Source organism: Tenacibaculum sp. M1.3A (genome assembly GCF_057732375.1).
The window spans coordinates 1-57671 of sequence record NZ_JBYJEF010000008.1 but is presented as its reverse complement, the minus strand read 5'-3'; the positions used below and the strand labels follow the sequence as shown (position 1 = coordinate 57671).

Sequence of the window (57671 nt, the reverse complement as noted above, 5' to 3'; positions counted from 1 at the left end):
AGATGCAACTACCTCTCCACGCACATTACGCTTCATGTCGGTAACCTCTTCTGGTCTTTCATCAATTAATAAAACAATTTGATATACTTCAGGATGATTTGCTGCAATCGCATTGGCAACATCCTTTAATAACATTGTTTTACCCGTTTTTGGCTGTGATACAATCATACCACGCTGCCCTTTACCTATTGGAGAAAATATATCAATAATTCTTGTAGATAATGAACTTCCTCTTTCTGCTAAGTTGAATTTCTCTTCAGAAAATAACGGCGTTAAGTGTTCAAAAGATACACGATCACGAACGATATTAGGATTTAATCCATTTATTTTCGATACTCTAATTAAAGGAAAATACTTTTCACCTTCTTTTGGCGGACGTACATTACCTAAAACAGTATCTCCGGTTTTTAATCCGAATAATTTTATTTGTGATTGTGAAACATAAATATCATCAGGTGATGATAAGTAGTTATAGTCAGATGAGCGTAAGAATCCATAACCATCTGGCATCATTTCTAACACACCTTCACTTTCTATAATTCCATCAAACTCAAAATCAGGATCTCTATACTTATTACCACTTTTATTATGTGATTTTTTAGCATTCTGATTTTTATGTTGTGGTTTCTTACCTGCCTCTACCTGTGCTCTTGGCCTTGGTGTAGGTGTGGCTTGTTTTTTTGATTCTGTTTGTTTTTTTGGAGCTACTTGTTGCTCTGAGTTTGCCGCTTTTTTCTTTGCTTCTACCTCTGCTCTTGGCCTTGGCCTAGGTCTTGGGGTTGGCTTTTTAGCCTCAACAACTTCTTTTTCTTCTGATACTTGCTCTTTTGCGTCTTCCTTTACCTCTTCAGTTTTATTAACAACCGAAGTTTCTTTCTTTTCGGCTTTAACGGCTACCTTTTTAACAACTTTTTCTTTTGGTTGTTTTTCGGTTTCTTCAGACTTTTCTATTCTTCTTCTTTTAGGTTTTTCCTCCACAGGCTTAGCTTCATTCGCACTAGTTTCTGCTTGTGCGTCTAAAATTTTATAAACTAAATCTAATTTTTTTAACTGACTTACTTTTGTTAAACCTATGGTTTTAGCTATCGCCTGTAAATCTATTAGCTTTTTAGTTTTCAATTCCGAAATCTCGAACATTCGTAAAATAATTAAGTTATATATAATCCTTTAAGAAAAAAGGATGTATTTGTATTTAAGTTCTATTTGATTGTAATTATATAGGGGCTATATAATTATGTGTATTTGCAGTTGCTTACATGACAAATATATACAAATATTTTAACTTGTAATATTTCTTTTTAAAAAAAGAAATATTACATTTGCTAACGAATAAAAAATATGATACAAAGAAAACAATCTATCTATTTATTAATTGCAGGAATTATTTCTGCGGGTTTAACGTTTATATTTAGTCTTTGGACTAATTCTCAAACTAGCTTACCTATATATATCGTAGATTTATTTTCAGGAGTTTCTGTTTTAGAAAAAACAACTCCCATATTATTTTTTGCTTCAGCTTTACTATCTATTGTAACCTTGTTTTTATTTAAAAACCGACAGTTACAGTTTGTTTTAGGGCGTTTAAACATATTGATAAACCTTTTTTTATTAGGCATATTGATATATCTATCACAAACATTATCTGGAGAAGCGTTAGTTTCTGAGAAAGGTATTGGGATGTTTTTTCCTGTCATTGTTATTTTGCTGTTAGTTTTAGCAAATAAAGCCATTAAGAAGGATGAAGATCTTGTAAAATCTGTAGATAGGTTACGATAAACCTAACATCTTAGTATATTTAGTGCGAAAAAACCGAGATTTATATCTCGGTTTTCTATTTTTGTCACGTATCGATATTAATCAACTCACATCTTAAATGTTAAAGAAATGTTAAAGAAAATAGGGTTAACCCTATTTCGTTAGGGTTAACCCTTAGATGACAAATAGGGTTATTGGGTATTGTACATACTGTTTTTATACTATAGATTTGTAAACGTAACAACGATGAATCACAAGATTAAAGTTCACATAGCCGATGACCATAAAATCTTAATAGATGGAGTTATCGCCTTATTAAATACTGAAGATGACTTTGAAATAGAAGGATACTCTTTAACAGGAAAACAAGTAATAGATTGGTCTGCCAAGAACAAAGCTGATGTGTTAGTTTTAGATATTAACATGCCTGAAATGGATGGTATTGAAGTTTTAAAAACGTTTAAACAACGTAAAGTAAAAATAAAAACAATCATACTATCTAGTCTAAGTGACCCAAAACTAGTGCAAGAAATGATACGACTAGGGGCTAATGGTTTTATAGATAAAACTTGCGCCAGCGATCATATTATTAATGCTGTTAGAAATGTTTATAACGGATTACAATATTTTAGTGACGACGTAAAAACTAACTTATTAGAGTTATATGTTACAGAAGCTAAAATAGAAGAAACCGGTTTAAAACACGGTAATCTAACCGAAAGAGAAGTTGAAGTATTAAAGTTAATAGCCGAAGAGAAAAACTCTACTGAAATAGCAGAGCACCTATTGGTTAGTATTAAAACGGTTGAAACATACCGTAGAAGTTTATATAAAAAATTAAAAGTAAAAAATGTAGTAGGTTTAGCGATGTACGCTGTAAGAAACGATATAGTATAGAAACCCTTCAAAATGTTTTCTTTAATCCCCCGTAGCAAAGAAAATGTCCCCCGAAATCTATACTCTATCACTAGTACATCGCTAATAACTACTAAATAAAAATATTTAATAACAATTTTTAGCGATGCAAAATGTTAGTAGTAGCATAAAATAGAAAACCTTTTATCTTGTTCTCTTTTACCCCTAAAATTAAATGCCAATTGGAATTCGCATATTTTAATTGCATCGCTATTTTTTTTAATCCTTTTAAAATAATTTAAAACTAAAAGTTATGAATAAATTAACTCCTTACTTATTAGTGTTTAGTCTAGTATTCGCTTCATGTTCTTCTAACCAGAACGAAGTTATAGATACAACTCCTGAAAGTTTACTACAGTCATATACATTAAAAAGAGATGCTAACGGTGCCTATTCTATAGATTTTAATACTGCAGAAAACATAGATGTAACTACTGTTAAAAATATCGACAATTCTAATGATATCATCTTATCTGAAACAAATCGTAAGACTCCTAGTAAATATAGCAATGCCTTTAATATTGAAGAAGACCAATTAAAAATAGGCTTTTTGGATGCTAACAAAGGTAAACGCATGCATATATCTATTGTAGATAAGGACATTAAGTTCGCTAAAAGTGGCGTTACCGAATTTTTAAACTCTTACAGTATTACAAAAAACGAAGACGGTACTTTTACGCTTAACTTTAAAGTAAACGACAATGTTACGACCGAATTTGTTTATAATAATGAAATAGAAACTTACGAAGTACATTTGGCTACCGGAAAAGCGAAGCAAAAGGAATTTTCAAGACAATTAGAGATGAATACAACTAATTTAATTAAATTAGATTTTGTAAATCATAAAAAAACTTATTCTAAAAACTCTATTGCTTCTGAATATATAAGAGAAAAACCAAGAGTAATAATTGGAGGCGCTGATGTAATATAAATGTTATTTTAATGCAAAAAAAAAACAATTATATCGTTTTTTTCTGTTTTCTATTTTTTATGTTTTCAAGCTCTAATAGTTCGCTTTTTTCTAAAAACATAGAAAACTATAAAAACCTATTTGAATTTAGTTCATTTTACTTTCAAGAAAAAGAGACTAAAACTCAAAGCACATCTCCTTTAAAAAAACAATACAAAAAAGCTGTTACACTTTATGAAAAATCTAGATACATAGACGCTTTAAAAACAGCTTTCCCAATATACGAGAAGTGTAAAAAAGAAAGAAACCTTCATTATTCTCATTTAATTTCAAGTTTAATTGCAGATATTTACTACAAAACCAATAACTATGATGAATCGATAAATTTTTATAAAGCATCTCTAATACCTCTCTTGGAAAAGAACAATTATTCTTTTGATATTTTAAAAAACAAAAATGATTCAATTTATTGCTCTTTAAGTAAAACTTATTTGCAAATTGGTAGTTTATTTCAAAAAAAACATACATACAGCTCTAAAAAAATTGATTCATATAAACCTAACTTTAAAGATTCAGCTATATTCTATTATAGTAAATTAGAGAATCTAAACTCTCTTTCAAAAACAGTTTCAAAATATAAAGCTATTTCATACTACAATCTTTCTGGTATATTCCAAAAAGACAAACTGTATATAAAAGCAGAAGAATATGCTTTGAAAGCTGTTAATGTGCATAAAAAAAATAATGATAAAATAAATTTATCTAGTTCTATAAATAATCTAGGAAATGTGTACATGTCATTAAAAAAATTTAAGAAAGCAAAGATATTATATACAGAAGGTATCAAATTAATAGAAAATAACAACAGTCAAAAATCTATTAAAATTAAAACTAATCTATACTATAATCTTGCTTGGTCAATGAGAAACCTTAAAGATTATAAAGCCTATGATTACCAAGAATTATCTTACGAGATAGAAGATAATCAAAGGGAAAAAGAAATAAGAAAAATAATTGAAGAAGTTACTGTTAAACATAAAGAAAACCTAGAACAACAAAAAGTAGATTTAATAAAAGCACAGACTAAACTCATTGAAGCTAAAGACGACAAAACAACATTACTATTTGGGGCCTTAAGCTTATTAGTTATTGTTATTTCTGCCGGAATCGCATATAATTATAAATTACGTAAAGACAATTTACAATTAAAATTATCTGAAAACAGCTTAAAACAACAGCAGAGTATTGAGAAAGTTAAATCCGATGCTCAAACAAAAATAATAAATGCTACGATAGACGGTAAAGAGTCTGAACGAAAACAAATAGCGGAAACGTTACATGATAACGTTAGCGCACTATTGTCGTCTGCAAACATGCATTTAAGTGCTACAAAAAAACAATTTAAAGGAGTTACTCCTTTAGAGATAGAAAAAACACAAGCTATCATATTAGAGGCTTCTCAAAAAGTAAGAGATTTATCGCACAACCTTATCTCTTCTATATTACTGAAATTCGGTTTGGAATATGCTTTAAAAGATATTGCTAAAAAATTCTCTAACAGCGAATTAAAATTTGAAGTTAGCGCCTTAAACATCAACAGATATAATCAAGAATTTGAAATAAAAGTATTTAATATTATTCAAGAGCTTGCTAATAATATTTTAAAACATAGTAAAGCTAATTATGCACAAATAATTATAAAACAAGAGAAGAATCAACTAACTGTTCTTGTTAACGATGATGGGGTTGGATTTTCAACCTCATCTTCTTCTTTTAAAAATAATGGCATCGGACTAAACCAAATAGAAGCTAGAATCGAGATGATGAACGGTAAATTTATTATCGATTCAGAAAAAAACAAAGGAACTAAAGTTTCTATTATTATTCCTGTGCAACAGCAAAAACCGTTTCAATTTTCATCGGTGAGCTAGCTCTATAACTTCCATATTTGTAATTTCACCCGAATTTAACTCAAAACGAAGCATTGTTCTTACTTTATGAAAACCGTGTTTACCTGCGGCGCCAGGATTTAAGTGTAATAAATTAAATTTCTGATCGTATTGTACCTTTAAAATATGCGAATGACCACTTATAAATATTTTGGGTGCATTCACTTTTAAAGCTTCTCTCACTCTCGGTTTATATGCGTTTGGATATCCACCTATATGCGTAATCCAAACAGCAACACCTTCAACTGTAAATTTACTATCTAAAGGAAATTCTGCTCTCGCATCAGTATCATCAATATTACCATAAACAGCACGTAAAGGTTTGTGTTTTTTTAAAGTATCCGTGACATATAAATCACCTATATCACCAGCATGCCAAACCTCATCAGCTTGTTTTACAAACTTTAATATTTGATCATCAATATAACTATGCGTATCAGAAAGTAAGAGTATCTTTTTCATTACTACAAAACTAATAAATAGTGCATAAAAAAATAGTCCCATAATATATAATTATGAACCTAAACCAATTATACTAATGGTAAACGGTTATTTGTCTCTTTTAAACAAGGGCTAAACATGTAACACATTAAAACATTTGATAATAAACTATCTTTACAAATTAAATGTTAACAACCTACATACTCTTCATTTTAAAGAAATAGATTACATTTCTTTAAATAGCCATAACAACTCAGTATAATATTTCATAATTTAGCCCTTTTAAATTTCATTGTTTTTTGAGGTATTTTATTGAACTAGCATATAAAGGAAAAAATTATCATGGTTGGCAAATACAACCCGATGCAATTTCTGTACAAGAAAAAATAAACAATGCTATTAGTACTGTTTTAAGACAAAACATAATTATTACTGGTGCTGGCAGAACAGATGCAGGGGTACATGCATCGCAAATGTTTGCTCATTTTGATACTGACATTGTTTTAGCTGGCAATTTTGCATTTAGATTAAATGCTCTTTTACCCGATGATATTGTAATATACAATACCAAATTAGTGCATGATGATGCACATGTTCGTTTTGATGCTACTAGCAGAAGTTACGAATATAAAATTTGGCTAGGTAGAAATCCGTTTTCGTTAGACACTGCTTGGCAATTATACAATCAACAATTAAACATTGATTTAATGAATGAAGCTGCTGCAATTTTATATGAATATGAAGATTTTGAATGTTTTTCGAAAGTAAAAACAGGTGTTCATACTTTTAATTGCGATGTTACAAAAGCTTTGTGGGTTTTAAATGGTAGCGAATTAACTTTTCATATCAGCGCAAATCGTTTTTTAAGAAACATGGTAAGAGCAATTGTAGGTACGTTAATAGATATTGGAATTGGCAAAACGACTATTGAAGATTTTAAAAAAATCATAGAAAGCAAAAACAGAAGTAAGGCAGGAACCTCTGTACCTGCAAAAGGGTTATTTTTAACAAAAGTAGAATACGATTATATATAGTGAGCAAAACAACAGGAAAAGCATTTGATATTAAGATTTTTGTAAGACTAATGAGTTTTGCAAAACTTTACCGCGTACGATTTATTATAGCAGCAACATCAACTATACTCTTGGCTATTTTTGCAGTAATGAGTCCAGTTATTTTAATGATAGCTATCGACGATTTTGTGGCGCATAAAGATTTAACAAGGTTACTATATTATACAATAGCAATGTTTGCTATACTTTTAGTACAAGTATTATTTCAGTTTAGTTTTATTTACAATGCAAATTGGGTCGGCCAACATATTATTAGAGATATAAGAGCTAAAACATTCAGGAAGATATTATCTTTTAAAATGAGTTATTTCAACAACTCATCCGTAGGTAAATTGGTTACCAGAGTTGTTTCTGATATCGAAACAATTGCTAATTTTTTTACGCAAGGTGTTTTTATGATTATCAGTGATGTTTTAAAAATGATTATTGTTATTATTGTAATGCTTTATACCAACTGGAAGTTAGCCATTATTGCATTGGCAACACTACCTGTTTTAATATATGCTACAAAGATTTTTCAGATAGCTATAAAATCTACTTTTCAAGATGTGCGTAATCAGGTAGCAAACCTTAATGGTTTTGTACAAGAAAGAGTTACCGGAATGAAAATTGTGCAACTCTTTAACCGTGAAAAAATTGAATATCAAAATTTTGTTGGTATTAACGAAAAGCATAAAAAAGCACATGTAAAAACGGTTTGGTATTATTCGATATTTTTTCCAATTGCAGAAATATTATCATCTATTGCCATCGGATTAATTGTTTGGTTTGGCGGACTTCAAGTTGTTGAAAATGATGCAATAACTGTTGGTGCAATTATTGGATTTATAAAAATGTCTCAAATGTTATTTAGACCACTTCGTCAAATTGCTGATAAATTTAATCAGCTACAAATGGGTATTGTAGCTGGAGAAAGAGTTTTTAATGTAATTGACACAGAAAGCTCTATTACTAAAAGCGGAACAATTACGACTGAATCCCTACAAGGAAACATCCGTTTTAAAGACGTACGCTTTAGCTATATTAAAGACGAAGAAGTTTTAAAAGGCATTAGTTTTAATATAAAAAAAGGAGAAACTATTGCCATTGTTGGTGCCACTGGAGCAGGAAAATCGACAATTATAAATTTAATAAATCGTTTTTATGAAATAGATAGCGGTGCTATTTATCTTGATGATGTTCTTGTTGAAGATTATGAAATTAATGCGCTGCGTGAAAAAGTTGCAGTAGTTTTACAAGATGTATTTTTATTTTCTGATACTATTTTTAATAATATTTCTTTAAAAAACAAAGACATCTCTCTTACGGAAGTAAAAAAAGCAGCCAAACAAATTGGTATTCATGATTTCATTATGACACTTCCCAATAACTATTCATACAATGTTAAAGAACGAGGCGGAATGCTTTCATCTGGTCAGCGACAATTAATCGCTTTTTTACGTGCGTATGTTAGCAAACCTAGTATTTTAATCTTAGACGAAGCTACATCATCTGTAGATACACATTCAGAGCAAATGATTCAACATGCTACAGATGAAATTACAAAAGGCAGAACCTCTATAGTTATTGCACATCGATTAGCAACTATAAAAAAAGCAGATACTATTATTGTTATGGATAAAGGTATAATTGTTGAGCAAGGCAATCATAACCAGCTACTTCAAAAAAATAAAGGTTATTATAAAAACCTTTATGAAAAGCAATTTAGTACTGAAATTATTTAACAATTAGTTTGTTTAGATTTGTTAAAAGAATACATTTGCGTTAATCAATCTATTAATTTAAAAAACGTAAACAATGAAAAAAGTAATCTTAACTATGTGTGTTGCTGGTGCTTTATTAGCAACTTCTTGTAAAAAAGAGGTTAAAGACGCAAAAGAAACTACTATTGAAGCTGTAGAAACTGCTACTGAAAAGGCTGCTGAAGCTGCTGAAGAAGTTGAAGCTGCGGCTGAAGAGGCAATTGAGGCTGTAGAAACTGCTTTTGAAGGAGTAACTATTCCTGAATTTAAAGACCCTAAAGTAGGTGAATATTTAAAATCTTATTCTGAATATGCTCAAGACTATATTGATGCTAAAGGTGATGTATTAAAAAATACTGAATTAGCAAAAAAAGGTGTTGAATTAGCTAAAAAAGGAAAAGAAATCGTTGCTACTTTAGATGCTGAAGGAACAAAGAAATTTAACTCAGTAATGAGTGCTATCCAATCTAAAATGGCTCCTGCTAAATAATTTTAGGTTCGTATAAAAGTTAAAAAGCTCGCAATTGCGAGCTTTTTTAGTTTTATACTTATACTTTGGTCTTAAATAAATCAAAAAATAAAGTTATTCTTACGCAGTTAAATCTTTTTGAAGCCTTAAGAATAAATCTTCTTGTGTTTTATAAAACACAAATTCACCATTATTTATATATGATACCTCACCTGTTTCTTCTGAAACTAACAAACAAATAGCATCTGTTTTTTCTGTAACTCCAATAGCTGCTCTATGTCTTAACCCAAAACGAGATGGTATTTTTGTACTTCCAGAAACAGGTAAAACTACACGAGTTGCAATAATATAATTATCACGAATTACAGTTGCACCATCATGCAACGGACTGTTTTTATAAAAAATACTTTCTAAAATAGCTTCATTCACCAATGCATTCATTTTATCACCCGTATTTATTAAAAAATCTAAATTGTTTGTTTTTTCAATAACCAATAAAGCACCTGTTCGCGTTTTAGACATACTTTTACAAGCTGTTAAAATCGTTTCAACATCTGTTTCTGAATTAATTTCAGTTTTTAAAAACTTCAATTGGTTTAAAAAGCCTCGTTTAGCTGAAAAATTAGTGGTTCCTATCATCAACAAAAACTTTCTAATTTCTTGCTGAAATACAATAAGTAAAGCAATAACACCACCTGAAAGTAAATACCCAAGAATACCACTTAACATTTCCATATGAAGCGCTTGTGTTATTTTCCATATTAAAAATATCAACGCAATTCCTATAACAATATTAATAGCCACAGTACCTTTTAATAGTTTGTAAATATAATAAAGCAGTACTGCTACTAGAATAATGTCAAGTACATCAAGAAACGAAAAATCGATAAAATCTAAATTCATTAATTATTTTGAAGTTTTAGTAAAAGTAATCATTTTATCCTAATTGCGATACGATCTTTACTGCTTCAACTGCCTCTTTTACATCATGAACCCTTAAAATATTGGTACCGTTTAAGAGCGCAATCGTATTGGCTACCGTAGTTGCGTTTAATGCTTCTTGATGTGAAATATCAAGCACTTTGTAAAGCATTGATTTTCTAGAAACTCCTGTTAAAATAGGCACATCTAAATTCTTAAATAACGTAAGTTTTTTCAGCAACTCGTAATTATGTTCGATTGTTTTTCCAAAACCAAAACCAACATCAATAATAACATCGTTTACTTTTAACGCTCGGAGTTTCTGTAATTGCTCTGCAAAAAATGAAATTATATCCGTCACCACATTTTCATAAACAGGGTTTAACTGCATACTCTGCGGAGTTCCTTGCATGTGCATCATTATATAAGGAACCTGCAAACTCGCTACTGTTGTAAACATTTTAACATCTTGCGCTCCGCCTGAAATATCATTGATTATTGATGCTCCTGCATTAATCGATTCTCTTACAACAGTACTTCTAAAAGAATCAACAGAAATAAGAATATCAGGAAAATTACGTTGTAACAACTCAATTACCGGCACTATTCTTTGCAGCTCTTCGACCTCAGAAACATGCTTTGCTCCTGGTCTTGATGAGTATGCTCCAACATCAACAAAGGCTGCACCTTCATTTAACATTTTCTCAGTTTGACTAAGAATTGCATTTTCATCTTTATATTTTCCACCATCGAAAAAAGAATCTGGCGTAATATTTAAAATCCCCATTACTTTAGGAGAAGTAAGATCGATTAATGTTCCTTTGCAATTAATTGTCATCCTTATAAATTTCTAAGTAAAAATAAATGAAAAGCTTTTAATATTTACTATTTTTGATGGATTACTTTTAAATAAAAAAGATGCAAAACACATCCAAACAATATGATGTAGTAGTAGAGGAATGTAGTAGTTTGTTTACAAAAAAAATGAGCGATTATGGTAGTGCATGGAGAATCTTAAGGCTTCCATCGTTAACGGATCAAATATTTATAAAAGCACAACGCATCCGCCAGTTACAAGAAAACACGAAGCGTATGGTGGACGAAGGAGAAAAACCAGAATTTATAGGGATAATTAACTATTCTATTATGGCACTTATTCAGCTAGAATTAGGTGTTGCCGACCAACCAGATTTAAATACAGAAGAAGCAACTTCTTTATATAATAAACATATAAAAATCACCAAAGAATTAATGGAAAATAAAAACCATGATTACGGTGAAGCTTGGCGAGATATGAGAATTTCATCTTTAACAGATTTAATTCTTCAAAAATTACTTCGCGTAAAACAAATTGAAGACAACAAAGGAAAAACCTTAGTTTCAGAAGGAATCGATGCAAATTATCAGGATATGATTAATTATGCTATTTTTGCTTTAATCCATCATTCAGAGTTAGATAGTTAACCTTAAACCCCAAAAAATGATTTTAAAAATTTTAACACACATTTCAAGACTATTAGTAGGGCTTTTATTCATTTACTCAGGCTTTGTAAAGTTAGTAGACCCGATTGGTTCTCAATACAAGTTTCAAGAATACTTTAGTGAAGGTGTTTTAAACATGGAGTTCTTAATCCCTTACACATTACCTTTTGCTATTCTTTTAATTATTTCTGAATTAGTTTTAGGGGTTATGCTTATAGTTGGTTATAAGCCAAAACTTACGGTATGGAGTATATTTGGTCTTAACCTAATATTTCTTTTCTTAACATGGTACTCTTATACTTATAACAAAGTTACTGACTGTGGATGCTTTGGTGATGCATTAAAACTTACGCCTAAAGAAACTTTTTACAAGAATGTTGTTTTTATGGTTTTTATTGTCGTTTTAATTTTCGGACTAAAACATATTAAACCTTTTCTTTCAACTAAAATAGCTGCAATAAAAACATACGCAACAATAATACTAGCTTTATTTACTACCTATTATGTATTAAATCATTTACCTATTATCGATTTTAGAGCCTATTCTATAGGTACAGATATTGCTGAAGGCATGAAATATCAAGAAGGTAGTGATGAAGTACCACCAATTCATGATTTTATGATTGAAACCGATGAGAATGGTGATCAACTAGAAGCTATGTTAGCCAAAGACAAGGCGATGCTTATTATCATGTATAATTTCGAAAAAACAGAAAAAGAAGGGATTGCTGCGATTTCAAAAACTGCTGCAAACGCAAAAGCCAAAGGTTATGAAGTTTATGTGTTAACAGCTTCTTATATTGAAGACTTAGCGTCAACTCAAAAAGAATTTAATTTACCATATACCTTCGGGTTTTGTGACGAAACTGCTTTAAAAACAGTTATAAGAGCCAACCCAGGAATTGTTACCGTCGAGAAAGGAATTATCGTAGGTAAATGGAATTGGGCAGACGCAGATGATGTTACTTTAAAATAACAATAGCTTATAATATTCATACAATAAAACCTCGCAATTATGTGAGGTTTTATTATTTTAGCAAAGACATGAAACAACTTTTACTAGTTTTTATTGGAGGTGGCTTTGGAAGCGTTTTAAGATTCTTGATAGGAAAAATTTTAAACAACACACAAACAGGAATTCCTTACGGAACCTTTGCTGCAAATATTATCGGAAGCTTGCTTATCGGATTCATTTTAGGTTTAGCTGCCAAAAACGAAGCCTTGTCTCAAAACAGTACACTATTACTAGCAACAGGGTTTTGTGGTGGGTTCACCACATTCTCTACTTTTGCATACGAGAATCATATATTCTTAAAATCCGGAGATTTCACTTCATTTGCCTTATACACCATCGCAAGTTTTGTTGTAGGTTTTTTAGCCGTTTTTACTGGACTTTACCTTATTAAATTTATTTAAATTATGAACGAATTAGTACAATATACATCAAAAGACAACTACGCAATTATTACCCTTTCTAACGGTAAAGTAAATGCAATATCACATGAAGTAATAGATTCTTTAAACTCTTTATTAGATAAAGCTGAACAAGATAAGAAGATTGTTATTTTAACTGGTCAACCAGGAATGTTTTCTGCAGGTTATGATTTAAAAAGTATGACAGCATCACCAGAATCTGCTTTAGAATTAGTTACCAAAGGATCTAAACTATCTCACAGAATGCTATCTTTTCCTTTTCCAATAATTACAGCATGTACAGGTCATGCAGTTGCCAAAGGAGCTTTTTTACTGCTTTCTGCCGATTACAGATTAGGTACCGAAGGTGATTTTAAAATAGGCCTAAACGAAGTAATGATAGGAATGACCATGCACAATGCTGGTATCGAAATAGCCAAAGCTCGTTTAGCTCCTGTTTATTTTGAACGTAGTGTAAACAATTCTGAAATATACAATCCTAAAGATGCTGTTACTGCTGGGTTTTTAGACAAAATTGTTCTTGAAACTCATTTATTACCAACAGCTATTAAAATTGCCGAAATGTTTTCTTCATTAAACCCGAAAGCACATGCTGCTACTAAATTAAAAGTTAGAAAAAATTATTTAGCTTCATTAGAAAAAGCTATTGAACAAGATATTAAAGACGGATTGCATCCACCTACAAAATAAAAAAAGCCTGCATTTAGCAGGCTTTCTTGTTTTACTTCTTATACGCCATAACTCCGGCTTTTATTGCTGTATTTAAATAATTATCTCTTGGAGTAATTGGGCAAGAATATCGATCACTGTAAGTACAATAAGGATTATACGCTTCGTTAAAATCAATAACAATCGTTCCGTTAGTATTTTCATTAGTGATTAAAACATCTATAAATCGACCTCCTTCATAAGATGTTTTTCCGTTTGTATTGTCTAAAAAAGGTAAGAATAAGTTGTCTTTATACATAAGCTCTGGATTTTCATCCTTATAAATAGCTAACTCAAAATTTTCGCCATCAATAGTAAAAGAAACTACACCATACTTCTCATATACCGCTATCCTATCTGTTGTTGTTGGAAAATTAAAACTAGGCGCATCGGGTGTTTTTGTTAATTTAGCTACTACCTTATACTTCTCATCTAATTTAAAAAAATTTAGCCCTTCAAATTTTTTTAAATCTCTTTTTGTTAGTGGTGATTTAGAAGCATCTTTAAACTTGGCATTCATTTCTTTTTGAAAATCAGAATCTCCCATCACTTTTCTTTTTTCATGACCATTGCATGCCTGAATAATAATTACAAGGATTATTACTATAATTTTTCTCATTTATTTTTGAAATTTAAAATGTATTTTTTATCAATTGTAATTATAGATACACTAACTTTCTAAAATATTTATTTTATTTCAGAAATAATTTATAGTATTCTTCGGCAAAAATAAGGAACTTTCGTTCTTTAGAAATAGTATTTCAGACAAGAAAAACATATAATAAAATATGACATTAGTAATAAAACTGCTTTATCTTGTTAAAATTCTACTAATAAATTTGACTTATCAATAAAAAATTATTACATTTAACTCAATAGATTTAATCCATAATTGAAATAAAAGCAAAAATTAAGCTTTAATGAACTATATAAAGAAAAATTATAAATAAATAAAACAATTTGATTGTTTTATTATAGGTTAACAAAAAGATTAATATATATTTGTTGCCCATTTTACTTTATGATTTTACAATTTTGTGTAAAGCAAAATCAATTACCAGACTAAAATCTAAAAGATAATATAATTAAACATAAGTAAGTATTTTATGAATTCAGAATTAATTAGTAAAGCAGACGAATTTGAGCACAGAAAATTCAAATTTATTACTACTAGTGATAGAATATTAGCTTCAAGAGAGGTAAAATCTTTAATACTAGAAATAAACGAAGTATATAAAGAAACAAAAGATAGTGCCCTAATGGATGCCATGAAGCGATTAACAGTTGTAAAGCAACGAATTGAAAAAAGATTAAAAGGTAAACCTTTAACTGCATAAATTTATTACAACAATAAACATAGCTTTTGCTCGTTTATTACTACAAATAGCATGGTATTTTTCATAATTTACCATTCTTAATAATATTTATTCTTGATAAAAGCTCTAGTTAAACCCTAGAGCTTTTTTTATTTCTACACCCTAAAAGACAAAAAACAAATTTTTCATTCACTTAACACCTTTTTTAAAACTAAATAAAGTTCTAAAAAAGGTGTTTTTAGAAATATTTATAAAAAAATATTATTATTTCTTAGCACTAAAATAAACGTATTTTTATGTTAATCAGACCGTTAATTATTCTTAAAAAAAAAGGCTTTAAAATCTATTAAAAAAATTAAAAAAAACTTTTGGCAGATTCAAAAAACATTATATATTTGCATCGCTTTTAAAGGCAACAAGCCGATGTAGCTCAGCTGGCTAGAGCAGCTGATTTGTAATCAGCAGGTCGTGGGTTCGAGTCCCTCCATCGGCTCAATAAAAATAAAAAGCGCTAACTTAAGTTAGCGCTTTTTTTATGCACATATTTCACTAAATTTGCTTTAATAATTCATTTTAATAAAACTCAATGAAAAATATATTTGTAATCGGTATTGCTGGCGGAACAGGAAGTGGAAAAACAACCGTAGTAAATCAAATAATTAATGAGCTACCGCAAGATGAAGTATGCATTATATCGCAAGATTCTTATTATGCTCAAACCGACAACTTAAGCTATGAAGAACGCACAAAGATAAACTTCGACCATCCTAGGGCTATCGACTTCGATTTATTGGTAAATCATTTAAGCGATTTAAAGAGCGGCAAAATAATAGAACAACCTATTTATTCGTTTGTAGCACACAACAGAACAAAGGACACTATAAAAACCCATCCAAGAAAGGTAATTATTGTAGAAGGTATTTTAATTTTCAATAGCAAAGAGCTTAGAAACCTTTGTGACATTAAAGTTTTTGTACATGCTGATGCCGATGAACGCCTTATAAGAAGAGTTCGTAGAGATATTAAAGAAAGAGGAAGAGATATTGATGAAGTTTTAAGTAGATACCAAAGCACTTTAAAACCAATGCATCAACAATTTATCGAACCAACAAAAAACTATGCCGATATTATAATTCCTAACGACAGGTACAACACTGTAGCCATAGATATTGTTAGAACCGTAATTAGCGATCGCTTGTAATATGAATTTAAAATCAATAAAAAACAAATCCTCTTTTAAAATAGCAACAAATATTTATGTTGTTATTTTAACCGTATTTGTTATTTGGATGCTTTTTTTTGATGAAAATTCATATCTTACACATAGAGAGTTTAATAATGAAATTGAAGAACTAGAAATTTGGATAGATTATCATAAAAACAAAATTGATAACGACAAAAAAACTATAAAAAAACTTCAGGATTCTCTTCAGTTAGAACGCTATGCACGTGAAAAATACTTGATGAAAAAAGAAGATGAAGATATTTATATTATCGAATTTGATACCTTACAAAAATAATGAGTACTTATTTATTTAATGACTTCAAGGAAATTAGTGCTGCCGAATGGAAACAAAAAATACAGGTAGATCTTAAAGGCGCGGACTATAACGACACGCTTCTTTGGAAAACTGACGAAGGCATTACGGTTAAACCCTTTTACACCAAAGAAGACCAAACAAAAACAACAATAGCAACTCCTGAAAAGGGATTCAATATTTGTCAGTCTATTTATATTGAAGACGAGAAAAAAGCGAATTCTTTTGCTATCGACTCTTTAAAAAGAGGTGTTAAGTCCATAGAATTCAAAGCAAAAACGAAGTTCGATTACAAAACACTACTTCAAGATTTAGACCTTAAAAACACCGTACTTTATTTTAAAGTAAAGTTTTTAGACGCTAAATTCATTATTGAATTATCAAATTATATAGCTTCAGATAATTGTTATTTTAATATTGATATTATTGGCAATTTAACGAGTACAGGTAATTGGTTTACCAACTTAAATAATGATCATAAAGAATTCGAAAAGATCATTAATAATATCTCTAATGCTATTTGTATTAACGTCTCAACATATCAAAATGCTGGCGCGAATAACACACAACAGCTTGCCTATGCACTTGCGCACGCAAATGAATATTTAAATCACTTCGGAAGTAAAATAGCTAGTAACATACATTTTAATTTTTCTGTAGGTAGTAACTACTTTTTTGAAATAGCAAAACTAAGAGCTTTTAGAATTTTATGGGCATCACTTTTAAAAGAGTACGCTATTAAAAACAATACAACACATATATTTGCACAACCGAGCTTACGAAACAAAACGTTGTATGATTATAATGTAAACATGCTTCGTACTACATCAGAATGTATGAGCGCTATTTTAGGTGGTGCCGACACGGTTTGTAATATTTCTTATGATGATATCTTCCATCATTCGAATGAATTTGGTGAGCGAATTTCAAGAAATCAATTATTAATTTTACAAAAAGAAAGTGAACTTTCAGATGCTCAGAATTTTGCAGACGGTGCTTATTATATTGAAGCTATCACACAACAATTGGCACATAATTCTTTAGAAGTCTTTAAAACTATCGAAAAAGGTGGCGGATTCTTAAAGCAACTTAAAGAAGGAATCATACAGCGAAAAATTAAAGATGCTGCCGAAAAAGAACAAGCAAAATTCGATACTGGTAAATTAGTTTTATTAGGAACTAATAAAATACAGAACGACAAGGATAAAATGAAGAATGATTTGGAGCTTTTTCCGTTTATGAAAATTAGAAACGAAAAAACACTCATCCAACCGATTATTCAAAAAAGATTAGCTGAAAAGCTAGAACAAGAACGTTTACAAGATGAGTAGAAAAAACGTATCAAACATACAATTAGACCAAAGTCAAAAATCACAAGTTGAAAGCAAACAACATGAAGATTTCGTTGCTGGTATTGCGCCGAATTTACGCGGACCATACTCAACAATGTATGTTCGAAGACCTTGGACTATTCGTCAATATGCGGGATTTTCAACAGCAGAAGAAAGCAATGCTTTTTACAGAAGAAACTTAGCGGCGGGTCAAAAAGGACTTTCTGTTGCATTTGATTTAGCAACACACCGTGGTTACGATTCAGATCACGAACGCGTACAAGGTGATGTAGGAAAAGCTGGTGTAGCAATCGATTCGGTTGAGGATATGAAAATTTTATTCGACCAAATTCCGTTAGATAAAATGTCGGTTTCAATGACTATGAACGGAGCCGTTTTACCAATTCTTGCCTTTTATATTGTTGCCGCCGAAGAACAAGGTGTTGCTCCTGAATTATTATCAGGAACCATTCAAAATGATATTTTAAAAGAGTTTATGGTGCGTAATACGTATATCTACCCACCTACTCCATCAATGAAAATCATTGCTGATATTTTTAAATATACTTCGGATTTTATGCCGAAATACAACTCAATTTCTATATCTGGCTACCACATGCAAGAAGCAGGTGCAACAGCTGACATAGAATTAGCATACACTTTGGCTGATGGATTAGATTACATTAAAAAAGGATTAGAAGCAGGAATGGACATTGATACTTTTGCTCCGAGACTATCTTTTTTCTGGGCAATAGGAATGAATCATTTTATGGAGATTGCTAAAATGCGAGCTGCACGAATGTTGTGGGCAAAAATAGTAAAACAATTCAACCCTAAAAATCCAAAATCTTTAGCATTACGAACACATTGCCAAACAAGCGGGTGGTCTTTAACAGAGCAAGACCCTTTTAACAATGTAGCTCGAACAACTATTGAAGCCATGGCTGCAGCTTTTGGAGGCACACAAAGTTTACACACCAATGCTTTAGACGAAGCAATTGCTTTACCTACAGATTTTTCTGCACGAATTGCACGTAACACACAAATATATTTACAGGAAGAAACAAATATTACAAAAACTGTTGATCCTTGGGCAGGAAGTTATCACGTAGAACAACTAACTGAAGACATTACCAATAAAGCTTGGGAATTAATTAAAGAAGTTGAGGAATTAGGTGGCATGACAAAAGCCATTGAAAAAGGGATTCCGAAAATGCGAATTGAAGAAGCTGCGGCTAAAAAACAAGCAAAGATAGATAGCGGACAAGATGTAATTGTAGGTGTAAATAAATACCAACTAGCACAAGAAGACCCTTTACATATCTTAGAAGTAGACAATGAGGCTGTACGTTTATCTCAAATTGAGCGGTTAAACGATATAAAATCAAAAAGAGATAGCAACAAGGTTATAAAATCTTTAAACGACTTAACAACTTGCGCTAAATCCAATGAAGGGAATTTATTAGACTTAGCAATAAAAGCTGCTAAAAACAGAGCCACTTTAGGGGAGATTTCTGACGCTTTAGAAAGTGTTTTTGGACGTCATAAAGCGGTTCATAAAACAATTTCTGGCGTGTATAGTAAAGAAATAAAAGACGATAAGTTATTTAAGAAAGCAATTGAATTTGCTGATAAATTTGCGGAACTAGAAGGACGAAGACCAAGAATAATGATTGCAAAACTAGGCCAAGATGGTCATGATCGTGGTGCAAAAGTTGTTGCTACAGGTTATGCCGATTTAGGTTTTGATGTAGATATTGGTCCTTTATTTCAAACACCTCAAGAAGCAACCAAACAGGCTATTGAAAACGATGTTCATATTTTAGGGATTTCGTCATTAGCGGCAGGTCATAAAACATTAGTTCCTCAAGTAATTGCTGAATTAAAAAAATACGATCGAGAAGATATTATGGTAATTGTTGGTGGGGTGATTCCTGCACAAGACTATCAATTCTTATTCGATGCAGGTGCCGTGGGTGTTTTTGGCCCTGGAACAAAAATTGCACAAGCTGCTATTGACATGTTAACTATTTTAATTGATAGTGTAGAGTAATAAAATTATGAAAATAAAATTCATCGATAGAACATCTGGCAATATAATTACTGAAACTCCGCCTGGTGAAGTTTTTTTAAAATTATTATACAATAATCCATTTGGGAAAATGGCTTTTTTACCAATAGCAAAACGTAAGTTTTTATCCGCTTGGTATGGTAAAAAAATGAATAAATCATCTTCTACAAAAAAAATAAACGGTTTTGTAAAACAGCTAGGCATTAATATTGACGAGGCTGAAAAGCCAATTTCTGAATTTACTTCGTTTAACGATTTCTTTTACAGAAAATTAAAACCGACTGCCAGACCTATTGAAAATGACTTTACCTCTCCTGGAGACGGAAAAATGCTTGCTTTTGAAAACATTGCAGACATTAAAAACTTCTTTATAAAAGGACGGGAATTTACTTTAAAAGAATTTTTAGGCGATGCTGAATTAGCCGAAAAGCACAAAAACTCCTCGCTAATTATTTTACGATTAGCGCCTAATGACTATCATCGGTACCATTTTCCATATGATGGTACACCTTCTGAAATGACGAAAATAAAAGGTGACTATTTTTCAGTTTCTCCGTACGCATTGGCATCAAATTTTACCAAAGTTTTTTGCGAAAACAAACGTGAGTATTGCATTCTATCATCCGAAGAAAAAGGAGAAATTATTGTAGCTCCTGTTGGTGCAACAATGGTAGGAACTATTATTGAAACTTTTAAACCCAACATCAAAATAAAAAAAGGGGATGAAATGGGCTATTTTGCCTTTGGAGGATCTACAATTGTGCTGTTAGTTGATAAAAATAAATTAACGATTGACGCCGACCTACTAAAGAATACAAAGAACCGTATTGAGACATTTGTTAAAATGGGAGAAAAAATAGGGATATAACCTTTCTTTTTTAACGTTTTATTTCCTTAAAAATGGGTAAATTCATAAAGTTATTAAGACATTAATCCGTAAATTTGCGAAGTTTTACACTTAGCTCATTTACAGATGAAAAAAATCTTAGATATACTTTACTCTACACGCTTAACTGCGGTATTATTTTTCGTTTTTGCAGTGGCCATGGGAGTCGCCACTTTTATAGAAAACGATTTCGGAACACAAACTTCAAAAGCCTTAGTTTACAACACTTGGTGGTTCGAATTAATTATGATCTTTTTTGTAATTAATTTTTTCGGAAACATCTTTAGATACCGCTTGTATAAAAAAGAAAAATGGGGTGTTTTACTTTTTCATTCTGCATTTTTACTTATTCTAATTGGAGCTGGTGTTACACGCTATGTTAGTTATGAAGGAATTATGATTATTGACGAAGGTGAAACTACAAACACTTTTTTTTCTGACACTAATTACTTAAACGTTGTTGTTGATAATAATAAGTTTCAAAAAGAAACAAACAACAAGCTATTACTTTCTGCCTGGGGAAGTAATTCTGCCAAATTTACTGAAATTTTTAAACCTGAAAAAGATAAAGCTCAGCATGAGATATCTTATAATTTAGTTGAATATATTCCTTGGTCTGAGAAAAAACTTGTTTTAGACGAAAACGGAGTAGAACACCTATTTTTAGTAGAAAGCTCTGACGGAAGTAGACACGAACATTATATTAAGAGAGGAACAACACAAAACATTCACAACATTTTGGTAAGTTTTGATGTTCCTGATAGAAATGCTTCTGTAAATTTTTATTACGAAGGTGATAATTTAAAGATGATCTCTAAAAATAATGGTGATTGGCTTAGAATGGCTGACCAAAAAAGAGGTCAGATTGTTAAAGACAGTGCACAACACTTTCAATTTTTAACCCTACATACGCTAAAAGGGTTACAGTTTGTAATTCCGAAAGCTCCTGAAAAAGGAGTCATGAAAACTGTTTCGGGAGAAAAAGACAATAAAAAATACGATACTGTTATTTTTGATATTACTGCGAATGATGAAACTAAAAGAATAGAATTGTATGGCGGCCAATTTAATGTTGATAATGTTGAAGAATTTAGCATTGGCGACTTAAATTTTAGAGCTTGGTATGGTGCTAAAAAATTAGAAACTCCTTTTAAAGTGAAGTTAAACGATTTTCAATTAGAAAAATATCCTGGCTCGGAAAGTGCTGCTGCTTATGCAAGTGAAATTACAGTGATTGCAGAAAAAGAAACTTTTGACTTTAGAATTTTCATGAATAATATTTTAGATTACAAAGGCTATAAATTATTTCAATCTAGCTATAAGATTGAAGGTGAAAACGAGCAAACTCACCTATCTGTAAATCACGATTTCGTGGGTACATGGATTACTTATATAGGCTATACATTATTATTTTTTGGATTAACTTTTATTCTGTTCATAAAAAACACTCGTTTTAACGATTTAAAAGTCTCACTAGATAAAATAAAGCTAAAAAAAACTGGTTTATCTGCATTCATTTTATTTTTAACTCTTAATTCAACTGCACAAGAACATGGTGATGTGCACAAACCAAAAGAGTTATCAATAGCGCAAATAGACTCTATTTTAACAAGCAACAAACCCAGCCTTGAACATACAAATAAGTTTAGCAGCTTAGTAATACAAGATATCGGTGGTCGCATGAAACCTGTGCACACCCTAGCATCAGAATTGGTAAGAAAAGTTGCACATACTAATAGTTTTAAAGGTATGAACCCTACACAGGTTTTACTCTCTATTACAGAAATGCCAATGCTTTGGTTAAATGTACCATTTATCTATTTAGAAAAAGGAAATACGCAAATACGAGAAGTTTTAGGCGTTGCTAAAGATGTAAAATACGCGCGTTTTATTGATTTTTATGATGCTAAAGGAACCTCTAAAATAGGTGCACTAGTAGCGGAAGCTAAGAAAAAGAAAATTCAGAGTAAATTTGAAACAGATGCTATTAAAATAGAGCAAAGAGTTTGGTTATTATCACAAACTTTAGGTGGCGGTATGTTGCGCATCTATCCGATTCCAAATGACGAAAATAACAAATGGGTATCACAACCAGAAACATTAGAGGCAGGTTTTAAAGGAACCGATTCTGTATTTGTGCGTCAATCACTACCAGTGTACATGCAACTTTTACAAAACTCAAGAAAATCTGAAAATTATACAGAAACTAACAAGGTTTTAGACGGCATAAAAAAGTTTCAGAAAAAATTCGGAGAAGAAGTCTATCCTTCAGAAGATAAAATTGAATTAGAGATAATGTATAATGAATTTGATGTTTTTAATCGTTTGATTAAGTACTTCGGATTGTCAAGTATTCTGTTGATTATCTTTTTAATCGCGCAGGTTTTCTCAAACAAAAAATGGATCAACTATGTGGTAAAGGGATTGATTGCGATTATTATAGGTTTCTTTATACTGCATACTTTAGGGCTATTATCTAGATGGTATATTAGTGGTAATGCTCCATGGAGTAATGCCTACGAATCTATTATTTTTGTTGCTTGGGCAACAATGTTTTTTGGTTTATCACTAGGAAAAAAATCATCATTAACTATTGCTGCAGCCACCTTTATCACGGCAATCACTTTGTTTTTTGCTAGTCAGAATTGGTTAGATCCTGAAATTGCAAATCTACAACCGGTATTAAATTCTTGGTGGTTAAAAGTACACGTTTCTATTATTGTTGCTAGTTACGGACCTTTTTCTTTAGGTATGATCTTAGGAATTTTCAGTTTATTTTTAATGATTTTCACAAACGCTAAGAACAAGAAAAAAATGGATCTTCATATAAAGGAGCTAACCATTATCAATGAAATGTCTATAACAGTTGGATTGGTTTTATTAACGATTGGTACTTTTTTAGGCGGAATGTGGGCTAACGAAAGTTGGGGACGCTATTGGGGTTGGGATCCAAAAGAAACTTGGGCGTTAATATCTATTATGGTATATGCTTTTGTTTTACACATGCGCTTGATTCCTGGTTTAAGAGGCCGATATACGTTTAACCTTTGGTCTATTATCGCTTTTGCATCTATCTTGATGACCTATTTTGGAGTTAATTTCTATTTATCAGGGTTACACTCATATGCTAGTGGAGATAAAGTAATTACGCCTACCTCAGTTTATTACTCAGTTTCATTTGTTTTTATACTAGGATTATTTGCATGGTTTAAATTCAAAAAGTTTTATAAAAAATAAACTCACAAATATTTTAACAGAAATTCGTACTTTTGTACGTTGATTAAAAAAAGAAAAAATGTTCAATAAAAATATAAAATTAGGTTTAGCAGGACTTATAACTTTATGGTCTATTTATGAATTCTCTCAAGTTCATATTATGAATGGAATTTCAATCCTATTACTTGCTGGTATTTTCGTTTTCTTTTACTTTAAAAACGAGTTTATTTTACTAGCTTTTTTGCAGTTACGTAAACAAAATTTTGAAGGAGCTAAAAAATGGTTAGCTTATATTAAAAATCCATCTACAGCATTGATTCAAAAACAAGAAGGCTACTATAACTATTTACACGGAATTATGTTGAGTCAGACCAACATAACCCAAGCTGAAAAATTCTTACGCAAAGCTGTTAAATTAGGCTTGGCAATGGATCATGATTTGGCTATGGCTAAATTGCAATTGGCAGGAATCGCCATGACAAAGCGCAGAAAACGTGAAGCTACTATTTTAATGACCGAAGCTAAGAAATTAGATAAGCACGGCATGCTCAAAGAACAAATGCAAATGATGAAACAACAAATGAAGAAAATATAAGTTTTATTTCTTTGCCAGAATATTCTTTATAAATAAAATAGATGATTTTAATTGCAGATGGAGGCTCAACAAAAACAGATTGGATTGCATTAAACGCTCAAAAAAAAGAGCTATTTAGGGTTACATCTTTAGGTTTAAATCCGTCCGTTATAGCCAAAGAAGAATTGTTGCATCGCATTAACAACATTGCACAATTAATCGAATACAAACATAAAATTGAAGAAATTCATTTTTACGGTGCTGGTTGCGGATCGCCATTATCTGTTAAACTATTGACAGATATATTACAAGTCACCTTTAAAAAAGCTAAAATTACCGTTTCTGAAGACATGTTAGCTGCTGTCTATGCTTGCAGTAACAACAAACCTGCTATTGTAAATATTCTAGGAACAGGTTCTAACAGCTGTTATTATGACGGTGTTACGATAACTAAATCATCAGCATCCTTAGGTTATACTATAATGGATGAAGCCAGTGGAAATTATTTCGGTAAAATATTACTAAGAGATTTTTTCTATAAAAAAATGCCATCTAGTTTAGCAGCAGCATTTAAAAATCAGTTTAATGTTGATGTTGATGTTATTAAAAAGAATTTATATAGAACACCCAATCCTAATATGTATTTGGCATCTTTTGCGACCTTTATGTTTGATAATAAACACGAAAAATACATTAAAAAAACGATTAAAAAAGGGTTTCAAAAATACTTTAAATACCATGTACTACCTTATAAAAAACACGCAAACACCCCTATTTATTTCATAGGCTCTATTGCTTTTTATTTTAAAGATATTTTAGATACTGTTGCTCATAAAAACAATTTGACCATTACCGATGTAATTCAAAGGCCAATTGACAACCTAGTTACATACCATCAAAAAAATAACATTTAACAAAGAGCTACCACGCGTTCTAATGCCATCCCTCTTGATCCTTTTATTAAAATAACACTTTCCTTTATGGGGTGTTTAACTAAGAATTCTTTCAAGGCTTCAAAACTTCTAAATTTCGGAGCATCCGTGTTTGTTTCATGAAAGTTTTCACCCACAAAAAACACACTATCAAACTTACATTCTGCAGCTAAATCTACCATGTTTTGGTGCTCTTTAAAGCTATGATCACCCAACTCAAACATATCGCCTATAATAATGGTTTTATGTGCTAATTTAAGCTCTTCAAAGCTATCTAAAGCTGCTTTCATACTTGTTGGATTCGCATTGTAAGCATCTAAAATAATTTTGTTGTTTTTTGTCTCTATTATTTGAGATCGATTATTTGATGGAGCATAGTTCTCAATCGCTTTCTTTATGTTCTCTTTAGCTACATTAAAGTAATTTGCAATCGTTATTGCTGCAGCAATATTCGCATAATTATAGGTTCCTATTAAATTACTTTGTATCTCAGTGTTTTCAAATGATAATTTCAATAAGGGATTTGCTTCTAGAAACTCAATAGATTCGTCAAATAAAATAGTATTGGCATGTTTCGTTTTCTCGAGTTGAATTGCATCCTTAGGGTTCACAAAGATTTTTTTATTATTATCTATCAAAAAATCGTACAACTCTGATTTTGCCTTTACAACACCCTCAATAGATCCGAAGCCTTCTAAATGTGCACTTCCAAAGTTAGTTATGTATCCAAAGTCTGGTTTCGATATTTGTGATAAAAAAGCAATTTCTTCTGGATGATTAGCGCCCATTTCAACGATACCAATTTCAGTATCGGTTGTCATCGACAATAATGTTAAAGGCACACCTATGTGATTGTTTAAATTACCTACCGTAGCTGTTGTGTTATATTTACATGACAACACAGCGTTAATAAGTTCTTTGGTGGTCGTTTTACCATTACTTCCTGTTAATGAAATGATAGGTATGTTTAATACTTTACGGTGGTAACTTGCCAATTCTTGAAGTGTTTTTAATACATCTTCCACCAAAATTATATTCTCTGAAGTTTTAAACTCAACCTCATCAATAATTGAAAAACTGGCTCCTCTCTTTAATGCCTCTTCTGCAAACTTATTCCCATTAAAATTAGCGCCTTTTAATGCAAAGAAAATGGTGTTTTTTCTAATTTTTCTTGTGTCAGTATCAACTAAACCATGTTGAATAAATAACGAATATAAATCTACTATCTTCATACTGTAAAAATAAAAAACCTCATTGAATTTCAATGAGGTTTTTTTTATTGTCTTAGTTAATTTTATCTGGAACAGCTCTTTTTCTTTTATTAAGCCTCATTGGTCCCATTTTATCTGTAGCACATCTAAATCCTATAAAGTTAGTTGCCATATATTCTGGAAAGTATCTTCTTTGTGCTGGATCTAACCAATATTCTCTATCAGCCCAAGAACCTCCCTTATATACTCTAGATTTATCACTAACTAAAGTGGTTCTTCTTTTAGCATCGTATTTGTAGTTCTCTATTACATTTCCTAAAGAATCTCTTTCTGCTTCGGGCTTCTTTGGTGAATTATACATTCTAGATGAACGATCTAACTGATCTTTATCTAACTCGTAATCTTTTGAAGACGCTTGATCTCCATCACCTAAACTTGAATTATTTGCTAAATTATAATTTCTTCTCATATACGTATCTTCCTTTGTAATCGGAATATACTTAACGCTTCCTGGTAAATCTTTAGGTACAATCCTTCCGTTTTCTAAAGTGTCATATTCTATTTCACCAACCTCATCACCAACAATAACAACTTTACCGTTTTGATCAATTAATTTTTTAGTAAAAATATTTCCTCTAAAGTAATTGAAATCATTTGCTTCAGAATCTATTATAGGACGGTATACATCTTGCACCCATTCTGCAACGTTACCAGACATATCATATAAACCAAAAGCATTCGGCGGATAACTTCTTGCTGCATTCGGAATATCCGAACCATCACTACTCCAACCTGCAATACCACTATAATTTCCTTTCCCTTGCTTAAAGTTAGCTAACTGATCTCCTCTTCTTCTCTTATCTCTATCTCTAGTATACTTACCATTCCAAGAATATTTTTTTCTACCACGGATATTATTATACTCGCGGTTTTCAAAAATAGCTTTTGCAGCATATTCCCATTCTACTTCTGTAGGCAATCTAAACTTTTGCGCTAAAATACCATCAGATGAAGTAACTTGTCTTCCAGAAAACTGGTCTTTCGATGGTTTTGGCTCTCCTTTTTTTCTTGGTACAGGAATTCCTTTTTTATAAATTGTTGAATCTCCTTCAAACAAAGCATAAGGATTGGTTAAATACGTATCCGTATCAAAATTATCTTTTCCTCTAAAACTTAAAGAGTCTTCTTTAAAAATGTTTTTTATAACACCTTTATCCATTAAAATTTTTAAGTTTACAGCATTCGTACGCCACTTACAGTATTTATTGGCTTGTAACCAACTAACACCTACAACAGGGTATTCTGCATAAGACGGATGTCTTAAGTAACTTTCTGATAATAAATTTGTATTCCCTAAACCTTTTCTCCAAACTAAAGTATCTGGTAAAATAGATTGGTATATATTTTTAAATTGCGGTTCTTCTGGTGGAAATATATCTTTGGTATACTGCATAAATAAACCATATTCAGCATTTGTAACCTCAGTTTCATCCATATAAAAAGAGCGAACATGCATTTTTTTAGGAGTTGTATTCCAATCGAACATTACGTCGTCTTGTACTAATCCCATCGTAAAACTACCGCCTTCTATATGTACCATACCTGGAGGTGCTTCTTTACTATTGTTATCTTTTCCTTTTATATAACCTCCATAATTAGGATCATTAAAGTTCCAGCCAGTCAGTGAAGATTTACCTGCACCACCACCTCTATTGCTTTTACAAGATGTAATCAACAATCCAGTGATAGCCAATAAACTAAATATTTTTAACGTGCTTTTCATGTATTTTTAACTATTTTAAGGGTGGCGCAATTTACAATATTTATAACTCCTTACAACTAATTTAATTATAAATTAAAAGAACCAAAGAGTTTCTCTTGCTAGATTACAAACGACCTTTTTTTACGTTTAGTATTACGAATCTAAGAAAAAGATTAAATATGTACCCTTAAAATTTATTTTTTTATCCAAATTTAATGTTGATATTAACTTATGTTAAGGATTATTGACCTATTTATTTAAAATAATGTTGACTTATATAATAATCAAGCTTATCAAACGTTAAATAGTTGATTAAAAATCAACAAAATTTAGCATTATTTTAAGAATATCATATATTTGCTCAACTAATAACAAATTTTTACATGAAAAAATTATCGTTTTTTTTATTTTTTGTATGTTTTGCCCTTCATCAAACCAAAGCACAAAACACAACGGCTACTCCGTTTTTATTAATATCTTCTGATGCACGTGCCGGTGGTATGGGTGATGTTGGTGTTGCCACCTCTGCTGATGCCTTTTCTATTTTTCATAACCCTGCCAAAACAGTTTTTAATCAAAATAAAATAAGTGTTGGTATTAATTACACTCCTTGGTTGCGTAATTTAACTGATGATATTTTTGTTGGAAATGCTTCTTACGTAAATCGTTTTAAAGCAAATGCTGCTTGGGGTGTAGATATTAAATACTTTTCTCTTGGCCAAGTAGAATTAACAAATGAAGCTGGTACTGGTACTGGTACAGAAAACCCTAGTGAATTTTCTATATCAGGTGTTTATTCAATGAAATTAAGCGAAAAATTCTCAATGGGTATTGGCTTAAAGTATATCAACTCAAATTTAGATGTTAATGATAGTAATGTAAACGCTGTAAATTCATTTGCTGTGGATGTTTCTGGTTATTATCAATCTGATGAAAGAAACTATGGTAGTTTTAATGGTCGTTACAGATTAGGTTTTAACATTGCTAATATTGGTCCGAAAGTAGAATATACTCCTGGGCAAGAAAACTTTATTCCTACCAACGCAAAAATAGGGGGTGGTTTTGACTTTATATTAGATAGCCAAAACATAGTAGGTCTTAATTTAGAGTTCACGAAACTATTAGTACCGTCTAGTAGTGGTAATCCTAACTCTCCAGAAGGGCAAGGAAATAATAGAGGTTGGTTCGAAGGAATGTTTACTTCTTTAGGCGACAGAAGTTTTAGTGAAGAACTTAAAGAAACTACTTGGGCATTAGGTGCTGAATATTTATACAACAATGCCTTTGCGCTTAGAGCGGGTTACTTTCACGAAAGTGAAGAAAAAGGACAAAGACAATTCTTAACATTAGGTACAGGTTTTACTGCCAAAGCATTTACGTTAGATTTATCGTATTTGGTAAATACATCAGCAGTTAACAATCCTTTAGAAAACACTTTACGTTTTTCTTTATCATTTGATTTAGGAGAAATTTACGATGACTATTAAATTGTAGTTTTTTTTTAATAAATTCGTAGTATAATATAAAGCAGTCTTACAGGCTGCTTTTTTTGACCAACACTGTTTCTTTATGGAAAAAATAGAATTAAAAACTGCTGCAACGGTTTACAACGATTTAGCAGAATTAGCGCAAGAAGATAAAATATTAATGGATAAGGCTATCGAGGCAAGAGCAAAAGCCTACGCTCCTTATTCTAAATTTAAAGTAGGTGCCGCTTTTTTACTCGAAAACGGTGCGATAGTATTAGGTAACAATCAAGAAAATGCTGCGTATCCTTCTGGGATGTGTGCCGAAAGAGTTGGTGTATGGAAAGTCGGATCAGAATTTCCGGGGATAAAAATTAAAAAACTAGCAATTTCAGCTGCTTCTGAAAACACAACCGTTAATAAACCTGTGGGACCTTGTGGTGCATGTAGGCAAACTTTATCAGAATACGAAATCAATCAAAAAGAACCAATAGAAGTATTTTTTATGGGTGAAGTTGGTAAAGTAGTAAAAACAGATTCTTTACTTTCTTTACTACCTTTCTCATTCGACAGTTCATATTTATAATATCAAAAAATCACAAGCTCAAAAAAGACAACTCTTTTTTTTAAAATAGTTAATTATAAAGCCCTTTTTTAAGAATTCTACAATTCTTAAAAAAGGGCTTTATAATTAATACTTTAATGTAATTTAAAATGCTTTATTTGTATTTACAATACTAATAAATAACAATGGCATCATCAGTAATTACAGGAACAGGTTCGTACATACCATCAATAAAAAAAGAAAATAGTCAGTTTTTAGAAAGTTCGTTTTTAAATGCAGACGGAACTTCCTTTGATAGCACGAATACTATAATTATTGAAAAATTCAAATCAATTACTGGTATTGAAGAACGCAGGTATGCCAAAAACGACTACAAAGCATCGGATTTAGGCTATTTTGCTGCAAAGAAAGCCATAGAGGATGCCAATGTAAATTCAGAGGAAATCGATTATATCATATTCGCCCATAATTTTGGCGATGTAAAAAGTGATGCTATTCAAACTGATATTCTTCCTAGTTTGGCTAGTAGAGTAAAACATTTACTACAAATTGAAAATCCCAACTGTGTTGCTTATGACATTTTATTCGGATGCCCTGGCTGGATTGAAGGTGTTATTCAAGCACAAGCATTTATAAAAGCGGGTATTGCTAAAAAATGCTTGGTTATTGGCGGTGAAACTTTATCGAGAGTTGTTGATAAATACGATCGCGATTCTATGATTTATAGCGACGGAGCAGGCGCTTGTATTATAGAACTTAAAGAAGGTAGTGAAAGCGGAATTTTAAGTCATGCTACGCAAACCTTTACCAAAGAAGAAGCTTATTTTTTATTTTTCGGAAAATCATTTAATGACAATTTAGATAAAGATGTTCGCTATATAAAAATGCGCGGACGTAAAATTTATGAGTTTGCCTTAAATAATGTGCCAAAAGCAATGAAAATAGCGTTGGATAAAAGTGGTATTGAGATTGACGAGGTCAAAAAAATATTTATTCATCAAGCAAATGAGAAGATGGATGAAGCGATTATCAAACGTTTTTATCGATTGTACAAAAAACCTATTCCAGCAGGTATTATGCCGATGAGTATTCATAAACTAGGTAATAGCTCGGTGGCTACCGTACCAACTTTACTAGATTTAGTATTAAAAGGGAACATCGAAAATCAGGAGGTAAAAAAAGGAGAAGTAATTATATTAGCTTCTGTGGGTGCAGGAATGAATATAAATGCGGTGGTGTATCGTTATTAAAAAACTTCAAAAAATCTAAAATCAAATACTTAAAATCTAAAATCTAAGTACTATTTTTGCACATGCAACAACACAACGTACTTATTTTAGATTTCGGATCGCAATACACACAACTTATTGCGCGCCGTGTTAGAGAATTGAACATTTACTGTGAAATTCATCCGTATAACAAAATTCCAAAAAACTTAACCGACTTTAAAGCAGTAATACTTTCTGGTAGTCCTAATTCTGTTCGTTCAGAAATGGCATTACATCCAGATTTATCTGAAATTAGAGGCAAAAAACCTTTATTAGCTGTTTGTTATGGTGCTCAATATTTAGCCCATTTTTCTGGCGGATTGGTAGCTCCATCAAACACAAGAGAGTATGGAAGGGCTAATTTATCTTTTGTAAAAGAAGGAGAAGCTTTCTTTTCAGACATCTTAGAAGGAAGTCAGGTTTGGATGAGTCACTCAGACACTATTAAAGATTTACCAACAAACGGAATCTTATTAGCAAGCACACACGATGTAGCAAACGCTGCGTATAAAATTGATGGTGAAACAACGTATGCGATTCAATTTCACCCAGAAGTATATCATTCTACCGATGGTAAACAATTATTACAAAATTTCTTAGTTAATATAGCTGAAGTAGCACAAACTTGGACACCTGATTCTTTTGTTGATGAAACTGTTGCTGATATACAAGCAAAGGTTGGAACCGATAAAGTGGTTTTAGGACTGTCTGGAGGTGTAGATTCTACCGTAGCAGCCGTATTATTACACAAAGCTATTGGCGATAATTTACATTGTATTTTCGTTAATAATGGTTTGTTACGTAAAAATGAATATACCGATGTATTAAAGCAATATGAAGGTATGGGCTTAAACGTAAAAGGAGTGGATGCTTCGGCACGTTTCTTGAATGAACTTGCTGGTTTAAGTGATCCGGAAGAAAAGCGTAAAGCTATTGGTAAAGTTTTTATTGATGTTTTTGATGATGAAGCAAATCAGATTGAAGACGCAAAATGGTTAGCACAAGGGACTATTTATCCTGATGTAATTGAATCTGTTTCGGTAAACGGTGGTCCATCAGCAACTATTAAAAGTCATCATAACGTAGGTGGTTTGCCTGATTTTATGAAATTGAAGATTGTAGAGCCTTTACGAATGATTTTTAAAGATGAAGTGCGTCGTGTAGGAGCATCAATGGGAATTGACAAAGACTTATTAGGTCGTCATCCTTTTCCAGGTCCTGGATTGGCAATTCGTATTTTAGGTGATATTACCGAAGAAAAAGTACGTATTTTACAAGAAGTAGATGCTGTTTTTATCAACGGATTAAAAGAAGATGGTTTATACAACAAAGTATGGCAAGCAGGTGCAATTTTATTACCTGTAAACTCTGTTGGCGTAATGGGAGATGAAAGAACTTATGAAAAAGTGGTAGCTTTACGCGCTGTAGAAAGTACTGATGGTATGACAGCAGATTGGGTAAATTTACCGTATGAATTTTTACAAAAAATATCAAACAAAATAATAAACAATGTTAAAGGTGTTAACAGAGTTGTTTACGACATTAGCTCTAAACCACCCGCAACAATTGAATGGGAATAAACTCCTGATAATAAAAATAATGTAGATGAAGAAATTCCAATTTTTACTTTTAATTTGTATTTTAACTTTTGCCGTTTCTTGTGGTCAACAAAAACGTTATATATCTTACAAGGTTCAGGAAGGAGAGACAATGCGTGACATTGCAAACCGACTGGATATGAAAACAAAAGATTTGTTACGTTTAAATCCTGATGTTAGCAGAAAACCAGATGCAAATACGATTATTGTTATTCCGAATCCTGAAATTAAAACCAGAATTTCTTCAACTACTACTGATGAAACGAATGTTGATAACGAAAACATAGACGAGAATCCTTCTGATACTATTGATGTAGCGACTACTGAAAACACTATTTTTCAACAAACTGTATACGAATATGAAAACCATACTGTAAAGGCCGGAGAAACCGTGTATCGTATTACCAAGTTGTACGACATTTCTAAAGACGACTTAATTGAATGGAATCCTGATTTTCCAACTATTAAGAATAATATATTGAGTATTGGTCAGGTTTTAAAAGTTAAATCTGTTGAAAAGGTAATCACAATTAACAGAGAAGAGGTTTTAGAAAAATTTTTAACTCATACAGTTAAAAGTAAAGAAACCGTATATAGTTTAACGCGTTTTTATAATATATCAAAAGAAGATTTAATACACCTAAACCCTGAGTATCCTGGTATAAGAAATAATGAATTAGCGATTGGTCAATTAATCAAAATAAAACCTATTGAAGAAGTTAATGCCAATGAAAACTACACTTTTTATAAAGATAGTATTCAAGAAAATGCAACAATCGATGTAGCCATCTTACTTCCGTTTAAATTAAAAGAGTATAAAGCTACTGCTACAAAAGATATATTTAATAGTGAGAACAACTCTGCTTCTTTGGCAAATATGGTGACCGATTTTTATATGGGGGCTGAAATCGCTATCGATTCTATTAAAAAACAAGGCATTCTTGTTAAAACAATAGTTTTTGATACCGGAAACAGAGACGATAACGTGCCTTTAATTTTAGCAGAAAACAAGTTAGATTCTACCGATGTTGTTATTGGCCCTTTTTATTCAGACAAGGCAGAACTTATTGCACGTAAAGTTCGTGTACCAGTTGTATTTCCTCATTTTTCTAATAACCAAGATGATTTTTCTACAACAAAACTTATTAAGTCTGCTCCTGATAAAAACAGCTACACAAACTATTTAGCTTCGTATTTAAAAGACATCTACAAAGGTGAAGAAGTTTTTGTTGTGGGTGATGGTGAAGCAGCATCTAACGATAGAATAAGTAAAATTGTTAGCAATTTAAAAAAGCATGATTCTATTAGTAAAATCCATATTTTAAAACCAAAAAAAGGATATATTAAAAGAGAGTTGTTCACCAATAAAATGGCTGTAAATAAACGAAATTGGGTTATTATTACTTCTGATGATAATGTAGCTGTTGCCGATGTTTTAAACAGTATGATTGGGATTCCAGATGATATGACGGTTCAAGTTTTTGCGGTGGAAAAAAATAAATCGTATGACAGGATAGAAAACAATAAATTAGCTAGTATTAGCTTTACTTATGTGTCTAACACTTTTGAAGATACATCTTCTGACAATGTAAAGGGTTTTAATAAAAAATACTACCAAAAAAACCACACTGTAGCTTCTGATTATGCCATTAAAGGTTTTGATATTACCTACGATATTTTAATGCGTTTAGCTTCCGGTAAAGAATTATCACAAACTTTTAAAGAAGGTGTTTCACTTCGCTTAGAAAACAAGTTTGATTATCGTAAAAAAGCATTCAGTAGCACCAGTAATAACGGTTTGTTTATTATAAAATATAATAAAGACCTAAGCTTAACAAGACTTAAGTAAGTAAAAAAGCTCACATGTTACATGTGAGCTTTTTTTTAATACCTATTATTTCTTCGCAATAGCATCCAACCATGGCTGATTGCTTAAATACCATTTAATTGTTTTTTTAATGCCTTCTTCAAATTGTAACGAAGGTTTCCAATTCAGTTTTTCTTTAAGTTTAGACGAATCTATTGCATACCTATAATCATGCCCAGCCCTATCGGTTACATATCTTATCAATCCATCAGAAGATCCCGGTTCTCTATCCAATAAAACATCTACTTCTTTAATCAGCAATTTAATAAGATCGATGTTTGTCCATTCATTATCTCCACCTACATTATAGGTCTCTTCTACTTTTCCGTTATAAAAAATTATATCAATCGCATTTACATGATCTTCTACATACAACCAATCTCTAATATTACCTCCTTTTCCGTACACTGGCAATGCCTTATGATGAACTATATTATTGATGAAAAGCGGAATTAATTTCTCAGGAAATTGATTGGGTCCGTAGTTGTTAGAGCAATTAGAGATTACAATGGGCAAGCTCAATAACTTATGGAAATTGGGCGAAAATATCAATTATTATAAACAGACAATAAATGTTGCGTCACCTCTTTGCTTATCGCATATAAGCGTGTTTCTCCATTCAACCAGCTAATATGATTCCTTTCATAGACTTATTACTACTTTTAAAAAACCTCTTCTGTTTTTGAGGTATTCCGTTTTAAATAAAATAAAATACTATAAAAAATTAAAGATATCATAACAAATGACAAGAGAAGGAAAAAACTATTGAGTAAAAAAGATAATGAGTATATGAATATCGTTATTATTAAATTGAAAATAACAATTAATAATGTAGTTTTTTTATGTGAACAACCATAATCTACAAAGATGTGATGCACATGGTTTCTATCTGCTATAAAAAAACTTTTTTTATTTAAAGTTCTAACAACAAAAACTCTTATAGTATCTAATATTGGAATTGATATTAAAGAAGATAAAACTATTAATATATTTTCAGAAGGCATAAGACCTAGTGATTGAATATTTTCTTGAAAGGATAGAAATTTAAAAGACAATACTCCTATTAAAAAACCTATGATCATAGAACCTGTATCACCCATAAATATTTTTTTATTCTCTGATAAATTATAGTACAGGAAAGCTAACAAGGTACCTACTATAATGACACATAAATAAGTATAATAGTACTGGTTTAAGAAAAAAAACATAGCCCCTAAAAAAACAAAAATAGTAATAGCTATTGATGCTGCTAGACCATCCACTCCATCAATTAAATTAAAGGAATTTATAATAAAAAAAATAGAGAAATAAATGAATGCTATATATGCCCAATAATTAATTGCTGTGACCCCTAAAAAACCTCCTAAGGATTCAATTAACAAATTATTATCTGCAACTACAAAAGTTATCGCCAAAATCTGAGCCAAAGTCTTTGTTCTTGCAGATATTGCAACCAAATCATCTTTTAACCCCACAATAAAAAGCACTGTTAAGCTTACCATTAAATTTAAACTAAAATAATCAGCATCCCATTTTTTTAAAAAAAAAAAAGATATCATTATCGTTATGTAAAAAGCAATACCACCTAATGTGGGTGTAACCTTTTTATGGGAACTTCTTTGATTAGGCTCATCTAATAATTTTTTATAAAAAACTACTTTTATAATTTTAGGTATTATGAGATAGGATATACAAAATGAACCTAATATAAATACTACTAGTGTAGGTATAATCATGAATTTAGCGTTTTTTGTAACAAATATAGTCTAAAAATATTACGAGAGATATAAAACATAATTTATTCTAAATATCTAAAAATACATTTCTTCATAATACTTTTGATAAGCTCCACTAGTAACATTATCTATCCAAGCTTTGTTATCTAAATACCATTTTACTGTTTTCTGAATTCCTTCTTCAAACTGTAATGAAGGCTCCCAGTCTAATTCTTCTTTCAATTTTGTAGAATCAATCGCATATCTAAAATCATGACCTGCCCTGTCTGTTACATAAGTTAACAGCTTCTCAGACTCACCTTCTTTTCTCCCTAAGAGTTCATCAACTGTTTTTATAATCACTTTTATTAAATCTATATTTTTCCATTCGTTAAAGCCTCCTATGTTATAGGTTTCACCTAATTTACCTTTGTGAAAAATTGTATCTATTGCACGAGCATGATCATTTACAAAAAGCCAATCTCTAACATTTTCTCCTTTACCATATACCGGTAATGGTTTATTGTTACAAATATTATTTATAAATAGAGGGATTAATTTTTCAGGAAACTGGAAAGAACCGTAATTATTAGAACAGTTAGAAATTACAGTTGGAAAACCATAAGTATCGTGAAATGCTCTTACAAAATGATCTGAAGATGCCTTAGATGCTGCGTAAGGAGAATGAGGGTCATATGATGTTTTTTCTGTAAAAAAACCTTCATTTCCTAAACTTCCATAAACCTCATCTGTAGACACATGGTAAAACATTTTGTTTTTAAAATCTTCCTGCCATTTATTTTTTGCTGCCTGAAGCAAACTTAAAGTTCCCATTACGTTTGTTTGTGCAAATGAAAATGGGTCTTTTATAGAGCGATCTACATGAGACTCTGCTGCTAAATGAATAACTCCATCAATATCTAAGTCTATGAATAATTTTGACATAGCTTCATAATCACAAATATCAGCTTTAACAAACTTATAATTAGGCTTACTCTCTACATCTACCAAATTAGCTAAATTACCTGCGTAGGTTAACTTATCCAGATTTATAATATTATATTCAGGGTATTTATTAACGAACAGCCTTACAACGTGTGAACCTATAAAACCAGCTCCTCCTGTTATCAATATATTTTTCATGCTTTTATTTTTTGTAATTCTTCAATACATTTTTTTAGTGAATCTCTCCAATATGGTATTTCAATATTAAAATCTTTTTTGATTTTAGTTTTCTTCATTACCGAATAGTTGGGTCTTTTTGCTGGTGTTGGATATTCTTCTGTTTCTATCGGATTAATTTCACAATCTATATTCCCATAAAACATTATTGCTTTTGCGAAGTCATACCAAGAAGCAACACCTTCATTCGAATAATGATATATTTTGGAATGCAAATCTAACCTTTCTTCATCTAACAACTTAACACATACTTTTGCTAAATCTTTAGCGTATGTGGGTGAACCTATTTGGTCGAAAATTACTCCTATATTATTCCTTTCTTCACCTAAACGCATCATTGTTTTAACAAAGTTATTGCCAAAACTAGAGTATACCCATGATGTTCTAATTATCACTGCTTCAACTTCTGAACTTAAGACAAATTCCTCTCCTGCACGTTTAGTTTTACCGTATACTCCTAGAGGACTAACATCTTGACTCTCATCATATGGTGTGAAACTCTTACCATTAAAAACATAATCTGTTGATATATGAATTAACTTACCATTAACTTTCTCTAAAGCAGACACTAGATTACCAACACCTAAACTATTTACTTTATTTGCATTGTCAGCATCGCTTTCTGCTTTGTCAACAGCCGTATATGCAGCACAGTTTATTACTAATTCTATCTTATTCGTAATAATGTATTTTTCTACTAATGGTAAATTATTAATATTTACCCCTTTAGAATCTTCGAAAAAAAATACATGATTAGTTTCACCTTTAGAAACTTCTCTTATTTCAGAACCTAATTGACCGTTTGCACCTGTAACTAAAATATTCATAATTAGTATTTAAATGGACTCTCTATATCTTTTAAATATTCAAGGTTTTCATCTTTGTCGGATAATTGTAATACTTCTTTTTCAATTAACCAATCAATATTTAACTCACTATCATCCCATTTTATGCCACTATCGTGAGTTGGAGCATAAATATTATCAACCTTGTAAGCAAAAATAGCCTCATCAGATAACACAATAAATCCATGAGCGAATCCTCTTGGAACAAATAACTGTTTTTTATTTTCTTCGGATAACTCTAACGCAACATGTTTTCCATACGTTGGCGAACCTACTCGAATGTCTACAGCAACATCTAAAACTTTTCCTTTAATACAACGCACTAATTTTGCTTGCGCAAATGGTGGCTTTTGAAAATGTAAGCCCCTTAAAACGCCTTTGGTAGATTTTGACTCATTATCCTGAACAAAATTTGTTTTTGTAACATTCTCTTCAAACTGTTCTTGATTAAATGATTCGAAAAAATAACCTCTATAATCTCCAAATATTTTAGGCTCAATTATAACTACTTCTGGTATTGCTGTTTTGCTAAAATTCATATTAACTATTTTACAAGATTTAGAAGATATTGTCCATAATTATTCTTTCTTAATGGTTCAGCTAATTTTACAACTTGTTCTTTATCTATATATCCCATATAAAGAGCAACCTCTTCTAAACAAGCAACTTTTAACCCCTGACGCTTTTCTATTGTTTCAATAAATTGGCCTGCTTCCATCAATGAATCATGTGTACCAGTATCTAACCATGCAAATCCTCTTCCCATCAACTCTACCTTTAAAGAGGATTCTTCTAAGTATTTTTGATTTACAGAGGTTATTTCTAATTCACCTCTTTGAGATGGTTTGACTTCCTTAGCTACTTTAACGACATCATTAGGGTAAAAATACAAACCTACTACCGCATAATTAGATTTTGGTTTTGTTGGCTTTTCTTCTATAGAAGTTACATTACCATTTTTATCAAATTCAGCAACACCGTATCTTTCCGGGTCATTTACATAATACCCAAAAACGGTTGCTTTATTTTCATTTTCAACATTTTGCTTCGCATTTTGAAGCATTTCTGTTAAACCATGACCGTAAAAAATATTATCTCCTAATACCAAACAGACATCGTCATCTCCTATAAACTCCTCTCCTATAATAAATGCCTGAGCTAATCCATCTGGAGAGAGTTGCTCTTTATAACTAAGCTTAATTCCTATTTCTTCTCCAGTTCTAAGCAAATTTTTAAAATTTGGCAAATCATGGGGTGTAGATATAATTAAAATTTCTGTTATACCTGCCAACATTAATACCGATAAGGGATAATAAATCATTGGTTTGTCATATATTGGCAATAACTGTTTAGAAACACCTTTTGTTATAGGGTATAGTCTTGTTCCACTTCCTCCTGCTAGTATTATTCCTTTCATATATTTATTTTTTTTACTTGATTCCAGTTAATTGTACTTTCTGCTGTTTTTATATCAATGAACTCAAAATCTGACATCCATGATCTTAATTTATTTTCAGTTTTACTTAAACCAACATATGATTTAAACTTTCTTCCTAATGAAAGTTCCTTTATCATTGGCTGATCAAAATCAAAATCTCTTGGATGAAAGTATGACATGATATAATCAGACTTAGATGATATTTTTTTAATAAGAGAATAAGGTAGTAACCTAAAATACCCTCCACCCGTATAAACTAATGACTTATTAAAAAAAGAGTGTGTATTAATTGGAAACTCTTTTAGCTGAACTCCATTATACCTTAATAATGATGGTTTAGCTGTACCATAACTTTTCATTCCTCCATGTGCTCTTCCAGCAGGAAAAACAGATGAATCTATCTCAATCCCTAATTCATACAAAACTTCAAATGCCCACTTATTCTCTTCTGTTATAGAAAATCCTGGTGCTCTAAACATTCTTATTTTAGTTCCTGATAAGTCTTCTAAAGTTTTAATTGAACAATCTACATCTTGAAAAAAAGCATTTCTGTCTTGATTATATACTAATTGATGGTTATTTGTATGACTACCTATTTCAAAACCTCTATTTTTAATTTCTTTAACAATTTCTGGATATTTTTCAGCTATCCACCCTAAAACAAAAAAAGAAGCTTTTGTATTTGAATCATCTAAAATATTAAAAATACGTTCCATGTTTTCATGAATCCTGGCAGGAAAACTATTCCATTGTTTTACTGTTTTTGTAGATTCATTATCCAAAAGATGAAACCACTCTTCTATATCAAACGTTAATATATTCATAAACCAGTCTCTTTTTGTTTCCTAAATTTTGGATTTAATTGTTTTAGTACGCCACTCATAGTACCTGTAATAAAAGACAGAGGGTCAACTAAATACCCATCCTGAAAATATATGTTTTTTCCAAAAATATTAATCCAGCTTTTAAAGTGTTTTAATTTATTTTTTGATTTAAAAAACCATAATAACTCTAAATTAAAATGCTTCAACCCAAAACCTTCCTTATACTCGAATTCTGACACTGGAAGGTCTAATGATGCTTCTAGTATATTCTGTGCAAAATCAACCCCTGAAACAAAACTTGCTTTTATACAAGCTGGTACTCTTGGGTTTATTTCCATAATTTTATATTTCATGTCTATAGGGTCTTGAATTAAGTCAAAATCAGCAAAACCAACCCAATTAATCTCTTTTAGGATTTTATAACATCGATCAACAAGTTCTGGCATCTTTATACTTTTTGAAAAACAACTACTTCCTCCATTAACAGGGTAATATCTAATCTTTTCAAGTACAGTTGAGTTAATTAAACAGTTGTTCTTATCTAAAAATAATTGCACTTTAATTTGTTTTCCGCCATTCTTTATAAATTCTTGCAAATGAACTTTTCCATAGTTCTCAATGTGCCTTTTTGAATACACAATAAGCTCTTTTTTATTTTTTATTAGCTTAATTCCTCTCCCTCCACTAGAAAGGTTTGGTTTTAAAAGCGCAGGAAAACTAAAATCTTCTAGATTAAAAGTATTATTTTTTTGTGGGTGAAGTGTTTTTGGGTGATCAATATTTAGTTTTTCACACAATTTCATTAATTCTCCTTTATCGTATGCTTTTAAAAAAGTTTGTTCATTAGGTATTACAAACTTGGAATATACAGATAATTTACTCTTATATTTACTTAAAAAGTGTGCACTTGAGTCATTTAACGGAATTATAACATCAATAATGTTGTTTTTAAGAAAATTTAATAAAAATTCTAAATAAACAACTTCATCTAGAAGTAATGAAGGCGATATGACCCTTTTACTAATAAATTTTGAATAATAACCATATGATATTTTTTTTGGAAAGAAACCAACTATAAAGTGGCCTTTTTCTTTTAGGGATTTCGCTATCGGTAAAATTTGAGTTGTCTGCTCATCTAATATTAATATTTTTTTTCTTTCCATTAATCTCTTCTTTTTATAAACTTTGCTGGCACCCCCCCAACAATATTATACGGTTCAACATCTTTATTAACAACTGAACCAGCAGCTATTATTGCTCCTTTACCTATATTAACTCCTGCTAAAATAATAGCCCCAGCACCAATCCAAACATCATCCTCAATTACCACATCAATATCTTGATAATCTTGTAAAACTGATGGTATATTTATATCTTCAAAAACATGGTTAAACGCAAATATCATTACATTTGCTCCTGTATGAACATAATTTCCAATTATAATTTTACCTGTTTTTTTTCCTGCCTGAAAAACATTATTATGATTTATAAGACAATGATTACCTATAAAAATACGTTCTGGTTGTCTTAGAATAACAGTTGGATGAACTTTTGACTTACCTATTGATGCTTTATTTTTACCATAAACATAATTAATAATGTAATATGCAAATAAATTAAAAAGGTGTTTAAAAAAAGAAAGCGAACAAAATGTAAAAATTATTCTTTTTACATATTGCCATTTACTTGGTCTTATAAATTTTACTATTTCTCCTTTCTTAGTCATTTTTATTTTTCATAAATAATGATTCATACTTTTTAGTGATATTCCTCCAAGTATATCTTTCATTTGCAATTGTTTCAACTTTTAATGAAATTTCATTAAGCTTTTCATTGCTTGTATTCTTTATAAGACATTTTAGTTCTTTAGAGTCTTTAAAATATAAACATTCAGACTCTGTAGTCTTTACATTATAATTAACGTTATATGCAAAGGTTGCTAAACCTAAACTCATTGCCTCAACTAAAGATGGGTTAGTCCCTCCTCTACTATGTCCATGCAAATAAACTTTGCAATTGCTTCTTAGTAAATTTAATTCTGAACTCTTATATATTGGTTGGTATAGGAAAAAGTTGGATTTATCTTTATATTTATTTAGCAATTCTTTTCCAAATAAACTATTATTCCAGTTACCAACAAAAACAATTTTCTCTTCTAATTCTTCAAAAGCTTCTAAAATGAGATGAGTATTATTCTCTGGTTCAATTCTTGCTACACTAAAAAAGTAATCATTTTTATCTAAACCATGTTTAGATAATTCTTCTAAATCAAAAAACTTACAGGCATTATCTCCTCCATATTCAATTAAATTAGAATTTTTATTATAATCTTTATCTACGTTCTCTTTTATAACCTCGTTATCAGATATAATTTCATCAGCTAAATTAATTGCTAACTTTCTTGTAAATGACATAAATATTTTCTGATACTTTGACCACTTTTCTCTCTTATGATCTAACCCGTCTAAGTTAACAATAAAATAACGTTTTTTCAAAAACCTTAAAAAATTATAAGATAATCCAGCTGCTGTCCCCAAAGACAACAAACATGAGCAAGTTAACCATGCATGAATTATTGAAATATTATCATAAATAACTGCCTGATAACCATTAGCATTAAAAGGAATATAAATAATCTTATGCCCTTTATACGTTTTTATCCTTTCTTTTCTTGGATATGCTTTAGTACTACAATAAATAACATATTCAATCTCTGTGTTAATTTGGTTACTTAGCAGATTGTCAACTAATGTTTCATACCCTCCATAATTTGCTGGTACACCAACAATTCCAATTATAGCTACTTTCATTTTTTATTAATTATTTTATAAAGACTTACTAACTCTTTGGCTTTAGACTCCATATCAAGACCTTTGTTTTTAATTTGAACTCTTGTTTCTATTTGTTCATTTAAATTATTTAGCATCTTATTACTTGCTTCATATAATTGCTCAATACTATCATCTAGCACTAGTTCTGATTCAGTTACACCTGATAAAAGATCAGATACATTCCCTACATTTGTAGAAACTACAGGTGTATTACAACTAAGTGCTTCTTTAACTGAATTCGGAGACCCTTCATAATCTGAAGTTAGTAAATGAAATTCACAAGCATTGAAATAATAAATTATTTTATCTCTAGGTTCGTTTACAAGAGTTAACTCTTCTATATCATTATGTTTTTCTTTTAACAAAAGAATAACCTCTTTAAATTTATCATATCTTTTTTGAGGTCTATTAATATTCTTTGAACTAACAAATAATATATATCTCTTTTTAATATCTAACCCTAACTTTAATTTAGATTCATTTTTATCAATAGGATAAAATTTATCTGTATCAACACCGTTTGGTAAATAAAAACTTCTTTCACTATAATTTTGTGGAATCTTGTCTTTAAATATTTTAAATACATTTTTTCTTTTTATAGATCGTATTGTTAATCGTCTAAATACTTTAGAAAAAAAAGTATTTTTAAGACCGTATTCATTCTCTATACTATTTAAAAAAGATACTAAAATGGGCTTATTTGTTAATAAAACCACTAGCAAAAAAGTAAGTCCATGAAAACAATGAATAACGTCTACTTTCTTTATTATTTTAGGTAATTTATATAGAGCTTTAAGGTATTCAAACTTTCCTTTTTCTCTTGCATTTATAAAATAAAATTCTTTTTCTATTTCTTTAAAATCATTTAAAGATAGAATCTGTTCTTTAGTAAAAACACAATACTCAGGATGTTTTATGGTTGGATAACCATTCATTAAATGTAAAACTTTAATCATACTCATTTTTTTGAATTATCATAGCTGTAAAACCAGACATTATTAACATAAAACTACTTTGGGTTAATAGCGACAAAACTATACTCTCAAACCCTAAAAATAAAACTATTGCCGAAATAATTTTTACATCAGCACTATCAAACAGTCTCGTTCCTTTTTTATTTTTCTTTAGTACTAATAGTAATGGGTAAAAGTACAATACTAACACCAATATAAAACCAAACACACCAAGTTCTCCTAATACACTTGACCAATATGTATCCAACAAGAATTTATCTGTATTCGATCCTCTTGCTGTTGATTCAGGGCCAATTCCATGTATAAAATTCAATCCATATTCATAATAAACATCTGAATAATTAATATTAACAGGATAACTTCCAAAAGTTCCAGGGCCAGTTCCTAGCGGAAAAAAATCATTTGCTATAACAAATGATGTTAAATACAACGCTATTCTAGGAACACCTGAGGTCTCTGTAGAGTCTTTAATTGTATATATTGTAAGATATTTCTCTACTTTTTCTTCTATTAAAGGAATAAAAAGCAATAATCTTAACCCTAAGGTTAACGCAAAAATTAATGTAAGTTGTCTTTTAAAATTATCTCCAAAAAAAATAAACATTATAAATAATAATGAAAGAATAGATTTAAACTGAATAGAGAAAATCACAAAAAAACAAGTTAACAATATTTTCAAATAATTCTCCTGTTTCTTTTTTTTAAATTTATTAACAAAATATAACCTTAAAATAATACTTAAGTTTGCAAGCGTTACAGCAAAGGCTGGAGTTTTTAGAATAAAAATAGAATAGGTACCTTTTCCATTTTTAAAAAATAAAGTTTCTATAATTGTCACAATAAGAATTAAGTCAATCCCTAATAACAATTTTGTTAGAACTTTATAAATTTGATTAGTTGAAAATCTTATATTTCTACATAAAATAAAAATGAAATGAGGTAGTATAATCAAAAAAGCTCCAACCAACCCCCATTTTGTAGTAACGAATTTAGACCTAAAATTTAACACTATAATTGCAAGTAATGATAGTATAAGTAAGAAATGTATTTTAGATATATAAAAAGACCTTATATTTTTATAAAACAAAAAAAGAATAAAAATTATAACTATTAAATAGTCAAATCCAGTTATAGAAATACCCAATATTTTTAATAAAGGGCTTCCTATTAATCCTAAAAAAAAAACCACTATAAAAAAATTATGAATAAAACTTAAAGATCTTTCATCATTAATCATAATATTTTACCAAATTTTTCATCATAAATAACCGGAGAGAATTTTTCCCAACCACTACCATGGTGCAATGTTATTTCTCCGAAATAAATTTCCTTTTTTATATTAAACAAATCAATTCTAACGTATTCAAAGGGTTTTGATAGTTTTTCTGCTATTAGTATCATTTCTTTTAACTGTTCTGGTTTTTTATCTAGAGGCCCATTAGGGTATTTCGCTTTTCCGTTTTTAAAAGGAGACCATACAAAATCTAATACATTCCAATTTAAATCATAGAAATTTCTTGTGTGATTAACAAATCTTCCTGAATCAACATGTATAAATTTTATTTCACCATTAAAACAATGAAACTTATAATCTTCTGGTACGTTACCAGCATTATCAGATAACAACTTCTCAAAAATTATTTTTCTTGGAATATCTTTATATTGTTTCTCTTTTGTAAACTTATAGTGATCTTCTATTAACCATTTATTTCCTATATTTATTAACTCGTTTATATCTTCATCAAGTATATTTTTAACAATAACTACATGTGCACTTCCGTGATTAGATTTCATTACAAATGATTTTGGTAATGAATTAAAATCTTTTGATTCTAGTTTACTCGAAAAATGGATTAATGGAACCAAATATTCCTTTCCTATTTTTTTACTCACGTAATCTCTCACCGCATACTTATCAGAAACTATAGTATGAAAATCTTTAAAACCATATAGTTTTAAATGTTGAATTTTCTCATTTAAAGTTTTTGGTTTTGTTAGATTTAATATTCTTTTATGTTTAAAAAGAAACATAAATTTTAAGTACATTTTATCTGACAAGTACGTGTATAATAATATTAATATTTTTTTTTTCAAAGTATTTTTTTTTTGGTGAAATAAATATTTTGTTAATGTAAAAATGTTTTAACCTTTCTGTATAATAAAATTGCATGAATATATAACAGTAATATAAAACTAACAGCTAATCCATAAGTGTTAAAAAAATATATACTTGGCAATACTATTATAACATTTAAAATCACTGTTAAATTCATTATTTTAGTATACTCAGATTTTTTATTCAGTAAAATAAGCATATTAGAAAAATAAGCACCAAAAGGTGCACTTAAAATTCTAAATGCTAAAATCACTATTAATATAGAAATCATAACATTACGCTCTTTAGATATTATATCGATAAGTGTATTTCTAAATATGACTGTTAAAACAAATAAAATTGATGAAAACATCAAAATAAGAGGTATCATTTTTTTTACATAAATAATAAATATCTTTTTGTCTTGTTTTAATATTTTGGCCATATATGGATAAATAGCTTGATTAAAAGGTATGAAAAGTCCTGAAATAGCAGAGACTATTCTTTCAGCTACTGAATAAAACCCAACTAAAGTAGGGTTACTTAATAAACCAAGCACAAATATATTACCACTAGTGTATATAGTAGCATATAAACTCCCTAAAAAAACATGAAAACCATCGTTTAAATAAAAAATTATGAAACTTAATTTTATTTTCGAAAACCTTAAATTAAACTTGGCAAAAAGAAAAACAAGAGAAAACAAGCCTGCAATTACTTGACCTCCTCCTAAAAATATTGGTATTAATAAATAATCTTCTTTTCCCTCAACATAAATAAATATCAATATCGTGAACAAAATTTTTGAAAATACAGTAAAATAAGTAATGTATTTCATTTTTTCTATTCCTTGAAAGTACCAAACAGGAAATAATAAATGCCCTAAAATAATAAAAGCAGTACAAAAATAGACATCTTGATTTGTTTTAAAGAAGTCAAAAAAAGAAACAATAATAAAAATAAAAAGGAAACAAATTATCATTAATATAAATTTAATTATAAAAACCGATGTGAAAATTTCATTTAGTTTCTTTTGATTATTTCGATAAACTGATATTTCTTTAGTTGCAGACAACTGAAACCCATAATTTGTTATTATTACAAAGTAAGAAATCATAGAGGTTGCTATAGCTAACAAACCAAATAGGTCAACTCCAACAGCATTAAATATATGGGGTATTGTGATTAATGGTAGTATATAGTTTAAGCTTTGAATAATAAATAATGAAAAAAAATTTTTTATTACTACTTGAAATTTTGAAAAATTTTGGAAAATTTTATTCATTGTAATGATAATAAAATTAAGTATTAAATATTTTTCTCTTGTAATCTTTAATTAATGGATTAACCAAAGCATAAACTATTCCTAAAAATGCTCCAAAAAAAGAAAATAGTAAAACTATCATAACTCTTTTAGGCTTATCCCTATTTACAGGAACATTTACAGGTTCAATTATCGTAAATACAGGAGTGCTTTTTTTAAGCTGTATTTTTTGCGTTTCTAATTGTTTTGCTAGTTCATAATATATACTTTGAGATAGAGTGTAATCTGTTTGAAGTCTTTCTAATTTAGACTGAGAGCGAGATGTTATTAAGCCTTGATTTCGATCTCTAAAGCTAGCTAAAACTGATTGTTTTTCTTCATAATCTTTTTTTAATTCATTATAGCGACTCTCTATAAAATCATATTCCTCTTTAGCTTTTTGAGTTTTAAATGTAATAATAGATTTTTGTAACAACTCTTGTACTTTTTTAGCCATTTGAGCAGCTGCCAGTGCTTCTGTCATTGAGAAAGATATTTTTACAAAACCTTCTTTTTTATTTACTTCAATAGACAACTGCTTTCTTAATTGCTTAAAAAGCTCACTGTTCTCTAATGACACTCTATAAATTGAATCGTTTGTTATTTCATTTGAATAATTTTGTTTACTTTTAAAGAAGCCCAATATTGTTCTAGGCAACCCTATTGTATAGCTTTTGATAGTAGATATAATATTACTCTTTTTATATTCTTTATAATACTCTTTATAGGTTACTTTTTTATCTAAAAAAGAAAAATTTAATGATGTATTTATTAATTCTTTTTGAAAAAAAACGCTTTGTACTACTTCTGGATATAAACTAGGTGAAATACTTTCTGTTGCTCCTCCATTTAAGTTAATTCCTGCTATAGCGGCAAGCCCTCCTAAACTACCGTTAACACTACTTTCTAGTACTTGAGGTACAACCACTGTATATGATACATATTCATCTTCTGAAAAAAAAGCTACAAACACCCCTAAAAAACTAAAAATAATTACAAAACGAATGATGATTTGCTTACCTTGTAAAATTGTTTTTAACAACGCTACTAAATCTATTTCTTCTTCAGCATTATGGTTATTTTTCTTTTCCATGTCTAATTACTTGTCTGTTAAACTCTTTACCAAAACCCCTAAAGTTGCCAAACCTGTAGTAATAGCAATTACCTCTTGCGTTGACATCTTATTTTTGTTTTCTGGCTTGTTAGGTATTAAAATTACTGAACCTGGTTTTACGTTAGGGTATGATTTAAAAAACAAAAATCGCTTGGTTGTTTTTATATCTCCATTCGCATGAATAACATAGGCTTTACTCTTTTTTGCATTTGCAGAAAAACCACCCGAATTTTCGATATAATACTTAAAACTCTTGCCTTTCTCGTACCTAACTAATGATGGCGATAATACCTCTCCTTCAATTTTTACCGTTTGTCTTTCCGAAGGTATAAAAAGCTCATCACCTTCTTCTAAAATTAAATCGAATTTAGACAAACTTCCTGCTTCTTTTAAAATTTCATTAAGATCTATTCCTATTTTAAAGGTTTTCTTTTGTTTGATTTCATCTTCCGTAACAGTTAGTATATCTTTTTTTGAAAAGTCTGATATAATTTCTAATTGTTTAACATCTTCAACCTTATTATTTTTTCTAGTTAAAAAAGCTCCTTCTATATATGCATATTTTGTCAATCCTCCTGCTTGCGCAATTAAATCCGAAATTCTTTCGTTTTTTGCTCCTATAGAATACTCCCCTTCAAAGTTTGCTTCTCCTTTTATAAATACCGTTTTTTGCCTCGTATATCCTTTTAAATAACGTACCGAAACTATATCAAAAGGCATTAATACAAAATTATTATTATCGCTTCCTTGTAAAGAACTACTTGCTTTTAGATCAAAATTCTCACTTATTGTTTCAAAACTACCATCTTTCAATCTTCTTGAAACATCTATCATAGTAGCATCTGCGCCATCTTTTAAACCACCACCTAATACAATTAAATCTTCAATTTGCATTCCTTGCATGTATCGAAACTTAGCGCCTTTATTAACAGCTCCATTAATAGTAATAAATTCTTTTTCTTTTAACTCTTCTTTAGAAAAAATATACACACTATCATTTTCTTTTAATAATAAGTTTTCATTTTTATTTCTCAATGAAAAGGAGACTGTTTCTTTTGTTGTTTTATCATACTTACGAACAATAATACCTCTATCTAAAAAAGCTTCTTTAGTTACTCCTTCTGCTTTTAAAATTAAAGACTCTAATGATAAGTCTTTTTCATATTCATATTTACCTGGTTGAAAAACAGCACCAGCAATACTAACTTTATTTAAGAACTGATTAGATACTTTATTTATTTTTATAAAATCTCCATCATTTAATTTTTCTTTAGCAATAGCTGTCAACGGAATTTCAACTAACTCTTTTTGTTTTCCGTTAATCCTTTCTATTACTATATTCTGTTTATAGGCATCAAAAACAAAACCACTACAATATTTTAATAAATCAGCCACTGTTTCATTCGATTTCATTTCATACAAACCAGGTCTTTTAACAGCTCCTTTAATGGTTACTATTTTAGCATAAGGCTTCACAATGATAACATCCTGATCTTGAACCGTTATATTACCAGCTTCAGAGCCGTTTATTAAAAAATCATAAAAATCGAAGTCTGCTACTTTTTCACCACCTCTAAACAATCTTATATTTCTAAAAGTTCCGTTTTCGGTAGGTCCGCCTGCTGCGTATAAAGAATTTAATATGGTTGAAAAACCACTTAACGAATAAGAACCTGGTACTTTAACTTCACCCACGATACTTACCTGAACATTTCTAACCTCTTTTATAGAAACTGCTAAATGTACTTTATTATAACTGTTCGCCGAAGCACCAATACCAGCGTAAATTCTTTTTAGATAATTTTTGATTTTAGATTTTGCTGCTTTTATTGGCAAGCCTACCAATTGAATATAGCCAACACCTTGAATATTAATTGCTCCTTGTCTATTTACTTTCTTCTCGTAATTAGCTTCTGCAGCTCCCCACAAGTCAATAGAAAGCTCATCTCCGCTACCAATTACATAATTTTCAGGTGTTGTCACATTTAAATTCGGTGTGAATGAGATATTTGGATTGTTAAAAAAGTCATACCCGAAAAGCAATGACTCTTTAGGCTTCATATCTTCTTCAACTGTTAATCCAAAAAACAGCTGATTATCTGATGTATCAGTATTTACCGATGTATCTCGTGATTTGCTTTGATTACTTGTTGAAGTACCTAAATTTCGAATTCTGTTTTTTAATTTCTGCGCTTGAATTTCAGACATACCTCTTGTCTTAGCTATTGACAATGCCTGCTCTATGGTATAGCCTTCTTTCTTAATTTTATCACGATAACTAGCTACTTGTTCATCTGACAAACTATCTACCTGAATCGTATTCATTTGTTGTTGAATACCTTGCGCGTAATTAGTAAAACTAGCGAACATGAAAAGAACTATAAAAACTATTTTTAATACTTCTTTTCTTATTATTTTATTTTTCAATTGCATAATTTTTAAACCAATTAATGAATTCTTTAATTCCTTTACTTAGCAACGTATTAGGTTTATAGTTGTAATCTTTCATTAGATAATTAACATTCGCCCATGTTTTTTCAACGTCTCCTGGCTGAATTGGTAACATCTCTTTCTGAGCTTCTTTACCTATGTTTTTTTCTATTTCTGATATAAAATCTAATAATTTCACCGAATTATTATTACCTATATTGTATATTTTATATAGCGTTCTATCCTTTACCTCAGATACTAGAACGCGCTCTATTCCTGCTACAATATCATCTATATATGTAAAATCACGCTGCATTTTACCAAAATTAAAAACTTTTATAGGTCGATCGTTTGATATTGCATCAGCAAATAATATTGGCGCCATATCTGGTCTTCCCCAAGGTCCATAAACTGTAAAAAAACGCAATCCTGTTGTAGGTATTTTATATAAATGGCTATAGGTATGTGCCATTAATTCGTTGCTTTTTTTGGTCGCTGCATATAAACTCACAGGTTCATCTACCTTATCTTCTTCTGAAAAAGGTATTTTAGCATTCGCCCCATATACACTAGAGCTACTCGCATACACCAAGTGCTTTATATCATTATAACGAGCGCATTCTAAAATATTTAAAAAACCTACAATATTACTTTGTATATAGGCATCCGGATTTTCAATACTATAACGAACACCTGCTTGCGCTGCTAAGTTACAAACAACATCGAACTTTTCTTTTTCAAATAATCTAACTAATGCTTCTTTATCCTCTAAATTTATTCTCATAAATTTAAAGTCACTATAAGAATTACTTATAGTTTCTTTATGAAAAACAGCTGCTGTTTCTTTTTGTATCCCTAGTTCTTTTAAACGATCGTACTTTAAATCAACATTATAATAATCGTTAATATTATCTATTCCGATTACGCTATAACCTTTATCTAATAGTTTTTTAGATAAATGAAAACCAATAAAACCCGCAGCTCCTGTAACAAGTATTTTCATATATGCTAGTTTTGTTTTCCTATTTGATGATATTCAAAACCTTTGTCTTGTAAATTGAAAACATTATACTGATTTCTACCATCAAAAATTATAGGACTACTTAGTTGTTGTTTTATTTCTGAAAAATCAGGAGAGCGGAACTCTTTCCATTCTGTCAGCAAAATCAAAGCATCAGCTTCTTTTAAAACCTCATATTTAGATTCTAAATACGAAATACCCTCCACATTTATTAAATAAAAGTGTTGTGCTTCCTCCATCGCTTTCGGGTCGTATGCCTTTATAGTGGCTCCACGCTTTACCAATTCTTTTACTACATAAATTGCTGGTGCTTCACGCATATCATCGGTACCTGGTTTAAAAGCCAGTCCCCAAAGGGCAAAAACTTTTCCGGATAAATCTTCACCGAATCTTTTTACAATTTTCTCTGCAATCACAAACTTCTGTCGATTATTAACTTCTTCTACAGACTGAATTAATTGTGCGTTGTAGCCATTTTCTTCTGCTATTTTATTCAATGCTTTCACATCTTTAGGAAAACAAGAACCTCCATATCCTGCTCCCGGATATATAAAACTATACCCTATTCTACTATCTGAACCAATACCAATACGGACTTGGTTCGCATCTGCGCCTACTTTTTCACAAATATTAGCAATTTCGTTCATAAAAGAAATTTTAGTCGCTAACATGGCATTGGCTGCATATTTTGTCATTTCTGCAGAACGAATATCCATGGTTATAAAACGATCATGTGACCTAAAAAAAGGACTATATAATTCTTTCATTTTATCGAAAGCATACTCAGACGCGGCCCCAATAACAACTCTATCAGGCTTCATAAAATCATCGATCGCAGCACCTTCCTTTAAAAACTCAGGATTTGATACTACATCAAAGTCAATATTTTCTCCTCTTCTATCTAGTTCTTGCTGAATCGTAGCCTTTACTTTGTCTGCTGTGCCAACAGGTACAGTTGATTTATCAACCACCACAAGTCTTTTAGTCATCTTGATACCTATTTCTTTGGCTACTGCCAAAACATATTGTAAATCAGCAGAGCCATCATCTCCCATAGGGGTTCCTACCGCTATAAAAACAATAGAGGCATCTTTAACCGCTTCTTCTAGCTTGGTTGTAAAAAACAGATTTTTATTAGCTATGTTTTTCAATACCATTTTTTCTAAACCTGGTTCATAAATAGGAATTATCCCTTCATGTAGCTTATCTATTTTATGTTGATCAATATCTACACAAGTAACCTTATTTCCCATCTCTGAAAAACAAGCCCCTGAAACCAAACCTACATATCCTGAACCTACAACTGCTATATTCATTCTTATTATTTTTTAATCTTACTATTTTCTTTTTCAGCTACTTCTTTACGTAATTCGCTACTAGAAAAACGATGTTCTCGTTTGTTGTAAAATAATGCTATTCCTTTTTCCTCACAATAAGACCTCCCTGTAAAGTTCTTATCTGCATATTCATCTCCTAAAATGCGTACGCCTATTTTAAAAGATTGTAATACATCTTCTAAATCTTGCTCCGTAGCATACGGTACTATTTCATCCACATACTTACATCCTTTTAACTGGATGTATCTCTCTACTACAGATTGTATGGGTTTGTTTTTTTGGGTCTATCAACAGTAGGATCCGTTTGAAGACCACAAATAAGGTAATCGCATTGTGCTTTTGCTTCTTCAAGCATTTTTACATGACCTGCATGCAATAAATCGAAAGCACTAAAGGTTATTCCTACTTTCATTTCTTTTTCTTTTTTGCAAATATAGTTTTATCTACTTAAAAACAAATGTTTCTCTCCTATATTAACCAATTCGGTATTTCTAATAGCATGTACAATTTCTATAGACGGCTTAGCATCTACCAATCCGAAACCGTTTCCTTTTAAAATTCCTTTATAACTTTCGGTATGTAACTCTGTAAATCCGCCACTAAACTCTATTTCTTCTCCATCTACGGTTATAGAACGGTAGGTTCTTTGTCCGTTTTCTTGAATTTGCTTTGGTAATGAGTTTTCATCAATAGATAAAAACCAACGCACTCTTGCATTCTCAAATTCTAAATAGCCTGCCGATTTATCTTTTTCTCTTAAATGCACCAAATTCTCTTGTACCTCACCAAAAACCCAAGAAAGCATATCGTAAAAATGCACTCCGATATTGGTTGCTATCCCTCCTGACTTACTTTCATCTCCTTTCCAAGAAGCATCGTACCAATTACCACGAGAAGTGATATAGGTTAAATCGATATCGTATTTCACTTTTTTATTTTCGGTTTCAACTTTCTCTTTCAGCGCAATAATACTAGGATGCAATCGCAATTGCAAAATCGTATTAATTTTGTTTCCTGACTCTTTTTCTATTGCTTGTAATGCGTCTACATTCCAAGGATTCAATACCAATGGTTTTTCGCAAATAGCATCTGCTCCTCTACGTAAGGCCATTCGTATATGTGAATCGTGTAAATAATTTGGTGTACAAATACTCACATAATCGAGCTGAATATTTTGCTGGCGTTTAATTTTTTCTATGTGACGATCGAAACGCTCGAATTCCACAAAAAAATCTGCCTTTGGAAAATAACTATCCATCACTCCCACACTATCAAATTTATCTAGCGCAGCTATTAAATTATTGTTCGTGTCTTTTATAGCTTTTAAATGACGTGGAGCGATATATCCAGCGGCTCCTATTAAAGCAAAATTTTTCATTATAATGTTTTATCGGTTAATTCTTGAGGCAGGAAATTCTTTACATCATATACGACTCCGTTTTCCTTTTTCAACCTCAATAAATCTATTTCTTTAAACTCATTGTGTGATACCGCCAACACAACGGCATCGTATTTTTTCTTGTAAAGTGTATTATTTAAAGTTATACCATATGTATCTGAAACTTCTTTTTCTTTAGACCATGGATCGTAAACATCAAGCGTAACTCCGTAACTTTTTAAAGCGTGATACACATCAATCACTTTTGTGTTTCTAATATCCGGACAGTTTTCTTTAAACGTAATTCCTAAAATTAAAATCTCAGCTTTTTTTACTTTTACATCTTCAGATATCATCAACTTCACGACTTCTGATGCAATATGATTACCCATACTATCATTTAAACGTCTTCCTGATAAAATTATTTCGGGATAATAGCCAAACTGTTGTGCTTTTTGCGCTAAGTAAAACGGATCTACTCCAATACAATGCCCACCAACTAAGCCTGGTTTAAAAGGTAAGAAGTTCCATTTCGTACCTGCAGCCTCTAAAACGTCGCTGGTATTAATGTTCATTAAATTGAAAATCTTAGCCAATTCATTCACAAAAGCGATATTAATATCTCTTTGACAGTTTTCTATTATTTTTGAAGCTTCCGCTACTTTAATAGAAGATGCCATATGCGTTCCTGCAGTAATCACTGATTTATATAAGTCATCAACCTTTTGAGCCGTTTCTTTGGTAGAACCCGAAGTAACTTTCAAAATATTTTCTACGGTACGAATTTTATCTCCCGGACTGATTCTTTCTGGTGAATACCCTACATAAAAATCTTGATTCAATTTCAACCCCGATTCTTTTTCTAACACAGGCACGCAATCTTCTTCTGTTGCTCCTGGGTACACAGTAGATTCGTATATAACAATATCATTTTTCTGCAAAACACTTCCTATGGTTTTACTAGCACTTAACAATGGTGTTAAAATAGGTTGATTATTTTTATCTACAGATGTTGGTACGGTAACAATATAATAATTACAGTTTTTTATAGCATTAGCATTATTTGTTACAAATAAGCCTTTTTCATCAGAATCATTAGCTGTTAAAACAGTTTTTAATAAAGCATCATCAACTTCTAACGTTACATCTAAACCCGACTTTAACTCTGCCACTCTTTTAGCCTTTATATCGAAACCAACAACCGAATATTTCGTTGCAAACAATCTTGCTAAAGGCAACCCCACATAACCCAATCCTATGATTGCAATTTTCAACTTATTCATTAATTATGATTTAGCTACTTATAAGATTAAGAATGCACTTAATCTATCTATTCAATTAATTTACGAAACTACAAAAAAACTACAGGAAGTAATATGTTAAACAAAAAAAAGTCTCCTCATTTCTGATAAGACTTTCTTTGAGCTACTAGGGATTACAGATCTCTTATCAAAACCAACACTACAAATACAATCCTGCTGAGCTTCACTCAAATAAAATTTTTTATTTTCAAATAACCAAGAAGCAAGCTTCTGGTTAAAATTTAAAAACAAGGGATTACATACCCCTTATTGAAACCACTACTGCAAATACAATCCTGATGAGTCTCACTCAAATAGGTTTTTTTGTTTTCAATAAACCACGAAGCAAGCTTCAGGTTTTTGAAAGCAAAAAATCCTGATGAAAATTCATCAGGATTGTGATTTATGTGGGCAATGAGGGATTCGAACCCCCGACCCCCTCGGTGTAAACGAGGTGCTCTGAACCAACTGAGCTAATTGCCC

The 57671-nt window shown here is 30.6% G+C and carries 51 protein-coding genes, 2 tRNA genes and 2 pseudogenes (1 of these 55 running past the window's edge); 26 read left to right on the top strand and 29 right to left on the bottom strand.

The genetic code is table 11. From position 1 onward, the window contains the following. A protein-coding gene (gene rho, locus AC28QF_RS11995) for a transcription termination factor Rho (RefSeq protein ID WP_488202069.1) crosses the window boundary here: on the bottom strand, positions 1-1137 show its 5' portion. Its footprint begins 567 nt before the window's first position; only the first 1137 of its 1704 coding nucleotides appear in the window; its start codon is at positions 1135-1137; the stop codon falls past the left edge of the window. Positions 1138-1338: 201 nt separating this feature from the next. On the opposite strand from rho, the gene AC28QF_RS11990 reads away from it, so the two are divergent. The 4 genes from AC28QF_RS11990 to AC28QF_RS11975 all read left to right on the top strand — a co-directional run bounded on the left by AC28QF_RS11990 (position 1339) and on the right by AC28QF_RS11975 (position 5511). Next, positions 1339-1776, top strand: a complete 438-nt coding sequence (locus tag AC28QF_RS11990; protein ID WP_488202070.1) for a DUF4293 domain-containing protein — start codon at positions 1339-1341, stop codon at positions 1774-1776. 225 nt (positions 1777-2001) lie between these two features. After that, complete coding sequence (locus AC28QF_RS11985) at positions 2002-2652, top strand: response regulator transcription factor (RefSeq protein WP_488202071.1); 651 nt, start codon at positions 2002-2004, stop codon at positions 2650-2652. Positions 2653-2923: 271 nt separating this feature from the next. Next, positions 2924-3601, top strand: coding sequence for a hypothetical protein (locus AC28QF_RS11980; protein WP_488202072.1), 678 nt, complete (start codon positions 2924-2926; stop codon positions 3599-3601). 11 nt (positions 3602-3612) lie between these two features. Then, a complete protein-coding gene (locus tag AC28QF_RS11975; protein WP_488202073.1) occupies positions 3613-5511 on the top strand; it encodes an ATP-binding protein in 1899 nt (632 codons plus the stop codon). On the opposite strand, the gene AC28QF_RS11970 is transcribed toward AC28QF_RS11975, so the two are convergent. Then, the gene (locus AC28QF_RS11970) at positions 5497-5991 is read right to left on the bottom strand and encodes a metallophosphoesterase family protein (protein ID WP_488202074.1); all 495 of its coding nucleotides are present in this window, start codon (positions 5989-5991) and stop codon (positions 5497-5499) included. The two genes, AC28QF_RS11975 and AC28QF_RS11970, sit on opposite strands and share 15 nt — an antisense overlap. A 278-nt stretch (positions 5992-6269) precedes the next feature. Between AC28QF_RS11970 and truA the strand changes: the two genes are divergently transcribed. The 3 genes from truA to AC28QF_RS11955 all read left to right on the top strand — a co-directional run bounded on the left by truA (position 6270) and on the right by AC28QF_RS11955 (position 9275). Next, positions 6270-7004: a tRNA pseudouridine(38-40) synthase TruA gene (gene truA, locus AC28QF_RS11965; RefSeq protein WP_488202075.1), complete on the top strand. Its 735-nt coding sequence runs from the start codon at positions 6270-6272 to the stop codon at positions 7002-7004. After that, on the top strand, positions 7004-8767 hold the full coding sequence (locus AC28QF_RS11960) for an ABC transporter ATP-binding protein (protein WP_488202076.1): 1764 nt from the start codon (positions 7004-7006) through the stop codon (positions 8765-8767). The genes truA and AC28QF_RS11960 overlap by 1 nt, the downstream gene beginning before the upstream one ends. A 73-nt stretch (positions 8768-8840) precedes the next feature. Further along, positions 8841-9275 (top strand): hypothetical protein, encoded by a 435-nt coding sequence (locus tag AC28QF_RS11955; RefSeq protein ID WP_488202077.1) that lies wholly within the window; start codon positions 8841-8843, stop codon positions 9273-9275. A 99-nt stretch (positions 9276-9374) separates the two neighbouring features. Here the strand turns inward: AC28QF_RS11955 and cdaA are convergent, their stop codons facing one another. Together cdaA and folP are read right to left on the bottom strand one after the other, a co-directional pair. After that, positions 9375-10157, bottom strand: coding sequence for a diadenylate cyclase CdaA (gene cdaA / locus AC28QF_RS11950; protein ID WP_488202078.1), 783 nt, complete (start codon positions 10155-10157; stop codon positions 9375-9377). A 34-nt stretch (positions 10158-10191) separates the two neighbouring features. After that, positions 10192-11013, bottom strand: a complete 822-nt coding sequence (folP, locus tag AC28QF_RS11945) for a dihydropteroate synthase (protein WP_488202079.1) — start codon at positions 11011-11013, stop codon at positions 10192-10194. Between the two features lie 80 nt (positions 11014-11093). On the opposite strand from folP, the gene AC28QF_RS11940 reads away from it, so the two are divergent. The 4 genes from AC28QF_RS11940 to AC28QF_RS11925 all read left to right on the top strand — a co-directional run bounded on the left by AC28QF_RS11940 (position 11094) and on the right by AC28QF_RS11925 (position 13781). Then, the gene (locus AC28QF_RS11940) at positions 11094-11639 is read left to right on the top strand and encodes a DUF1599 domain-containing protein (protein WP_488202080.1); all 546 of its coding nucleotides are present in this window, start codon (positions 11094-11096) and stop codon (positions 11637-11639) included. A gap of 16 nt (positions 11640-11655) precedes the next feature. Then, complete coding sequence (locus tag AC28QF_RS11935) at positions 11656-12633, top strand: DoxX family protein (RefSeq protein WP_488202081.1); 978 nt, start codon at positions 11656-11658, stop codon at positions 12631-12633. A 68-nt stretch (positions 12634-12701) separates the two neighbouring features. Beyond that, positions 12702-13073, top strand: a complete 372-nt coding sequence (gene crcB, locus AC28QF_RS11930; RefSeq protein WP_488202082.1) for a fluoride efflux transporter CrcB — start codon at positions 12702-12704, stop codon at positions 13071-13073. Positions 13074-13076: 3 nt separating this feature from the next. Further along, positions 13077-13781, top strand: coding sequence for a crotonase/enoyl-CoA hydratase family protein (locus AC28QF_RS11925; protein WP_488202083.1), 705 nt, complete (start codon positions 13077-13079; stop codon positions 13779-13781). A gap of 31 nt (positions 13782-13812) precedes the next feature. On the opposite strand, the gene AC28QF_RS11920 is transcribed toward AC28QF_RS11925, so the two are convergent. Beyond that, on the bottom strand, positions 13813-14418 hold the full coding sequence (locus tag AC28QF_RS11920) for a DUF1684 domain-containing protein (RefSeq protein ID WP_488202084.1): 606 nt from the start codon (positions 14416-14418) through the stop codon (positions 13813-13815). Between the two features lie 487 nt (positions 14419-14905). On the opposite strand from AC28QF_RS11920, the gene AC28QF_RS11915 reads away from it, so the two are divergent. The 10 genes from AC28QF_RS11915 to AC28QF_RS11870 all read left to right on the top strand — a co-directional run bounded on the left by AC28QF_RS11915 (position 14906) and on the right by AC28QF_RS11870 (position 25645). After that, positions 14906-15136 (top strand): hypothetical protein, encoded by a 231-nt coding sequence (locus tag AC28QF_RS11915; protein ID WP_058884388.1) that lies wholly within the window; start codon positions 14906-14908, stop codon positions 15134-15136. A 398-nt stretch (positions 15137-15534) separates the two neighbouring features. After that, positions 15535-15608 (top strand) — tRNA-Thr (locus AC28QF_RS11910). A gap of 102 nt (positions 15609-15710) precedes the next feature. Continuing rightward, positions 15711-16316: a uridine kinase gene (gene udk / locus AC28QF_RS11905; protein WP_488202119.1), complete on the top strand. Its 606-nt coding sequence runs from the start codon at positions 15711-15713 to the stop codon at positions 16314-16316. A 1-nt stretch (position 16317) separates the two neighbouring features. Continuing rightward, positions 16318-16635, top strand: coding sequence for an FtsB family cell division protein (locus AC28QF_RS11900; RefSeq protein ID WP_488202085.1), 318 nt, complete (start codon positions 16318-16320; stop codon positions 16633-16635). After that, complete coding sequence (locus AC28QF_RS11895; protein WP_488202086.1) at positions 16635-17984, top strand: methylmalonyl-CoA mutase subunit beta; 1350 nt, start codon at positions 16635-16637, stop codon at positions 17982-17984. The genes AC28QF_RS11900 and AC28QF_RS11895 overlap by 1 nt, the downstream gene beginning before the upstream one ends. After that, positions 17977-20037 (top strand): methylmalonyl-CoA mutase, encoded by a 2061-nt coding sequence (scpA, locus tag AC28QF_RS11890; RefSeq protein ID WP_488202087.1) that lies wholly within the window; start codon positions 17977-17979, stop codon positions 20035-20037. Before AC28QF_RS11895 ends, scpA begins: the two co-directional genes overlap by 8 nt. A 7-nt stretch (positions 20038-20044) precedes the next feature. Next, positions 20045-20923: an archaetidylserine decarboxylase gene (gene asd / locus AC28QF_RS11885; protein WP_488202088.1), complete on the top strand. Its 879-nt coding sequence runs from the start codon at positions 20045-20047 to the stop codon at positions 20921-20923. A 105-nt stretch (positions 20924-21028) separates the two neighbouring features. Continuing rightward, a complete protein-coding gene (locus tag AC28QF_RS11880) occupies positions 21029-24178 on the top strand; it encodes a cytochrome c biogenesis protein (RefSeq protein WP_488202089.1) in 3150 nt (1049 codons plus the stop codon). Positions 24179-24236: 58 nt separating this feature from the next. Beyond that, on the top strand, positions 24237-24752 hold the full coding sequence (locus tag AC28QF_RS11875) for a DUF2892 domain-containing protein (RefSeq protein WP_488202090.1): 516 nt from the start codon (positions 24237-24239) through the stop codon (positions 24750-24752). Positions 24753-24793: 41 nt separating this feature from the next. Further along, the gene (locus AC28QF_RS11870; RefSeq protein ID WP_488202091.1) at positions 24794-25645 is read left to right on the top strand and encodes an N-acetylglucosamine kinase; all 852 of its coding nucleotides are present in this window, start codon (positions 24794-24796) and stop codon (positions 25643-25645) included. On the opposite strand, the gene AC28QF_RS11865 is transcribed toward AC28QF_RS11870, so the two are convergent. Both AC28QF_RS11865 and gldJ read right to left on the bottom strand, forming a co-directional pair. Next, complete coding sequence (locus tag AC28QF_RS11865; protein ID WP_488202092.1) at positions 25642-26895, bottom strand: UDP-N-acetylmuramoyl-tripeptide--D-alanyl-D-alanine ligase; 1254 nt, start codon at positions 26893-26895, stop codon at positions 25642-25644. The genes AC28QF_RS11870 and AC28QF_RS11865 overlap by 4 nt on opposite strands. Before the next feature lie 52 nt (positions 26896-26947). Further along, on the bottom strand, positions 26948-28657 hold the full coding sequence (gene gldJ, locus AC28QF_RS11860) for a gliding motility lipoprotein GldJ (protein ID WP_488202093.1): 1710 nt from the start codon (positions 28655-28657) through the stop codon (positions 26948-26950). A 362-nt stretch (positions 28658-29019) separates the two neighbouring features. Between gldJ and porV the strand changes: the two genes are divergently transcribed. The 5 genes from porV (at position 29020) to AC28QF_RS11835 (ending at position 35382) form a co-directional block, all read left to right on the top strand. Continuing rightward, positions 29020-30123: a type IX secretion system outer membrane channel protein PorV gene (gene porV / locus AC28QF_RS11855; protein WP_488202094.1), complete on the top strand. Its 1104-nt coding sequence runs from the start codon at positions 29020-29022 to the stop codon at positions 30121-30123. Between the two features lie 82 nt (positions 30124-30205). Beyond that, entirely contained in the window at positions 30206-30688 is a 483-nt protein-coding gene (locus AC28QF_RS11850; RefSeq protein WP_488202095.1) for a cytidine deaminase, read from the top strand. A 164-nt stretch (positions 30689-30852) separates the two neighbouring features. Next, positions 30853-31917, top strand: coding sequence for a 3-oxoacyl-ACP synthase III family protein (locus AC28QF_RS11845; protein WP_488202096.1), 1065 nt, complete (start codon positions 30853-30855; stop codon positions 31915-31917). A gap of 62 nt (positions 31918-31979) precedes the next feature. After that, complete coding sequence (gene guaA / locus AC28QF_RS11840; RefSeq protein ID WP_488202097.1) at positions 31980-33515, top strand: glutamine-hydrolyzing GMP synthase; 1536 nt, start codon at positions 31980-31982, stop codon at positions 33513-33515. 25 nt (positions 33516-33540) lie between these two features. Next, on the top strand, positions 33541-35382 hold the full coding sequence (locus tag AC28QF_RS11835) for an amino acid ABC transporter substrate-binding protein (RefSeq protein ID WP_488202098.1): 1842 nt from the start codon (positions 33541-33543) through the stop codon (positions 35380-35382). 45 nt (positions 35383-35427) lie between these two features. Here AC28QF_RS11835 and AC28QF_RS11830 read toward each other — a convergent pair. The 22 genes and pseudogenes from AC28QF_RS11830 to AC28QF_RS11725 form a co-directional block, all read right to left on the bottom strand. Then, positions 35428-35934: pseudogene (locus AC28QF_RS11830) on the bottom strand (dTDP-glucose 4,6-dehydratase); the annotation flags it as partial. 128 nt (positions 35935-36062) lie between these two features. Further along, complete coding sequence (locus tag AC28QF_RS11825) at positions 36063-37136, bottom strand: glycosyltransferase family 4 protein (protein ID WP_488202099.1); 1074 nt, start codon at positions 37134-37136, stop codon at positions 36063-36065. 75 nt (positions 37137-37211) lie between these two features. Beyond that, the gene (gene rfbB / locus AC28QF_RS11820; protein ID WP_488202100.1) at positions 37212-38258 is read right to left on the bottom strand and encodes a dTDP-glucose 4,6-dehydratase; all 1047 of its coding nucleotides are present in this window, start codon (positions 38256-38258) and stop codon (positions 37212-37214) included. Next, positions 38255-39124: a dTDP-4-dehydrorhamnose reductase gene (gene rfbD, locus AC28QF_RS11815; protein WP_488202101.1), complete on the bottom strand. Its 870-nt coding sequence runs from the start codon at positions 39122-39124 to the stop codon at positions 38255-38257. The genes rfbB and rfbD overlap by 4 nt, the downstream gene beginning before the upstream one ends. Before the next feature lie 2 nt (positions 39125-39126). Further along, entirely contained in the window at positions 39127-39681 is a 555-nt protein-coding gene (gene rfbC / locus AC28QF_RS11810) for a dTDP-4-dehydrorhamnose 3,5-epimerase (RefSeq protein WP_488202102.1), read from the bottom strand. A 5-nt stretch (positions 39682-39686) separates the two neighbouring features. Beyond that, positions 39687-40559 carry a glucose-1-phosphate thymidylyltransferase RfbA gene (gene rfbA / locus AC28QF_RS11805; protein ID WP_488202103.1) on the bottom strand — a complete coding sequence of 291 codons (873 nt, stop codon included), beginning with the start codon at positions 40557-40559 and terminating at the stop codon, positions 39687-39689. Then, positions 40556-41404 carry a polysaccharide deacetylase family protein gene (locus tag AC28QF_RS11800; RefSeq protein WP_488202104.1) on the bottom strand — a complete coding sequence of 283 codons (849 nt, stop codon included), beginning with the start codon at positions 41402-41404 and terminating at the stop codon, positions 40556-40558. Before AC28QF_RS11800 ends, rfbA begins: the two co-directional genes overlap by 4 nt. Then, positions 41401-42567, bottom strand: a complete 1167-nt coding sequence (locus AC28QF_RS11795; protein WP_488202105.1) for a carboxylate--amine ligase — start codon at positions 42565-42567, stop codon at positions 41401-41403. Before AC28QF_RS11795 ends, AC28QF_RS11800 begins: the two co-directional genes overlap by 4 nt. After that, positions 42567-43130, bottom strand: coding sequence for an acyltransferase (locus tag AC28QF_RS11790; protein ID WP_488202106.1), 564 nt, complete (start codon positions 43128-43130; stop codon positions 42567-42569). Before AC28QF_RS11790 ends, AC28QF_RS11795 begins: the two co-directional genes overlap by 1 nt. Further along, positions 43123-44214, bottom strand: coding sequence for a DUF1972 domain-containing protein (locus AC28QF_RS11785; protein ID WP_488202107.1), 1092 nt, complete (start codon positions 44212-44214; stop codon positions 43123-43125). Before AC28QF_RS11785 ends, AC28QF_RS11790 begins: the two co-directional genes overlap by 8 nt. Continuing rightward, on the bottom strand, positions 44211-45191 hold the full coding sequence (locus tag AC28QF_RS11780) for a glycosyltransferase (RefSeq protein WP_488202108.1): 981 nt from the start codon (positions 45189-45191) through the stop codon (positions 44211-44213). The genes AC28QF_RS11785 and AC28QF_RS11780 overlap by 4 nt, the downstream gene beginning before the upstream one ends. Continuing rightward, the gene (locus AC28QF_RS11775; protein ID WP_488202109.1) at positions 45184-46446 is read right to left on the bottom strand and encodes a hypothetical protein; all 1263 of its coding nucleotides are present in this window, start codon (positions 46444-46446) and stop codon (positions 45184-45186) included. Before AC28QF_RS11775 ends, AC28QF_RS11780 begins: the two co-directional genes overlap by 8 nt. Continuing rightward, entirely contained in the window at positions 46443-47240 is a 798-nt protein-coding gene (locus AC28QF_RS11770; protein ID WP_488202110.1) for an ATP-grasp fold amidoligase family protein, read from the bottom strand. The genes AC28QF_RS11775 and AC28QF_RS11770 overlap by 4 nt, the downstream gene beginning before the upstream one ends. Before the next feature lie 95 nt (positions 47241-47335). Next, positions 47336-48589, bottom strand: a complete 1254-nt coding sequence (locus AC28QF_RS11765; RefSeq protein WP_488202111.1) for an oligosaccharide flippase family protein — start codon at positions 48587-48589, stop codon at positions 47336-47338. A 16-nt stretch (positions 48590-48605) separates the two neighbouring features. Next, a complete protein-coding gene (locus tag AC28QF_RS11760; protein ID WP_488202112.1) occupies positions 48606-49700 on the bottom strand; it encodes a GNVR domain-containing protein in 1095 nt (364 codons plus the stop codon). Positions 49701-49706: 6 nt separating this feature from the next. Then, entirely contained in the window at positions 49707-52148 is a 2442-nt protein-coding gene (locus tag AC28QF_RS11755; RefSeq protein ID WP_488202113.1) for an SLBB domain-containing protein, read from the bottom strand. Beyond that, positions 52138-53154, bottom strand: a complete 1017-nt coding sequence (locus AC28QF_RS11750) for an NAD-dependent epimerase (RefSeq protein ID WP_488202114.1) — start codon at positions 53152-53154, stop codon at positions 52138-52140. The genes AC28QF_RS11755 and AC28QF_RS11750 overlap by 11 nt, the downstream gene beginning before the upstream one ends. A 5-nt stretch (positions 53155-53159) precedes the next feature. After that, complete coding sequence (locus AC28QF_RS11745) at positions 53160-54488, bottom strand: UDP-glucose dehydrogenase family protein (protein WP_488202115.1); 1329 nt, start codon at positions 54486-54488, stop codon at positions 53160-53162. Positions 54489-54493: 5 nt separating this feature from the next. Beyond that, a pseudogene (locus AC28QF_RS11740) lies at positions 54494-54921 on the bottom strand (adenylyltransferase/cytidyltransferase family protein). Positions 54922-54948: 27 nt separating this feature from the next. Further along, entirely contained in the window at positions 54949-55887 is a 939-nt protein-coding gene (locus AC28QF_RS11735) for a Gfo/Idh/MocA family protein (protein ID WP_488202116.1), read from the bottom strand. Further along, positions 55887-57170 (bottom strand): nucleotide sugar dehydrogenase, encoded by a 1284-nt coding sequence (locus AC28QF_RS11730; protein WP_488202117.1) that lies wholly within the window; start codon positions 57168-57170, stop codon positions 55887-55889. The genes AC28QF_RS11735 and AC28QF_RS11730 overlap by 1 nt, the downstream gene beginning before the upstream one ends. A 426-nt stretch (positions 57171-57596) precedes the next feature. Further along, positions 57597-57671, bottom strand: a tRNA-Val gene (locus AC28QF_RS11725).

Excerpts from the sequence above, each read along its gene's own strand:
- AC28QF_RS11990 (WP_488202070.1), top strand. The coding sequence starts at position 1,339 with ATGATACAAAGAAAACAATCTATCTATTTATTAATTGCAGGAATTATT.
- AC28QF_RS11985 (WP_488202071.1), top strand. The coding sequence starts at position 2,002 with ATGAATCACAAGATTAAAGTTCACATAGCCGATGACCATAAAATCTTA.
- AC28QF_RS11980 (WP_488202072.1), top strand. The coding sequence starts at position 2,924 with ATGAATAAATTAACTCCTTACTTATTAGTGTTTAGTCTAGTATTCGCT.
- AC28QF_RS11975 (WP_488202073.1), top strand. The coding sequence starts at position 3,613 with ATGCAAAAAAAAAACAATTATATCGTTTTTTTCTGTTTTCTATTTTTT.
- AC28QF_RS11970 (WP_488202074.1), bottom strand. The coding sequence starts at position 5,991 with ATGAAAAAGATACTCTTACTTTCTGATACGCATAGTTATATTGATGAT.
- AC28QF_RS11955 (WP_488202077.1), top strand. The coding sequence starts at position 8,841 with ATGAAAAAAGTAATCTTAACTATGTGTGTTGCTGGTGCTTTATTAGCA.
- cdaA (WP_488202078.1), bottom strand. The coding sequence starts at position 10,157 with ATGAATTTAGATTTTATCGATTTTTCGTTTCTTGATGTACTTGACATT.
- folP (WP_488202079.1), bottom strand. The coding sequence starts at position 11,013 with ATGACAATTAATTGCAAAGGAACATTAATCGATCTTACTTCTCCTAAA.
- AC28QF_RS11940 (WP_488202080.1), top strand. The coding sequence starts at position 11,094 with ATGCAAAACACATCCAAACAATATGATGTAGTAGTAGAGGAATGTAGT.
- AC28QF_RS11935 (WP_488202081.1), top strand. The coding sequence starts at position 11,656 with ATGATTTTAAAAATTTTAACACACATTTCAAGACTATTAGTAGGGCTT.
- crcB (WP_488202082.1), top strand. The coding sequence starts at position 12,702 with ATGAAACAACTTTTACTAGTTTTTATTGGAGGTGGCTTTGGAAGCGTT.
- AC28QF_RS11925 (WP_488202083.1), top strand. The coding sequence starts at position 13,077 with ATGAACGAATTAGTACAATATACATCAAAAGACAACTACGCAATTATT.
- AC28QF_RS11920 (WP_488202084.1), bottom strand. The coding sequence starts at position 14,418 with ATGAGAAAAATTATAGTAATAATCCTTGTAATTATTATTCAGGCATGC.
- AC28QF_RS11915 (WP_058884388.1), top strand. The coding sequence starts at position 14,906 with ATGAATTCAGAATTAATTAGTAAAGCAGACGAATTTGAGCACAGAAAA.
- AC28QF_RS11900 (WP_488202085.1), top strand. The coding sequence starts at position 16,318 with ATGAATTTAAAATCAATAAAAAACAAATCCTCTTTTAAAATAGCAACA.
- AC28QF_RS11895 (WP_488202086.1), top strand. The coding sequence starts at position 16,635 with ATGAGTACTTATTTATTTAATGACTTCAAGGAAATTAGTGCTGCCGAA.
- scpA (WP_488202087.1), top strand. The coding sequence starts at position 17,977 with ATGAGTAGAAAAAACGTATCAAACATACAATTAGACCAAAGTCAAAAA.
- asd (WP_488202088.1), top strand. The coding sequence starts at position 20,045 with ATGAAAATAAAATTCATCGATAGAACATCTGGCAATATAATTACTGAA.
- AC28QF_RS11880 (WP_488202089.1), top strand. The coding sequence starts at position 21,029 with ATGAAAAAAATCTTAGATATACTTTACTCTACACGCTTAACTGCGGTA.
- AC28QF_RS11875 (WP_488202090.1), top strand. The coding sequence starts at position 24,237 with ATGTTCAATAAAAATATAAAATTAGGTTTAGCAGGACTTATAACTTTA.
- AC28QF_RS11870 (WP_488202091.1), top strand. The coding sequence starts at position 24,794 with ATGATTTTAATTGCAGATGGAGGCTCAACAAAAACAGATTGGATTGCA.
- AC28QF_RS11865 (WP_488202092.1), bottom strand. The coding sequence starts at position 26,895 with ATGAAGATAGTAGATTTATATTCGTTATTTATTCAACATGGTTTAGTT.
- gldJ (WP_488202093.1), bottom strand. The coding sequence starts at position 28,657 with ATGAAAAGCACGTTAAAAATATTTAGTTTATTGGCTATCACTGGATTG.
- porV (WP_488202094.1), top strand. The coding sequence starts at position 29,020 with ATGAAAAAATTATCGTTTTTTTTATTTTTTGTATGTTTTGCCCTTCAT.
- AC28QF_RS11850 (WP_488202095.1), top strand. The coding sequence starts at position 30,206 with ATGGAAAAAATAGAATTAAAAACTGCTGCAACGGTTTACAACGATTTA.
- AC28QF_RS11845 (WP_488202096.1), top strand. The coding sequence starts at position 30,853 with ATGGCATCATCAGTAATTACAGGAACAGGTTCGTACATACCATCAATA.
- guaA (WP_488202097.1), top strand. The coding sequence starts at position 31,980 with ATGCAACAACACAACGTACTTATTTTAGATTTCGGATCGCAATACACA.
- AC28QF_RS11835 (WP_488202098.1), top strand. The coding sequence starts at position 33,541 with ATGAAGAAATTCCAATTTTTACTTTTAATTTGTATTTTAACTTTTGCC.
- AC28QF_RS11825 (WP_488202099.1), bottom strand. The coding sequence starts at position 37,136 with ATGATTATACCTACACTAGTAGTATTTATATTAGGTTCATTTTGTATA.
- rfbB (WP_488202100.1), bottom strand. The coding sequence starts at position 38,258 with ATGAAAAATATATTGATAACAGGAGGAGCTGGTTTTATAGGTTCACAC.
- rfbD (WP_488202101.1), bottom strand. The coding sequence starts at position 39,124 with ATGAATATTTTAGTTACAGGTGCAAACGGTCAATTAGGTTCTGAAATA.
- rfbC (WP_488202102.1), bottom strand. The coding sequence starts at position 39,681 with ATGAATTTTAGCAAAACAGCAATACCAGAAGTAGTTATAATTGAGCCT.
- rfbA (WP_488202103.1), bottom strand. The coding sequence starts at position 40,559 with ATGAAAGGAATAATACTAGCAGGAGGAAGTGGAACAAGACTATACCCT.
- AC28QF_RS11800 (WP_488202104.1), bottom strand. The coding sequence starts at position 41,404 with ATGAATATATTAACGTTTGATATAGAAGAGTGGTTTCATCTTTTGGAT.
- AC28QF_RS11795 (WP_488202105.1), bottom strand. The coding sequence starts at position 42,567 with ATGGAAAGAAAAAAAATATTAATATTAGATGAGCAGACAACTCAAATT.
- AC28QF_RS11790 (WP_488202106.1), bottom strand. The coding sequence starts at position 43,130 with ATGACTAAGAAAGGAGAAATAGTAAAATTTATAAGACCAAGTAAATGG.
- AC28QF_RS11785 (WP_488202107.1), bottom strand. The coding sequence starts at position 44,214 with ATGAAAGTAGCTATAATTGGAATTGTTGGTGTACCAGCAAATTATGGA.
- AC28QF_RS11780 (WP_488202108.1), bottom strand. The coding sequence starts at position 45,191 with ATGATTAAAGTTTTACATTTAATGAATGGTTATCCAACCATAAAACAT.
- AC28QF_RS11775 (WP_488202109.1), bottom strand. The coding sequence starts at position 46,446 with ATGATTAATGATGAAAGATCTTTAAGTTTTATTCATAATTTTTTTATA.
- AC28QF_RS11770 (WP_488202110.1), bottom strand. The coding sequence starts at position 47,240 with ATGTTTCTTTTTAAACATAAAAGAATATTAAATCTAACAAAACCAAAA.
- AC28QF_RS11765 (WP_488202111.1), bottom strand. The coding sequence starts at position 48,589 with ATGAATAAAATTTTCCAAAATTTTTCAAAATTTCAAGTAGTAATAAAA.
- AC28QF_RS11760 (WP_488202112.1), bottom strand. The coding sequence starts at position 49,700 with ATGGAAAAGAAAAATAACCATAATGCTGAAGAAGAAATAGATTTAGTA.
- AC28QF_RS11750 (WP_488202114.1), bottom strand. The coding sequence starts at position 53,154 with ATGAAAATACTTGTTACAGGAGCTGCGGGTTTTATTGGTTTTCATTTA.
- AC28QF_RS11745 (WP_488202115.1), bottom strand. The coding sequence starts at position 54,488 with ATGAATATAGCAGTTGTAGGTTCAGGATATGTAGGTTTGGTTTCAGGG.
- AC28QF_RS11735 (WP_488202116.1), bottom strand. The coding sequence starts at position 55,887 with ATGAAAAATTTTGCTTTAATAGGAGCCGCTGGATATATCGCTCCACGT.
- AC28QF_RS11730 (WP_488202117.1), bottom strand. The coding sequence starts at position 57,170 with ATGAATAAGTTGAAAATTGCAATCATAGGATTGGGTTATGTGGGGTTG.